Genomic DNA, 56,189 nt, shown 5'->3' with positions numbered 1-56,189 from the left:
GGCCTGCGCGCGGTGTCGGATTTCGAATACGAATTCCAGCTGGCCAACATGAACCGCCAACTGGCACCGGACGTCGAGAGCCTGTTCCTCACGCCTTCGGAGCGTTACTCGTTCATTTCGTCGACGCTGGTGCGGGAAATCGCCGCGCTGGGCGGAGATATCACCAAGTTCGTTCACCCCGCCGTGGCGGATGCGCTGACACTGCGCTTCAAGAAGTAGGGGCTGCCAGGCGTCTCTCGCCTATTGCCGCAGGTCATGTGCGCTCGCACTGCGGGCGCCAATGCGGCACAATTGCGCGCATTAGTCGTTTTCAGTTGCCTTGGCTGACAGCCCTGGCAGGAGTTTCCATGTCCCTGATCATCACCGACGATTGCATCAATTGCGACGTCTGCGAACCCGAGTGCCCGAACGCTGCGATTTCCCAGGGCGAAGAGATCTACGTGATCGACCCCAACCTGTGCACCCAGTGCGTCGGCCACTACGACGAGCCGCAGTGCCAGCAGGTGTGCCCGGTGGATTGCATTCCGCTGGATGAGGCCCACCCTGAAACTGAAGAGCAGTTGATGGAGAAGTACCGGTTGATTACCGGCAAGGCCTGAACAGTTGGGTTGCCCTGCTGGGCCTCATCGGGAGCAAGCCGCCTCCCACACTGGACCGAGTTGAAGGCGACCCAATGTGGGAGGGGGCTTGCTCCCGATGGCAATCTCAGCCATCACCCGGCAATCAGCGCTGACACCTGGGGCAAAACACACTCGCCCGCTGCCCCAGCAGCACATTGCGCAACTCGGTCCCGCACACCTTGCACGCCTCGCCGCCCCGGCCGTAGGCGAACAGCTCCTGCTGGAAATACCCCGGCTGCCCGTCACCGCCAATAAAGTCGCGCAACGTGGTGCCGCCGCGCTCGATGGCAGCCGCCAGCACCCGCTTGATCTCGATCGCCAGCTTCAAATAACGCGCCCGCGAAATACCGCCCACCGCCCGACGCGGCTCGATCCCGGCCGCAAACAGCGCTTCGGTCGCATAGATATTGCCCACGCCCACCACCACCGCGTTGTCCATGATGAACGGTTTGATCGCCATCGACCGCCCACGGGACATCTGGAACAGCCGCTCGCCGTCAAACAGGTCGGTCAACGGCTCCGGCCCCAGGCTCAGCAGCAACGCGTGGTTGTGCGGGTCCTGGCTCCAGAGCATGGCGCCGAAACGGCGCGGGTCGGTGTAGCGCAGCGCCAGGCCCGATTCCAGCTCGATATCCACATGCTCATGCTTGGCCGCCGGCAGCCCGATTTCAACCATGCGCAGGTTGCCCGACATGCCCAGATGGCTGATCAGCGTGCCCACTTCGGCATTGATCAACAGGTACTTGGCCCGCCGCTCCACCCCCACGATGCGCTGCCCGGACAGGCGCACATCCAGGTCCTCCGGGATCGGCCAGCGCAGGCGCCGTTCGCGCACCACCACGCGACTGACGCGCTGGCCTTCCAGGTGCGGCGCAATCCCGCGACGGGTGGTTTCGACTTCGGGTAACTCGGGCATGTGTACCTCTTGGCTGACGGGTCAGTTCGCGCCCAGCTCGCGGATCGACAACTTCATGCTTTCAAAGTCGTAGTCCGACAGGCCGACGTAATCGAGCACCAGGTGACCGATGGCATTCCACTCATGGTCTTCTGCCTGACCGCCCAGCACGCGGTGAGAGGAACAGATGTGCTCGGCCATCTTCAGGATCGCCAGCAGGTTTTTAAGCTGCGGAGTGCGCGACGACTCATCGCTGAAAATCGCCAGGGCGTTATGGTGATTGGCGATAGCGTCGGTCACATGCTCCGGCAAGCGCCAGGACTTGGCGGTGTAGTAGCCGACCACCGCATGGTTGGTGTTGAACGCGTTGTTCTCGGTGTCGACCACCCGACAGTCGGGGCCGGCATTGGCGTAGGCCTGCTCGAGCACCGTCATGTAGTCGGGGAAGCGCTTGAGCATCAGCGGCACGCCGCAATCGTGAAACAAGCCCAGGGCGTAGGCTTCATCGACGGTCTGCGAGCCGGTGCGCTTGGCCAGGGTGAGGCAGGTCATGGCCACGTCCTGGGCGGTGTCCCAGAAGCGATTGAGGGTGACGATGGTGTCATCGCTCATCTCGCCCTTGATCGACTGCGCATTGATCAGGTTGATGATCGAGCGGCTGCCCAGCAGGTTCACCGCGCGCTGGATCGAGGCGATCTTGTTGCTCAGGCCGTAATACGGCGAGTTGACGATTTTCAGCAACGCGCCGGACAGGCCAGGGTCCTGGGCGATCAACCGGGCGATGACGCCCAGGTCCGGATCGGGCATGTACTGCTCCATCTGCAAATCCACCATGATCTGCGGTTGGGGCGGTACGCTGATACCTTGCAGGGCCTGCTGGATCTGCTCGGCGGAAAGCTCTTGGGACATAAGTACATACTCTGGGCTAGGCGGCGATTCTAACCTTTATGAAGACTTCGCCGACACCCAAATACCGAACTGAAACCGCTCCCACATATCCGGCGGCGGGGCGAGTTCCTACACAACACGGTATACTCCCGCTCTTTTTTCCGGAGCGACGTCATGTCCCTGCCAAGCCTGCGTCTCAAAGCCAACGCCGATCGTCGTTTGCGCAACGGCCACCTGTGGGTCTACAGCAACGAAATCGACGTGGCCGCCACCCCACTCAACGGCTTCCAGGCAGGCGACCAGGCCATCCTCGAAGCGGCCGGCGGCAAGACCCTGGGCATCGTGGCCATGAGCCCCAACAACCTGATCTGCGCCCGCCTGCTGTCCCGTGACATCAAGTTGCCTTTGGACAAATCCCTGCTGGTGCACCGCATCAACGTCGCCCTGTCCCTGCGTGATCGCCTGTTCGACAAGCCGTTTTACCGCCTGGTCTACGGCGATTCCGACCTGCTGCCAGGTTTGGTGGTCGACCGTTTCGGCGACATTCTGGTGGTGCAGATCGCGTCAGCGACCATGGAAGCCCACAAAGAAGACGTAATTGCCGCGCTGACCCAAGTGCTCAAGCCCAGCGGCATCCTGTTCAAGAACGACTCCGCCGCGCGCGACGCCGAAGGCCTTAACCGCTACGTCGAAACCGTGTTCGGCCTGGTGCCGGAGTGGGTGGCGCTGGAAGAAAACGGCGTGAAATTCGAAGCCCCGGTAATCCAGGGCCAGAAGACCGGCTGGTTCTACGACCACCGCATGAACCGCGCGCGCCTGGCCCCGTATGCCAAGGGCAAACGCGTGCTCGACCTGTACAGCTACATCGGCGGCTGGGGCGTGCAAGCGGCCGCGTTCGGCGCCAGCGAAGTGTTCTGCGTCGACGCTTCGTCTTTCGCCCTCGACGGCGTGGAGCGCAACGCTGCGCTGAACGGCGTTGCCGAGAAGATGACCTGCATCGAAGGCGACGTCTTTGAGGCGTTGAAAGAACTCAAAGCCAGCGAAGAACGCTTCGACGTAATCGTCGCCGACCCACCGGCCTTCATCAAACGCAAAAAAGACATGAAAAACGGCGAAGGCGCCTACCGCCGCCTGAACGAGCAAGCCATGCGCCTGCTCAGCAAGGACGGCATCCTCGTCAGCGCCTCGTGCTCCATGCACCTGCCGGAAGACGACCTGCAAAACATCCTGCTCACCAGCGCCCGCCACCTGGACCGCAACATCCAGATGCTCGAACGCGGCGGCCAGGGCCCGGACCACCCGGTGCACCCGGCGATTGTCGAGACGCGGTATATCAAGAGCATTACGTGCCGGTTGCTGCCTAACAGCTGATAGAACGCAGATCAAATGTGGGAGCAAACCGCTCCCACATCTGCTTATGTGGCGCCATGAAGATTTTTCTTACGGCTGCGCACTACGCGAATCAGGGAAGCTTCCCACCCGGTTTTGATTGAATTCGATTTTTCGCAGACTACTATCGGTCTCTGGTTTTAAACCGGAAAACCCCCATGTCTGCACTCGCATCAACTACGCAAAAAACATCCTTCGTCACGCTACTGATGACCATGACACTGCTCGCGGTCTTCCCACTCGACGTGGTACTCCCCTCCTTCCCCGCGCTGTCCAGTCAATTTCACACAACACCTTCCGAGGTTGCTCAATCAGTGAGCATTTTCGCCCTGGGCCTGGCCGTTTCGCTGCTGTTGATCGGGCCGTTGTCCGACATGTTCGGTCGCAAAAAACTGTTGTTGATCGGCATCGCTGTGTCAGCAGCCGGCGCAGTGGGTTGCTTGCTGGCCCCGACGTTCGGCTGGTTTGTCGGCTTTCGCGTGCTTCAAGCGGTGGGATGCGGGGCGTTCGCCTTGTCGCAGGCGCTGATCCAGGACGTGTTTGCGGGCCGGGAGCTGGAGCGAATTCGAATATGGATGACCACCGCCGGCGGGATTTTCATCTCCAGCTCGCCGCTGATGGGCACCTGGCTACAACTTTACGGCGGCTGGGAGGCGAGTTTTTATGTCTTCATCATGCTCGCCACTGCGGTATGGCTCTGGTCTGCACGCCTGATGCACGACTCGCGCAGCACTCATCGCCCTTCATTGCGGCAGTTTTTCAGCGGCTATTGGCTGCTGTTTTCCGACTTTCGTTTCGTCGGCTATTGGCTGATTTCCGCCCTGGCTTTTGCCTGCCATTTCTCGTTTATCGTCATGTCACCCGTGATCTTCATGGAGCGCCTGAACCTCTCGGCCTATCAGTTCGCCTGGGCACTACTGCTGTACGGCGCGGCTTACGTATTGGGCGGCGTCATGGCCAGCATCCTGCACCGCAGGATGACCGGCGACAGGCAGATCACCGCAGGCCTGTTGCTGATCGCTTTTTCGGGACTGGTCATGCTCTGGCTGGCCTGGCAATGGGGCCTGTCTGCCGCCGCCGTTTTAATCCCCATGCTGATCTGCACCGCCGGCACTACCATTTGTCGCCCCATCGCCAACTCCAGGGCCATGACGCTCTACCCGCAGCTCGCCGGCACAGCGACCTCCGCCGGCAGCCTGCTGATTTTCATGTGCGGCGGCCTGATCAGCCTGGTGGTCAACCTGGCCAGCGCCAACCTGACCACGGCCCTCGCCCTCTGCTTCTTAATCCTCAGCGCCGTCGGGCTCGGCTTGAACGCGCTGATCCGTGATCGTCCGCACGTCCTGTAGCCGCTATCTTCACATCCGGGCCATTCCCTCAAACCCCCAGCGGTGTAGAATCGGCGCTATTCATCGCCAGTCATCCCCCGGCGGGTTTATGAGCTCAAGGCCCAGCCTGCGGCGATCCCGCAACGCGAGAGGCAACTTTTGCGCACACAGCCATTTTCTGAGTGTGTCAGACGTCCATAGAAGCTCACTCCCCTCAAGAACCTGATTAGCCGCCCGGAGTGCTCCATGCCAGATTACCGCTCGAAAACATCCACCCATGGCCGCAACATGGCCGGCGCGCGCGCACTGTGGCGTGCCACGGGGATGAAGGATGACGACTTCAAGAAGCCGATCATCGCGATTGCCAACTCCTTTACCCAGTTCGTGCCCGGCCACGTGCACCTCAAGGACCTGGGCCAATTGGTCGCCCGCGAAATCGAACGCGCCGGCGGTGTAGCGAAAGAATTCAACACCATCGCCGTGGACGACGGCATCGCCATGGGCCATGACGGCATGCTCTATTCGCTGCCGAGCCGCGAGATCATCGCCGACTCCGTCGAATACATGGTCAACGCCCACTGCGCAGACGCCATCGTGTGCATCTCCAACTGCGACAAGATCACCCCTGGCATGCTGATGGCCGCCCTGCGCCTCAACATTCCGGTGATCTTTGTGTCCGGCGGCCCGATGGAAGCCGGCAAGACCAAACTCGCCTCCCACGGCCTCGACCTGGTGGACGCCATGGTCATCGCCGCCGATTCCAGCGCCTCTGACGAGAAGGTCGCGGAATACGAACGCAGTGCCTGCCCGACTTGCGGTTCGTGCTCTGGCATGTTCACCGCCAACTCGATGAACTGTCTGGTCGAAGCCCTGGGCCTGGCCTTGCCGGGCAACGGTTCGACACTGGCCACCCACAGCGACCGCGAGCAGTTGTTCCTGCAGGCCGGCCGTACCATCGTCGAGCTGTGCAAGCGTTACTACACCGAGAACGATGAGTCGGTATTGCCGCGCAACATCGCCAACTTCAAGGCGTTCGAAAACGCCATGACCCTGGATATCGCCATGGGCGGTTCCACCAACACCATCCTGCACTTGCTGGCCGCCGCTCAAGAGGCCGAGATCGATTTCGACCTGCGCGACATCGACCGTCTGTCCCGCCACGTGCCGCAGTTGTGCAAGGTCGCGCCGAACATCCAGAAGTACCACATGGAAGACGTGCACCGCGCCGGCGGGATCTTTTCGATCCTCGGCTCCCTGGCCCGTGGCGGCCTGCTGCACACCGACCTGCCGACCGTGCACAGCAAATCCCTGGCCGAAGGCATCGCCAAATGGGACATCACCCAGACGGACGACGAAGCGGTGCATCACTTCTTCAAGGCCGGCCCGGCGGGTATCCCCACGCAGACCGCGTTCAGCCAGTCGACCCGTTGGGACACCCTGGACGACGACCGTGAAAACGGCTGCATTCGCAGCGTCGAGCACGCCTATTCCCAGGAAGGCGGCCTGGCCGTGCTGTACGGCAACATCGCCGTCGACGGATGCGTGGTGAAAACCGCCGGCGTGGATGAGTCGATCCATGTGTTCGAAGGTCGCGCCAGGATCTACGAAAGCCAGGACAGCTCGGTACGTGGCATCCTCGCTGACGAAGTGAAGGAAGGCGATATCGTGATCATCCGCTACGAAGGCCCGAAAGGCGGCCCAGGCATGCAGGAGATGCTCTACCCCACGTCCTATCTGAAATCAAAGGGCCTGGGCAAAGCCTGCGCCCTGCTCACCGACGGCCGTTTCTCCGGCGGCACCTCGGGCCTGTCCATCGGCCACGCTTCACCGGAAGCTGCTGCCGGCGGCGCGATTGGCCTGGTGCAGGATGGCGACAAGGTGCTGATCGACATTCCGAACCGCTCGATCAACCTGTTGGTCAGCGATGAAGAACTGGCGGCACGCCGGGTCGAGCAGGACAAGAAGGGTTGGAAGCCGGTGGAGAAGCGTCCGCGCAAAGTCACCACCGCCTTGAAGGCTTACGCGCTGTTGGCCACCAGTGCCGACAAGGGCGCGGTGCGTAACAAGGCGATGCTCGACGGCCTGTAAGCTCGCCCAAAAAAATGCCCCGCCAGCTGCGGGGCATTTTTTTGCCTGGAGAAAGTCCCCGGGCAATGAGGATCAAACATGTGGGAGGGGGCTTGCTCCCTCCCACAGTTGCCTGTGTACACCCGGAGTTACTGAATCTCGTCAGGCTTGACGATCACCCAGTTCTTGTCTGCCGTCACCGGCAACCCTTCCTTGGCCTGCGCCGCTGCGTGCTTGGCCATCATGCCGTTCAGTTGGGTCATGTATTTGTCCTTGCGGTTGATCCACAGGTGGATGCCGCCCTTGGCCACGTCCACGTCGTGAAACAGCATGTAGCCATCGCTGGTCGGTGTGTCGCCGCCGACGATCACCGGTTTTTTCCATTCGTCGATGTAGGTGAGGATCGCCGCGTGCTTGCCGGCCATCCAGGTCGCCGGGGTCCACAGGTAAGGGGTGAGTTGCAGGCCAAGGTTGGCCTTCTCGTCATACTTGCCGGCGGCGATCTGTTTACGTGCGGTGGTCAGCTCGCCGGTCTTGCGGTCCTTGAGCAGGGTGCTCACGCCGATGACGTTTTCGGGTTTGACGTTGTAGCCGTACTTCGGATCGGCCGCGACCATGCGCACCAGCTCCTCGGACGCGGCAGTCATCACGTACACCTCGATGCCGTTTTCCATCAGCTTGTTGTACAGCTCGGCCTGGCCGGTGAAGACCTTCGGCGGCTGCACCTCGGATTTCTTCACCACGTCGCCTTCGAAATAGCTGACCGGCACCGGTTTGCCGGACGCCATCAGCTCATCCACCTGCACCTTCAGCTCCTTGAGGGTGAAGCCGGAGAACACCTGGGCCACCCACGGGTAGCAGACCATGTCGTCCACTTCGCACAGACGATAGTAGTAACTGAACAGGCTTTCCTTGTGCTCGGCGGTGTCTTTGAACGGCATCAGCTTGAGCGAGGGGTCGAGACTGTCACGCGTAATCAGCCCCTTGTTTTCCATGTAGGGCAGCAGGGACTCTTCGAGGTCGTAGCGGTAGCTGGTGTTGTCCATGTCGAAGACCGCGTAGTTACCCTTGTTGGCGTTGGCCGCGATCATTTCATTCAATTGCTTGGCGGCCGGCGCAGGCCAGTGTTTCAACTCGGTGGCGGCGAACGCCTGACTGGCGAGACCGAGGCAAAGTGCGGCGGCAAGAAGTTTCGGCGCGAGCTTCATAGGCGTTGGTTCCCTGAGTGAAAGACACCGACCCTAACAAATCCCTGTGACAGTTCCCATGTCGTGCACGACCGTGCACATCGTGATTGCGGCAGACACATACGCCTGAACGTCACATGCTTATTCCAAAAACGACAGTCACCATTCCATATCGGTATTAAATCAATATATTTCAAGGTGTTAGCCTTCCCGGTTCGCAATCGCAGGCTCTCGCGATTGGCTGCCTTCTCATTGGAGCTTCAATGAATCTGCCCCTGATCCTCAACTTGCTGGTGTTCGTGGCCCTGCTGCTGGGCCTGGCACAAACCCGTCGCACGAACTGGAGCCTGGCGAAAAAGGTGCTGTTTGCCTTGGCGCTCGGCGTTGCGTTCGGTGTGGTATTGCACGCCATCTACGGCGCCGGGCACCCTGTGCTCAAGGCCTCGATCGGCTGGTTCGACCTGGTCGGCAACGGCTACGTGCAACTGCTGCAAATGATCGTGATCCCGCTGGTGTTCGCCTCGATCCTCAGTGCCGTGGCGCGCCTGCATAACGCTTCGTCCCTGGGCAAGATCAGCTTCCTGACCATCGGTACGCTGCTGTTCACCACGGCAATTGCGGCATTGATCGGCATCGGCCTGACCAACCTGTTCGGCCTCACCGCCCAAGGGCTGGTGGCCGGCACCCAGGAAATGGCGCGCCTGCAAGTGATCCAGAGCGATTACGCGGGCAAGGTCGCCGACCTGAATATCCCGCAATTGCTGTTGTCGTTCGTGCCGGCCAACCCGTTCGCCGACCTGGCCCGGGCCAAGCCAACGTCGATCATCAGTGTGGTGATCTTCGCCGCGTTCCTCGGGGTTGCCGCGCTGCAACTGCTCAAGGACGACGTGGAAAAAGGCCGCAAGGTCGTCAACGCCATCGACACCCTGCAAGCCTGGGTGATGCGCCTGGTGCGCCTGGTGATGAAACTGACGCCGTATGGTGTATTGGCGCTGATGACCAAGGTGGTCGCCGGCTCCAACCTGCAGGACATCATCAAGCTCGGCAGCTTCGTCGTGGTGTCGTACCTGGCCCTGGGCCTGATGTTTGTGGTGCACGGCGTGCTGCTGTCGCTGGCCGGGGTCAACCCGCTGCGGTTTTTCCGCAAGGTGTGGCCGGTGCTGACCTTTGCCTTCACCAGCCGCTCCAGCGCGGCGGCGATTCCGCTGAGCATTGAAGCGCAGACCCGTCGCCTGGGCATCCCGCAATCCATCGCCGGCTTCGCCGCCTCGTTCGGCGCGACCATCGGCCAGAACGGCTGCGCCGGTCTCTACCCGGCGATGCTGGCGGTAATGGTTGCGCCAACCGTGGGCATCAACCCGCTGGACCCGCTGTGGATCGCAACCCTGGTGGCGATTGTGACCTTGAGTTCGGCCGGTGTGGCTGGCGTGGGCGGCGGCGCGACCTTTGCCGCGTTGATCGTATTGCCGGCGATGGGCTTGCCGGTGTCACTGGTGGCGCTGCTGATTTCCGTGGAACCGCTGATCGACATGGGCCGCACGGCGCTGAACGTGAACGGCTCAATGACGGCCGGCGCGATTACCAGCCAGATCATGGGGCAGACGGATAAGGCCTTGCTGGAGGCCGATGAGCATGCGGAGTTAGCGCAGGCCTGACGAAATAAGCTGGCAGGGAGTTCACTCCCTGCTAGCTCAAACGATCAGCCGCTTTTCGGTAAACCTCATCACGCTCACGCCTATCTACAGCCACCACGAACACCGTGATCTCCCGATCTATCACTTGATAGACCAATCGATAGCCGCTGCTGCGGAGCTTGATTTTGTAGCAATCGGGCAAACCATGCAGACGGCTGGCCTCAATGCGTGGATTGATCAATATTTCAACCAACTTCTTTTTAAACTGTTGACGAACGGTATCGCCCAGTTTGTGCCACTCCTTCAAAGCGCGTGCATCAAACTCGAGTTCATAGGTCATCCAACGAAACCTTTACTCGCTGCGGTACTGCCAGCCGCTCCCGAACGGTTGCCAATAATGCTTCATCCTCTTCAGTCATAAGGACTGGTTTGAACGGTAATTGGCCTCGCTCTGCTACGTACTGCAAGGCTTGACGGATTAATTCCGATGGGGTGACGCCGAGCTTTTCCAGCTCGTGATAAGCACGCGCCTTCAGTTCGTCATCGATACGTACGTTGATAGAGGCCATCAGGCAGCCCTCACTGTAAAGACATTAGTCATTACGGTGGCGCAAGAAGCCTTTTTTTGCAAGTCAGGCTTATCGCCCCCAGGTCAGGCTTTTTCCCACACTTCGAAGTTGTACGCCGGCTTTTCCCCCTCGGCCGCATTCTCGACAGTCGACACCAGCGTCCACTGGCTGCGATCAAACTCGGGAAACCACGCATCCCCCTCAGGGCTCAGCGCCACTCGCGTCAGATAAAGCCGATCCGCCTGTTCCAGCCCCTGCGCATACAATTGCGCGCCGCCGATCAGCATCAGCTCGTCCACACCTTGCGCCAGCGCCCATTGTTCAGCGCACTGCACCGCCGCTTCCAGCGACGGAAAAACTTGCGCACCTTCGAGCGCCAAGTCGGTCTGACGGCTGACCACCAGGTTCAAGCGCCCCGGCAACGGTCGGCCCAGGGAATCCCAGGTCTTGCGCCCCATGATGATCGGCTTGCCCAGCGTGGTGGCCTTGAAATATTTGAAATCCCCCGGCAAATGCCAGGGCATGCTGTTGTCGACGCCGATCACGCGGTTTTCACCGAGGGCTGCGATCAGGCTTAAAGGGAGAGTTTTTTTCATGGCGACGAGAATACCAGACCCGCCAGACTGCGGTTATGCTCCAGGCTCACTTGTTCAACAGGACCGCGCGTGACAGCACTGCCCCCCCTGCAAAAACTTTGGCTGACGGAAGCCGTGCGCCTGCGCGAAGAACACGCCGGCCCCCTGGAAGACCTCGAAGCCAACCGCCTGGCCCGCGCGGCCGGTGGCGACCTGCCGACACGTATTGTGCACCGCGCCCTGCACCTGGCCGAGCGCGACGGGCTGAGCGCCGCCCTCACCCGCTGGCTGCAAGGCGCGCGTCTGGCGCTGGTGTTGCTGGCCATCGTGGCCGTGATCAGCGGCGCCGGCCTGGGGTTTGCAGCGCTGGGTAACGGCCTTGTACCCGTGAATGTGTTTTGGGCCCTGGGCAGCCTGCTCGGCTTGAACCTGATCCTGTTGATGAGCTGGGCACTGGGCCTTTTGTTTGCCGGCGAACACAGCGCCAGCCTCGGGCGCCTGTGGCTGTGGCTCAGCGAAAAACTTGCACGCGATGCCAGGGCCGCCCAACTGGCGCCCGCCTTGTTGCTGCTGTTGCAACGCCGCAAACTCAATCGCTGGGCAGTCGGCGTGCTGGTCAACAGCCTGTGGCTGCTGGCCCTGCTCAGCGCCCTGGTGATTGTGCTGACACTGCTCGCCACTCGCCGCTACGGCTTCGTGTGGGAAACCACCATCCTCAGTGCCGACAGCTTTGTCGCCGTGACCCAGGCCCTTGGCGCCGCGCCCGCCGCGCTCGGTTTCAACGTACCGAACGTCGAGATGATCCGCGCCAGCGGCGACGCCGCGCTGAATATCGAAAGCGCCCGCCAGGCCTGGGCTGCCTGGCTGGTCGGTGTGTTGCTGGTGTACGGCGTGCTGCCAAGACTGGTCCTCGCTTTGCTGTGCCTGTGGCGCTGGAAACACGGGCGCGCCGCCCTGAGCCTGGACCTCAACCTGCCCGGCTACAGTCAACTGCGCGAGCGGCTGATGCCGAGCAGCGAGCGCCTTGGGGTCAACGATGCCGCGCCGCAACAGCTGCATCACATCACCGGCGGCATCAGCGACCTGGCGAGCGACGGCGCGCTGCTGGTGGCCATCGAACTGGACGATCAGCGCAGCTGGCCGCCGAAACTGCCCGCCAACGTAAAGCACGCTGGCATCCTCGACAGCCGCGAATCGCGCAACACGCTGTTGGAACAACTCACGCGCTTTCCGCCCGCACGCCTGGCCATCGCCTGCGACCCGCGCCGCTCGCCGGATCGCGGTAGCCTGGCGCTGATCGCTGAACTGGCGCGCAGTGCCACCGCCACCCGCGTGTGGCTGCTGCAAGCGCCGCCCGGCCAGGCGTTGGACGCCGAGCGCCTGGGCGATTGGCACAGCGCGCTGCAACAGCTGGAACTGCCCTTCGCCGACAGCGCGCCACTGAACTGGCTGGAGACCGGTCATGACTAAACCGCTGACACTCGCCGTGGTCGGCCACACCAACGTGGGCAAGACCTCGCTGCTGCGCACCCTCACCCGTGACGTGGGGTTCGGCGAGGTCTCCCATCGCCCCAGCACCACGCGGCATGTGGAAGGCGCGCGCCTGTCGGTGGATGGCGAAGCCTTGCTGGAGCTGTACGACACGCCTGGCCTGGAAGATGCCATCGCCCTGCTCGACTATCTGGAACGCCTCGATCGCCCCGGCGAACGCCTCGATGGCCCGGCGCATCTGGCCCGCTTCCTCGACGGCAGCGAAGCGCGCCAGCGTTTCGAACAGGAGGCCAAGGTGCTGCGCCAACTGCTGGCCTCGGACGCTGGCCTGTATGTGATTGACGCCCGCGAGCCGGTGCTGGCCAAGTACCGCGATGAGCTGCAGGTGCTGGCCAGTTGCGGCAAACCGTTGCTGCCGGTGCTCAATTTTGTCAGCAGCAGCGAGCACCGCGAGCCCGACTGGCGCGAAGCCCTGGCGCGCCTCGGCCTGCATGCGCTGGTGCGTTTCGACAGCGTGGCGCCGCCCGAAGACGGTGAACGCCGCCTGTACGAAAGCCTGGCCCTGCTGCTGGAAAACGCTCGACCACAACTGGAACGCTTGATTCTCGACCAGGACGCCCAACGCCAGGCCCGCCAGCAAAGCGCCGCCCGCTTGATCGCCGAGCTGTTGATTGATTGCGCCGCATGCCGACGCAGCGTGGTGACCGAAGATGAGCAGCAAGCCGTCGGCGATCTGCGCAAAGCCGTGCGCCAGCGCGAACAAAAATGCGTGGAGGCGTTGCTCAAGCTGTTCGGCTTCCGCCCCCAGGACGCCGCCGCCAGCGACCTGCCACTGCTGGACGGGCGCTGGGGTGATGACCTGTTCAACCCGCAAACCCTCAAGCAATTGGGCGTGCGCGTCGGCGGCGGGATCGCTGCCGGCGCAGCAGCGGGTGCTGGCGTGGATTTACTGGTCGGTGGCCTGACCCTCGGCGCCGCCGCGCTTGCCGGCGCAATTGCCGGCGGCGCGCTGCAAACCGCACGCAGCTACGGCAGCCGCCTGCTGGGCAAGATCAAGGGCCAGCGCGAACTGACCGTCGACGACAGCGTGCTGCGTCTACTCGCGTTGCGCCAGCGCCAGTTGCTCAAGGCCCTGAACCTGCGCGGCCATGCGGCGATGCACAGCATCAAGGTCGACACGCCCCAGGACAAAACCTGGCGCGAAGGCAAGCTGCCGGACGCACTGCACAAGGCCCGCGCCTACCCGCAATGGTCGTCCCTCAACCCCGGCGCAAGACTGAGCCAGGCCGAACGCCACGAACAGGTCGAAGCCCTGGCAGGGCGACTGGACGAGCCCTAGCCCGCCAACACCTGCCGTGCCTTGACCTTGAGCAGGTCGAGGTCGAGTACCGGCACCTGCACGGCTTTAGCCTGCTCGTCCCAATGACGCAGGCGCAGGCTAACCGCGCAGAGCGGGTCCTGTTCAAAGGCCAGCGCCTCTTCGGCGCTCATCACGCCGCCCTGATAAGCCAGGGTGCGCCGGCTGGCTTCGCTTAGCCGCGCGTAATAACCCGGCTGACTGAAGGTGAGGTAACGCTTGGCCTGCACGTGGTATTCCACCAGCCGGGCCAGGCGTTCGCTGAAACCGGCACGGCGCAGGTAGTCCGCGCCCAGTCGCTCATGGCTGAGCACGCCATAACCGCCCATGTTCTCGCCGCCCTGCCCGCACAAGTGGCCGATATCGTGGAAGAACGCCGCCAGCACCACTTCATCGTCAAAACCCTCGGCCATCGCCAGTTGCGCGGCCTGGGACATGTGCTCGAGCTGCGACACCGGCTCGCCGATGTAATCCGCCGTGCCGTGCTGCTCGTACAGGCCGAATACCTCGGCTATCGCCTGCTCCCGGTCCATCACGCCTCCCCCCACAACGTGGTGATATTGCGCTCGCCAAGCGCCGGGCCCACGCTCATGCCCACGCCGGTGTGCATCAATGCCGCGCTTACGCCCGGTGCCGTGCGCAGGAATGAAAACGGACCCGGCCCCCGCGAGCCATAGACGCCCTGCCAACGTTCGATCACCTGGACCTTGCAGCCCAGGGTCTGCTCGGCCAGCTCGATCAGCCAGTCGTCGACCTGCTCGGCATTGAACGGCGAGGCATCGCTGCCGTAGTCGTGGGAGTCGCCGATGATCAGTTCGCCATGGGGCGTAGGGCTGATCAGCAGGTGAATGCCGTGTTCATGCAGGTGCGGCGCCTCGCGCAGTATCTGCGCCTGCACCGGCGCGGCTTCGGGCAAGTCGGCAAACGCGCCGTAGTGCACACAACTGAGGCCCGTGAGCAAGGCATGTTGCAGGTTCAGATTGCGCGCAGGCCGGGCGCGCAGCATTTGCAGGCGGCAGATATGCGGGTTGAGTTGGGCGATCGGCTCGGCCAACAGGGTCTGGTAGTCGTGGCCGGAGCAGACAATGATCTGCTCACCGCGAAAACTCCCCGCCGTGCTGTGCAACTGGCCGGGTTCGACGTCGCGCACCAGCGTGGAAAAATAAAACTCCACGTTCAGCGCCTGGCGGAGGTAGTGGATCAGCGCCGGGATCGCTTCGCGCGAATATAGCTGCTGATCGTCCTTGCCATGCAGCGCGGCGCGGTGATGGCGGAACTGGCCGTCGTACAGGCCGCGCATCGCAGCGCCCTGCAACAGCTCGACGTTGTAGCCGTATTCACGGGCACGCCCGGCGCAGAAGGCTTCGAGCAGGTGCTCTTCGGCTTCGGTGCGGGCGAACAGGTACGCGCCATTGCGCTTGAGTTGCAGCCCGGCAACCTCGGCCCAGTGGCCCCAGATGGCGCGGCTTTCGCGCGCCAGGTCAAGCATCGTGCCTGGCGGCTGCCCGGTGACCAGGGCCTGGCCGAAGTTGCGCACCGAGGCGCCCAACGGCGTGGCGCTGCGCTCGAACACCTTGACCTTGAGGCCGCGCTTGGCGGCGGCGTAGGCGTGGGACAGGCCGAGGATGCCGGCGCCGACGATTAACAGATCACTGTGTTGTGTCATGGAGTGATGCCCTGAATGTGAGACCGCTATCGGGAGCAAGCCCCCTGCCACAGTTGCTGTGCGAACACATTCAAATGTGGGAGGGGGCTTGCTCCCGATGAGGCCATCAGCCTTAAAGAAAACCTTACTGGCCCGCCACCTTCTCCGACTTGCCGTCATAGCGCTTGCGCCACTCGGTGAGGATGCTGTCGCGGTTCTTCGACGCCCACGCAAAGTCATTCTTGATCAGGCGCTGCTCGTAGTCCGCCGGCAATTCGGTCTGCGGTTTGGCGATGCCCGGTTGGGCGAGCACGGCAAAGTTGTCCTTGTACAGGTCCATCGCCGCCGGGCTGGCGGAGAAGTCGGCGAGCTTTTTGGCCGCGTCGGCGTGGGCGGTGCCCTTCATCACAGCGGTGGCTTCAATGTCCCAGCCCAGGCCTTCCTTGGGCAGGATGATGTCCAGCGGCGCGCCCTGGCGTTTCAACTGCACGGCCGGGTATTCAAACGAGATACCAATCGGGAATTCCCCGGAAGCGGCCAGCTTGCACGGCTTGGAGCCGGAGTGAACGTATTGGCCGATGTTCTGGTGCAGGTCGTCCATGTACTGCCAGCCCTGCTTCTCGCCGAAAGTTTGCAGCCAGGCGCTGACGTCGAGGAAGCCAGTGCCGGACGATGCCGGGTTAGGCATCACGATCTTGCCCCTGTACTCGGGCTTGGTCAGGTCCTGCCAGCTCACCGGTTTGGTCAGGCCCTGTTTCTCGGCTTCAACGGTGTTGAAGCAAATGGTCGCCGCCCACACGTCCATGCCGACCCAGGCCGGTGGGTTGGCGGCGTCGCGGTAGTTTTTGCCGATCTTGTCCAGATCCTTCGGCGCGTAGTTTTCAAGCATGCCCTGCTGATCGAGGATCGCCAGGCTCGATGCCGCCAGTCCCCACACCACGTCAGCCTGCGGGCGGGCTTTTTCGGCCAGCAGCTTGGCGGTGATGATGCCGGTGGAGTCGCGCACCCATTTGATCTCGACGTCAGGGTTGGCTTTTTCGAAGGCTTGTTTGTAGGTCTTCAACTGCTCGGCTTCGAGGGCCGTGTACACGGTCAGTTCGGTCTTGGCGAAGGCATTCAGGCTGAATGCGGTGAGGACGGCAGCGACCAGCGTCAGGGGCTTGAACATGGAACACCTCCTTCAAGGATTATTGGCCGGGCGCGCTTTGGCGCCAGGCTTGGGAGCGGCGCAACGCGCCACGTGAGGCCCACGCCAGCAACAGCGAGACGCTGCCTGAGGTGAACAGAATCAGGGTCGACATCGCCGCCGCGCCGCCCACATTGCCGGCGTCGTCCATGTTCAACACGGCGACGGCGGCGAGGATGGTGTCGGGGCTGTAGAGGAAGATGGCGGCGGACACGGTGGTCATCGCCGACACAAACAGGTAGCGCACGATGTCCAGCAGCGCCGGCAGGCAGATCGGCACGGTTACGCGCAAATAATGGCGGTACAGCGGCGCCTTGAGGGACAGCGCAGCGGCTTCGAACTCGGCGTCCAACTGGCGCAGCGCAGTGGTGGCGGTCATCTGCGCGGTGGTCAGATAATGCGCAATGGTGCACACCACCAGCAGGGTCATGGTCCCGTAGAACACATGCAGCGGGTTGCCGTTGAGATTGAAAAAGAACACGTAGCCCAGGCCCAAAACCAGACCCGGCACCGCCATCGGCACAAAGCTGAGCAGGCGCAGGGCCAGGTTCAGGCCCTTCTGCCCCCTGGTTTTTTCCATCAGGTAAGCGCCGGTGAAGATCAGCACGCTGCCGATCAATGCGCTGCACAGCGCCAGGATCAGGCTGTTGCGATAGGCCAGCCAGCCGCCGCCGGCGGTGTCTTCGAACTGGTAGTGACTGAGCGACAGCGACAGGTTGTACGGCCAGAATTTCACCAGCGAGGAGTACACCGCCATGCCGAAGACCAGCAACAGCACGGCGCAGATCAGCACCACGATGGCCAGGTAGCAGGCGTCCCGTGCCCGCGATGGCGCCGGCCGGAAGACTTGGGCGCGGCCGCTCATGGCGTCGCCATGGCGACGGCGCAACCAGGTATCCACGCCAAAGCTGAACAGCGCCGGCAGCAGCAACACCATGCCGATCAACGCGCCGCGCCCAAACTGTTGCTGGCCGACCACCGCTTTGTAGGCTTCCAGCGCCAGCACCTGATAATCACCGCCCACCACCACCGGCACGCCGAAGTCGGTGATGGTCAGGGTAAACACCAGGCAGAACGCCGCGAACACTGCCTGGCGCGTGGCTGGCCAGGTGATGCTGCGAAACGCCCGGGCGGGGCTGGCGCCCATGCTGGATGCGGCATCGAACAGCCGCGCATCCGCCAGCGAGAGCGCCGAGAGCAGAATCATCAGGGCGTGTGGGAAGGTATAGATCACCTCCCCCAGCACGATCCCCCAGAAGCCGTAGATATTGTCCGCGAGCAAGCCGCGCAGCAGGCCCTGGTTGCCGAACAGGTAGACCAGCGCAATCCCCGGCAGCATCGACGGGGCCATCAGCGGCAGCAACGACAGGCCGCGCCAGATCGGCTTGGCGGGGATCAACGTGCGTTGCAGGGCGTAGGCAAACAGGTAGGCCAGCGGTACGACAATCGCCGCCACGCTGAGGGAGACTTTCAGGCTATTGCCCAGCAACCAGTGGAAGTTGTCGCTGGTGACCAGTTCCCGCGCCGCTACCAGCCCGCCGCCCTGCCCGGCCTCGCTGCTGAAGCCGCGCCAGAAGATCGCCAGCAATGGCAGCAGGACCGCAACGCCCAGCAGCAGCAACCACACCAGCTTGCCGCCGAGCACGAACAGGCGGTCGCCCATTTCAGCGCGGGACACCTGGCGCGGTAACGTCATGACCGCCGCCATCTTAGGCGAACACCTGCAGGCTGCGCGGTGGCAGGGCCACCCAAATGTGCTGGGCGCCCAGGCGCGGCATGGCTTCCGGGGCCAGTTCGGCCAGCAGCGGGTGGCCGGGCAAGTGCTCCAGCTCGAAGCTCATGCGGCAGCGGTTGCCGAGGAACGTGATCTCGCGCACCTTGGCCGGAAACAGGTTTTCTTCATGCACAGGCGGGTTGACGCTGATGGCTTCCGGGCGGCAGAACAGCCGCCCGGAGGTGGCCACGCCCGCGTCGTCGGCCAGGCGCATGTTCAGCCCGCCGACCTGAGCGTGGCTGGCACTGTTGCGGCTGAACGGCAGCCAGTTGCCCTGGCCGACAAACTCGGCCACGAACGGCGTGGCCGGACGGTCGTAGATCGCCTGAGGTGTGGCGTATTGCTCGACCTTGCCGTTGTTCATCACGGCAATACGGTCGGCCATCAACATGGCTTCGTCCTGGTTATGGGTGACCATCAGCGTGGTGACGCCCAGCCGCCGTTGCAGTTGGCGCAGCTCGGTGCACAGGTGCTCGCGCACCCGGGCGTCGAGGGCCGACATGGGTTCGTCCAGCAACAGCAACGACGGCGCCGGGGCCAGGGCGCGGGCCAGGGCCACGCGTTGTTGCTGGCCGCCGGAGAGTTGCCCGGGGTATTTCTTTTCACTGCCGACCAGGTCCACCAGTTCGAGCATCTGGCCGACGCGCTGGCGCACTTCATCGCGGCCGCTGCCGGTGAGGCCGTAGCCGATGTTCGCTTCGACGGTGAGGTTGGGAAACAGCGCGTAGGACTGGAACAGAATGCCGTAGTCCCGTGCCTGGGGCGGCAACAGCGATACGTCGCGCTCGCCCAGGTAAAGCTCACCGCTGTCCTGGCGCTCAAGGCCGGCGATGCAGCGCAGCAAGGTGGTCTTGCCGCAACCGGACGGGCCCAGCAGGCACACCAGCTCGCCGGCGGCGACGTCCAGGGACACGTTGTCCAGCGCGGTGAAGGCACCGAAGCGTTTCTGGATACCGCGCACGCGCATCGGCGCACCGGGGTTGTTCAGGGCTGTGTTCATGGGGGCACCTCATCAAACGGATGAAGGCCATGCTAGGGGGGCAATGCGTCGCGGGTGTGGCAGGAAGGCAAAACCCGGTGATAGTGGTATTGGTGGGTTTGGGTAGGCCTTAAGGAATGAGTTGTCTGGGCCACCACAAAACCTCAGAGCGGCGACATTTCCTGCGCCAACCCCAGAAACGCCGCCGGCAAGCGCGCGCCCTTCCTCTCCTTGAGGCAGTACAGATACTCCGGAATCTGCGGCGCATTCTCGATGGTCAGCACGCGCAATTGCGGGTCATGGGGCACTTCCTGTCGCGCAATGATGCTGATACCGATATTGCGCAGCACCGCCTCGCGGATCGATTCGCGGCTGCCGATTTCCAGCAGCGGGCCGTAACTCACGCCAGCGCCCTGCAACATTTCTTCGGTCAGTCGGCGCGTGGTGGAGCCTGCTTCGCGCATCAACAAGGTGTGCCCGGCCAGCGCCGTCAGCGGCACATGATCGAGCGCAGCCAGCGGATGATTGCGATGCACCGCCAGAACCAGCGGGTCGCTGCCCAATACGCGACGAATCAGCCGTGGGTCTTCCAGCAGCTGCGAAGACGCGGCGACGTCGACGCGGTAGTCATCCAGCGCTTCAAGCACCTGCTGCGAGTTGCCGATTTCCACCGACACGTCCACCAGCGGCAGGCGCTCGCGGAAGGCTTTGACCAGGTCAAGAATGTAGTACGGCGCCGTGGCGGCAATTCTCAGCGCGCCCTGCACCTGGCCGTTGTTGCGCAGGAAAAACTCGATATCCGCTTCCTGCTGCAACAGCGCCTTGACCATCGGCAGCATCCGCGCGCCGTCGTCGCTGACCGTCAGGCGGCGCCCGCCACGGTAGAACAGCTCAATGCCGTACTGGCTTTCCAGATGACGGATCTGGGTGGTGACGGTGGGCTGGCTCAGGCCGAGCTTTTTTGCCGCCTGGGTGATGCTGCCCAGGCGGGCGACCATGAAAAACGCTTTCAGCTCGGCACTCAGCACACCCGCCCCTCATCGTTTATTTGCGCAACAGGCGCAGGCCATTGAACACCACCAGCAGGCTCACGCCCATGTCGGCGAACACCGCCATCCACATGGTGGCCATGCCGAGGAAGGTGACGGCCAGGAAGATCGCCTTGATCACCAGCGCCAGGGCGATGTTCTGCTTGAGGATACGCGAGGTTTGTCGCGACAAACGAATGAATGCCGGGATTTTGCGCAAGTCATCGTCCATCAGCGCGACGTCGGCGGTTTCGATGGCGGTGTCGGTGCCGGCCGCCGCCATGGCAAAGCCGATTTCGGCGCGGGCCAGGGCCGGGGCGTCGTTGATGCCGTCGCCGACCATGCCGACGCGGTGGCCCTGCTGGTAGAGGGTTTCGATGGCTTGCAGCTTGTCGGTGGGCAACAGGTCGCCCTGGGCCTGGTCGATCCCGACCTGGGCGGCAATCGCCTGCGCTGTGTAGGTGTTGTCGCCGGTGAGCATCAGGGTCTTGATGCCCAGCTCGTGCAATTGCCGGATGGCTTCGCGGCTGCTGTCTTTCACCGTATCGGCCACGGCGAACAGCGCAAGCGGGCCGGACGCGTCGAGCAGCAGCACCACGGACTTGCCTTGTTTCTCCAGGGCGAACAGCTTTTCTTCCAGTTCGGGCGAGCACAGGCCCAGGTCTTCCACCAGGCGATGGTTGCCCAGGTGGTAGGTCTGGCCATTGATATCGCCGCGCACCCCGCGACCGGCCAGAGCTTCGAAGTTATCCACAACGTGCACCGGCAGTTTCTTATCCACAGCCGCATTGGCGATTGCCAGCGACACCGGGTGATCGGAACGCCCGGCCAGGCTGGCGGCAAGCGCGGGGGCGCTGTCTTCGACGGTGGGGAACAGCGCCAGGTAATCGGTTTGCACCGGCTTGCCGTGGGTAATGGTGCCGGTCTTGTCCAGGGCCAGGTAGTCGAGTTTGTAACCGCCCTCCAGGTACACGCCGCCCTTGATCAGGATGCCCTTGCGCGCCGCCGCCGCCAGGCCACTGACGATGGTCACCGGGGTGGAAATCACCAGCGCGCAGGGGCAGGCCACCACCAGCAGCACCAGGGCACGGTAGATCCAGTCCACCCAGACGCCGGCCATGAACAACGGCGGGATGATCGCCACGCCCAGGGCAAACAGGAACACCACGGGGGTGTAGATCTTCGAAAAGCTGTCGACAAAGCGTTGGGTCGGCGCGCGGGCGCCCTGGGCCTGTTCCACGGCGTGGATGATCCGCGCCAGCGTGGAGTTGTTGGCCGCGGCCGTCACCTTGTATTCCAGAGAGCCGGCCTGATTGATGGTGCCGGCGAAGACCTTGTCGCCCACGGTCTTTTCAATGGGCAGGCTTTCACCAGTGATCGGTGCCTGGTCGATAGTAGACTGGCCGGCGGTGACTTCACCGTCCAGGCCAATGCGCTCGCCGGGTTTAACCCGCACGATGGCGCCGAGATCGATACCTTTGACTTCCTTTTCGACCCAGCTGCCGTCCGCCTGCTGCACCGTCGCCTGCTCCGGCGTCATCTGCATCAAGCCGCTGATGGCATTGCGCGCACGGTCCAGAGACTTGGCTTCGATCAACTCGGCCACGGTGAACAGGAACATCACCATCGCCGCTTCCGGCCACTGACCGATCAACACGGCGCCGGTCACCGCGATGCTCATCAGCGCGTTGATGTTGAGGTTGAGGTTCTTCAGGGCGATCCAGCCCTTTTTGTAGGTGGTGAGGCCGCCGCTGAGGATCGAAACCAGTGCCACCAGCGCAATCAGCCAGGTCGGCGCCACGCCGGAAAAATGCAGCACCTCGGCGCCCAGCGCACCGACGCCGGACAACGCCAGCGGCCACCAGTGTTTTTTCGCCGGCGGCTCGGCGGCCGGCGTGCCCTCTTCAATCGGATCGGCCTGCATCCCCAGGGACTTGATCGCCTCGACGATCGGCGCGGTGCTCGGCAGGTCATGGGTGACGCCGAGGATACGGTTGATCAGGTTGAATTCCAGCTGCTGCACGCCGGCCAGCTTGCCCAGTTTGTTCTGGATCAGCGTCTGCTCGGTGGGGCAGTCCATCGCTTCGATACGAAAGGTGCTCAGGCGCGAGCCCGCCGTGGGTGCCTCGCTCAGTTGCACCCGCGCCGGCGCCGGCTCACTGGAACAGCAGGCGCCGCCATGGTTGTGCACGGGCGTGAGTTTTTTGGGTGCATGATCGTGGGTGTGCAGAGAATCGCTCATTCTGTCGCGTCCTTATAAGGTGCCTGTTGCCAAGTAAAGACCCTGTAGCCACTATAGGGTCAAGCACCCATTTGGAGATTGCTGCAATGAAGATCGGCGAATTGGCCAAACACACCGACTGCGCGGTGGAAACTATCCGCTACTACGAGAAGGAAGGCCTGCTGCCGCCCCCGGCGCGCACCGATGCCAACTACCGCGTATACACCCAGGCGCACACCGAGCGGCTGATCTTCATCCGCAACTGCCGCAGCCTGGACATGACCCTCGAAGAAATCCGCAGCCTGCTTGGCCTGCGCGACAGCCCCCAGGATCAGTGCGAAAACGTGAATGCGTTGATTGATGAGCACATCCACCATGTGAAAGCACGGATCGACGGGCTGCTGGCGTTGCAGGAACAGCTGCTCGACCTGCGCCAGCGCTGTGGCGGCGGCCCGGAATGCGGGATTTTGCAGCGGCTGGAGGTAAGCGGGAGTGTGCAGGCCAGCGAAGCGGAGCCTTCACACGTGGGCCGCAGCCACGGGCACTGATACCGCCAGGGTTAACACCAGATCCAAATGTGGGAGGGGCTTGCTCCCGATTGCAGAGCGTCAGTCAACAGATGCTTGAATGACACACCGCTATCGGGAGCAAGCCCCCTCCCACACTTGACCGAGAACGACGCTTAGATCGCGACGTCAGCCTTGATGCTCGGATCGGCGTCGTAGCCCACGATCTCGAAATCTTCAAACCTGTAATCGTAGATCGACGCAGGCTTGCGCTTGATCACCAGCTCCGGCAGCTTCTTCGGCGTGCGCGCCAGCTGAGTGCGGATCTGCTCCATGTGGTTGCTGTAGGCATGAGTGTCGCCGGTGGTGACGATGATCTCGTGAGGGATCAGGTCGCACTGCTGGGCCAGCATGTGGGTGAGCAACGCCAGCGCGGCGGTGTTGTACGGCAGGCCGAATGGCTTCATGCGACTCACATAATGCACACTACGATTAAGATCTTTAGCAAAAACCCGAGCATCTTAGAGTGCATGATTATAATTGCACATTACGCCTGTAAAAACAAGAGCTTACCCCCCCACTAATGAATATTTTCTCTAGGCCTTTCCCTATAAGCCTCGGATGAAATGGGCAGCTCCGGCCAACGTTCACTGCTAGCGTGAAGCCCCGCTATTTCCATCATATTGTCCCAAGCGAAAGCAGAGGCCCTCGTGGGCAAGCCGCTCCGGATTCGCCTGGAAACCTATACAATCGGCATAGGCAATCTGCCATTACGACTATCACTTCTCGCAACGGACGCAACATGGATTACAGACGCATCAGAGGCATGGATTCAGGACAGCGCCTCGCCTTTGAAGAACTCGTTTGCCAGCTTGCACGACGAGAGGCACCAGCCGCTGACGCTGAATTTAGGCGAATAGAGGGTGCCGGCGGGGATGGCGGTATCGAAGCTTACTGGTTGCTCAGTGATGGGAGCGAAATCGGTTACCAGGCAAAATACTATCTAAAAGCAGGTGACATTGATTGGGCCAATATTGACGACTCTGTCAAACGCGCCCTGCAGTCACATCCATCGTTAACCAAATATGTTGTTGCGTTAGCGTGCGATCTGACTGATAGGAGCGGCAAACAAGCTAGCGGGAAAAGAGGCTGGGAACATTGGGAGGCTCATAAGGCAACATGGACGTCTTATCTTCCTTTGGGCCATAAAGTCGAATTTATTCCCTGGACAGCTTCAGACCTGACTGCCCGACTGTCGCTCTCAAATGCCGAAGGATTAAAAAGGTATTGGTTCGGGGACATTGAGTTTTCACCGAAATGGCTTTCAGAAAAGGTCGAATGGGCAATTAAATCCCTCGATGAAAGATATCATCCTGAAGATCATGTTGAAGTCGGTATTGAAAAGTTATTTCAGATAATTTTACGAGATCAGAGCATCATTTCGGAACTTCAGGAAAAGATCGACAAACTCTCTGCGCTGGCCAAGATCAATGATGTAGAGAGCCTGCTAGGAAGCGGTAGCACTGCTCTGATAGAACGCGTTACATTCCAGGTGAAAACGCTTGTCGACCTGAGACAGAAGCTCACATCTGATGCTTGGACAACTTGGCCGCTGGCAGAGTGTCTTACGTATATTGAAGAAATCTCGGACGACGTCCATTCCCTTGAAAGCCTTACTTGGAAAGCCAAGGAAGAGAGGCGCAAGGATAGAAACTCAAGCGACCAATCTTTAGAATACTTACAACATCGCTTGAGTGAACTTAGTAACGCATCGTATGCATTCAGATCTTCTCTTCAAGACAGATATTTTTCTGCAGCGTTTAGTCGTAGCTTTTTTCTGTTCGGAAAAGCCGGCACCGGAAAGTCTCACTTACTCGGTAATATTGCTCAGCAAGCCATACTAGACGGCAGGGTCGCCATCCTGATATTGGGCCAACACTTGAACAATGAGAGTGTCTGGAGCCAAGTCACTAACCGGCTAGGCCTTGGCGATATCGATCCTGACGCCTTCCTTCAAGCCTTGAGTGCTGCTGCTGAGGTTACGGGCAAGCGCGGTTTGATTTTGATCGATGCTTTGAATGAGGGGTCAGGTATAACTCTTTGGCGTAAGGAGCTTGCAGAGTTTATCGGAAGAATCGAAAAGCATAAAAACCTGCTCGTCGTGTTCAGTTGCAGAACGGAATATACGCCGTACGTCATACCTGCGACTCTCAAAGAACAAATTCCATCATTTCAGGTTCGCGGATTCGTGACCAATGACGAGCAGACCCGCGCCGCACGCATCTATCTTGGAAAACGAGGGATTTCCCAACCCAACACTCCTTGGTTAGCTGCCGAATTCGTCAATCCGTTATTCCTTCGAAGTGCCTGTACTGCACTCGAGAGAGAGAATCAAAAATGGTTCCCCAGAGGTTTAACAGGTACGAAACAAGTCTTTTCGTTTTATCTTAGAAGTATTGCTCGAAACCTAGGCGCGGGCAGGGATGGCAGTGATGATCTTGTCAAACCTACCAATCAGGCACTGTCTGTAATTGCTACGGATATGGCGTCGAAACAACATGACTATGTTCAGCACTCCGATGCCATACGAATCGTCGCTGAAAAATTTCACGCTTTTCCAGCTCCATCAGGAACAACCTGGTTTGAGGTACTTCAGCGAAATGGCTTGTTTCGGATGGATCCAGACCCGAAGAGTCGGGATGCTGATCCGTTCGATGCACCAGAGGACATTGTTCGCTTCAGCTTCCAAAGGTTACAAGACTACTTGATGGCTTCGGGGCTTTTGGGCGAAGTTGAAGATCCAGCTGAAGCATTGAAAAGCGGTTCACTTCAATTCATTCACAATGGTAAACGGCTTCACGGTAAGTGGGCCGGACTGACGGAAGCACTCTCCGTACAACTACCTGAACGCTTCCAAAAGGAGCTCCTAGACGTCATGCCTGGTGGCGTAGATCGCTGGGCAAACGAGCACTCTGTTCGCAGTGCATTTATCGAGAGTATCCGGTGGCGAGCCAACGAATCCTTCAGCAACCGTACACTTGAGCTCTTCAATTTTTTTCTATCCGAAAGCGAAGAGCATTTCGACATTATTCTCCAGGTGAGTGCAAGCGCTGACCATCCATGGAATGCGAAATCCCTGCACTGCCGGCTAGCTGCTCAGAGCATGGCCAAACGTGATGCTTCATGGACTATTCAGCTTAACAGCCTGCCCATGGACGAGGAAAATACTGCCCAGCGATTGATTGAGTGGAGTGCCTTTGAGCAGAGCGAACAAACAGATCCAGGGATTCAGCATCTCTGCGCTATAACCCTGACTTGGTTTTTCGCTAGCTCCAATCGTGAACTACGAGATAAAGCCACCAAGGCGCTCACGTCGCTCATGATTTGGAACCCCACCTTGTATGGGATGCTGTGCACGGACTTTTCCGGCGTGGACGATCTCTACGTCCTTGAACGCCTGCACACAGCGGCATACGGAGCATGCTGCATCGATCCAGACCAGCATCGACTACACGCCTATTCTGAGATCGCAAATACAGTGGTTTTTGACAGAGAGGATGTTCCGCTTTCGATTATTCTCAGGGACAGCGCATTGGGCATTATTGAGCTCGCGCGGCTAAAAGGTCACCTGCCTGAACAGGTTGATATCATGAAGGCGATGCCTCCTTATCACTCACAAACCGTCAGACTTTCCGTGTCCGAGGACGCCCTCGAAAAGGTTGCAAAGCGGGCTGGAGACTCCCAGATTCTGGATTCTTGCACTGGCTGGGGAGGCGATTTCGCGAGCTATCAAATCCAACCTAGGGTCAGCTCATTTTTGAACGTACCACTGGTTTCGCCTGAGCCACTTAGCGCTACCGAAATGTATGAGAGGTTCGAGGATGAGGTCATTAACCACTGCGAGCTGAGGACTCGCGTCCTAAAATTGATGCATGATTTTAGCCCTAATCCCTTCAGAGACCTCAGGCTCGGTCTTTCTGAACAAGACGTTGAAGAAAGCTCAAAAAACTTCAAGATGGCTGAAAGCCTTCTGCTGGAGTCCTTAAGCTCTGGAGAGCGGATTAGGTATAAAAAAGAATATAAAAAACGCTTCAAGTTGCCTAGAAATGCTCGTGAACAGCTTCCTCACATCGACATAAATTCGGCAAAGCGCTGGGTCGCCAAACGAGCCTATAACTTCGGCTGGACGAAAAAGTTGTTCCCACATGATCGTAGCCTTCGGCATGACTACAGTCGTGATCGGCCATTAGTTGAGCGCATAGGAAAAAAATACCAATGGCTTGCTCTCGATGAGCTTCTCTGCAGCCTAGCCGACAACAGATGGTTATCGGAAAGGACTGAGCAGGGATCGCGTCGGTATGCCTACCCTTTGGACATCGGTACTCATCGAGAAATCGATCCAACCATTTTGCTTGCTGACGAGCGCAGTCGCCCCCAAAGGCAATACCCTTCGGTTGAGAAATTTGAGATATCAATTCGAGAGACTCTCGAAGCGGATGTGGGGAAATGGCCTTTTGAAGAGGAACCTTCAGCCGGCATAACGAACCTAGTTGGCCGTGAAGATTTAACCGGTGGGACGTGGGTAGTCCTGCACGAACATCGCTCAGTAACCGAGCGATACGAAGAGAAGCAAGGTCGGGAGCATGGCTCCAGGCAATCACAGTGGCGCTTCCTGTTACCGGTAGTCGTGAGAAAGGAAGACGAACAGCAACTTCTTGATTACATCCGGATAAAGCAAAAATTGGACGTAGACTCTTGGACTGCCCGTGACTTCACTAACGATGGTTATCTCAGAGAAGCGCCATGGCGCTCGACATGGGAACAAGAGCAGTGGTCAACATACGAATTTTACGAATTGGGTGAGATAGAGGTCGCCTATCCCTGCTTCCGTCACTACTGGGAACCACACCTGGATGTCTCAATGCCCGAAGGTGCTCAAGCTTTGATACCAGCGCCGTGGCTCGCCCAGCGGCTAAACCTAAAGCCCCATCCTGAGGATGCGACTATCTATGTGGATCACATAGGGGAAACGCGCTTCGTTTGCGGAAGAAGCCCAGATGATGGGTCGCACGCGTTCATTGACCAGCAGCTGTTCCAAACATTCCTGAAAGAAGATGGGCTCGCTTGCGTATGGATATTTATCACGGATAGGAGCGCATGGCCGGGCGGTGAAAACGAAAATGCATCCCGACGACGCTCAGAGGGTGTGGTGTGGTACGAGCACGGCAAACCACAGATGACTCATTGGAGCGATGATTGGGCTAGGGGAGATTCAAAGCAGCATGTGCCAGCAAAAGTGTAGTTAACCAGATCACATCGGTAGTTCAGCTAGCCAGCTTGAACATCGTACCTGCTTACCCGGCTCTGCCCCCCAGAGCTGGCTAACCTTCGTCGTGACGTTCTAGCTAATCAGGTCTAGGCGCATCACCTTTCCAGGTGACGAATTACTCGATAAATAGCGAGAACGTAGATCCGGTGAGGAGGCTGTCCAGCGCTTACGCTTTTCGACACGCGACCACCCAGAGCTCCTGACGGCCACATCTTGCAATCATTATGCTCGCTAAATAATCGCAAAAAGCCAGTTAAAGCCTACGCTCAGGAATTCTTCTGTGAAATGAGCGCACCATGACGAAGATTGAGGCAGGGCCAGTTGTAGCTGATGATTTTGAGACGTGGCTGAATGGGCGCCCCAAATGGTTGCAGACTGCAGCTCGAATGCTTATTGACTCGAAGCGGCAGCTGAACCAGGACGAAATCCAAGAGCTGTCCAGGCTTTGCAAGGTCGAAGCCAAGGGTGAGGCTGATAAAGGATTTCTAAGCGTTACGCCCGGCACGTTATCGCAGGTCGCCAATAGACCCATGCTTCGGATTGAAGAGATCCTGGATGTGCATGGGTTGAACGCCATCAAGCCTGGCGCCAACCTCCCCTTCGGCAAGAGTAACCTGTCTGTTATCTACGGACAGAATGGAACCGGCAAAAGCGGGTTTGCAAGGTTGCTCAAGCAGATCTGCGGATCACGTTCCAAAGACGATATTCACGGAAATGTCTTCGATCCAGCACCGACTCCGTGTCGTGCACAGTTCAAGGTGTCAATCGACGGTAAGCCGGTTGATGTTCACTGGGACATTCCCAGTGGGCCTCACAAAGCTCTGCGGCATGCACAGGTGTTCGATACCAAGGCTGCTCAGCAGTACATGACCAGGACTGAGGCTTGCTATGAGCCAAGCCGGATGAAATTTGTGTCCGCGCTGATCGCCACCGCAGATGCCGTTAGCGCGGAGCTTGCAAGAGAAAAGGCGTTGCTCAGCAAAGCACTACCCGCCATGGCTCAGAGCCTGAGTCAAACAGTCGAAGCGAAATGGCTTTCCGCCTTGAAGAGCACGACTGCGCCCGCGAGCATTGATAAGGAATGTCTGTATACCGACCAACTTGATCGGGAGCGTATAGAAAGCGAAGCCTTGCTTGCAGAGAAGGACATCGCCGGTCGTCTTTTGGCTATCAACAATGAAAAAACTGCCCTGAAAAGTATCGAGACAGCGATGTCGACACTTCAGTTGGGCTTGAACGACGCGACGGCGGGTGAACTGGAAAACCTGAAGAATACCGCCGTCAAAACGAGGAGCACCTGCGAAGAGGCAGCGGCAGCTATTTTCGGGAAGGCAGAGCTTGAGGGTGTTGGCTCAGCGACCTGGCAGAAAATGTGGGAGCAAGCACGTGCCTATTCCACCGGCACAGCCTACGTCGATATAGCGTTCCCTAACGTCTCAGCTGACTCACGTTGCGTACTTTGCCACCAAAGCCTCAGCGAGGACGCCAAAGCCCGACTGACAGGGTTTGAGAAGTTCGTGACCGACGGCCTCGAAACAACCGCCAAGACGGCTGAAAATGGATTTGCTGATCGCAAAAAGCGGCTGCCAATTCTTCCCGGACAAGCTGACTGGATTGTCCACATGTCCACTCTAGGTTTTGAAGAGGCCGATGGGGTCAGCTGGCTTGGCTTGTTGAAAGCACGGTTTGATCAAATTGCACTGGGCAGCCCTGTAGGCACCCTGCAACCTTTCGACTGGTCGGGCATAAACGAGGCGGCAAAGACGAAGTCTGCAAAACTCATCGAAGAGGAGCTGAGCCTGTCAGCCTTGTTGAAAGATGAACATCGCCAAGCCGTGCAGAGCCGAGTTCAGCAACTCCAAGCCAAGCAGTGGCTCTCTCAAAACAAAGCGTCAATTGTTGCAGAAAGGGCTAGGTTGATCGCCGTTGCAGCGATTGATAAAGCTTCGCGCTCAGCCGCCACCAATGCCCTGACTACGAAGAAAAACGAGCTGGCGAAGACCGAGCTTGATGCCGGCTATCAATCTCGATTCCTGGATGAGTTGAAGCGCCTCGGCGGCCACCGTCTTCCAATCGCGCCGCAAAGTAAATCCGGGGGCAAAGGCAAGATCACCTTCGGCTTGAACCTGGTGGGTGCAAATGGCACCCATGGCCTGGACTATATCTTGAGCGAAGGAGAGACCAGGATCGCTGCGCTTGCAGCGTTCCTTGCGGACACCACAGGCTCAAACCAACTGGCCCCGTTCATTTTTGATGACCCGATTTCTTCGCTGGATCAGGACTTCGAAGAAAAAGTAGTCGAGCGTCTCGTGGCCCTATCTCAGACGAGGCAGGTCATCATTTTCACTCACCGACTTTCTCTGGTAGCTCAGGTAGAAGCTGTTACCAAGAAGTGGGAGCAGACCCCTGGGATGCCCTCCATCAAGCCAACGCTGACGTCACTTCAACGGTTAGCGAAAACTGCCGGCATTGTCGCGACTGCAAGCGCTCGAGACCTAAAGCCGGAAAGCTCGGTGCGCGGATTGATCGATAACGCTATTACACGCCTAAAGAAGCACCAGGAAAACGCTGAGGTCGAAGCTTACGAGGCGCTTGGCAAGAGCGCGTGCAGTGACTTCAGGATCATCGTTGAAAAGACGATTGAGTTCATCCTGCTGGCAGATGTCGTAGGACGTTTCAGGCGTGCAATCAACACCCAAGGCAAACTGCACAAGGTCGCCAAGGTGAAAAATGAAGACTGCGTATTCATTGATGACCTGATGACACGCTACTCAGTGTTTGAGCATGCCCAGTCGGACGAGTTGCCCAGCAGCGCGCTCGAGCTGGATGTCTTTGAGGCCGACGTCTTGGCTCTGCAAAAGTGGATAGCCGAATTCGGATCGAGATCCAGCTAACCTGAATCATATAGCGAAGGCCAGGATCATAATGAGTCTCCTGATGCTGGGCCGCGCCTAAACTGATATGAACATCTGCGATGATGCACTCACACACCGGACAGAGCCCTCCTACTCTAGCCTCTTAAGATGACCCTGCTAAAGCAGAGTCCGACCGCAGAGGCCAAGGCGCCGGCGAGCTGATCAGCTTAGAAGACCAATAGCTCTTCCGCTCTAGGAGTCAATCGGCCAGTCAATCCAAGTTCCTGTCCATCTATATCAATGACACTGTGGTTCCGCACACCGGAAGCAGGTGACGAGATATCACCTGTAGCTGCGCCATTCTCCATTTTTGATAACACGTAGAAGTCACTATCCTGATAAATATATTGATGAGCCGAAAGCTCTATATTTCTCCCATCTACCTGAAGCAGTACACGAGATGGCTCAGAACTAAAACTCCCTACTAAAACCTCTATGGAAATTTTTTCCCCCAATTTTCTCGAAGTCTGCAGCCCAACATGGAGGCCCTCGATAATTGAAAATACAGTGTTCACCCTACTCGAGCCATTCTCTCGAACGATTGAAGGCTGTGCGATGATAAACCCGTCAAAACCAATATCACCAGACGCTTCTTGTGCGAGCAACTCCTTCACTACCACAGATATCAACCCCACATCCGCGCTGGAGTGAACCCTCATCCAGACGAATCGGCAAGAGTTAGATGACGGAGAAACGTGCTTCTTCAGATTCTCTGCTGCCTTGAGTATTCGAGACTTCTGATTGGCCAACTCATTTCTATGGAACCCACTAATAACCATTAAATCGCTAGAAAAAAAGCTTTCTGCCAATGGCCGTTCTTCTGTTGAATGCAGCTCAGAAAAGAAGACTCTTACAGCTCCCCCTTGGCATTCGTAAGATCCAGGCGCTTCCATTTTCTTGGAAACCCACGCTACCAGTGTATCGAGAGAAGCTGGCTCAATAAATTGTTCCGAAGCAATCCTCAGGGCGCCATGAATTCGCAGTTCATTCATCTTCTTCTGAAAAGCGGCTTTGAGAACAGCACATTTCTCTCTAAACACCCCTTCATGTTCCGATATGTCATGATTTTTTATAGAAATTTGGTACTTGAATTGGGAGGGCATCGTCAACGTTAAATCGAACCCTTTATTCCCCTTTGACGCAGGAAGGACTATGCCGCCAGGAGCTGATAGAGAAGCGCAGACTATTATTTCGGCCAGATATCCATGAGCATTTTTTGGTTGTCTTATGATGTCATTTGCCACCCGCTTCAGCCAGAGCGAGTGATCAGGAGTCAGTATCTCGATTGCACGCCCTAGCGCAAAGAGCTCTGTGCTAGACAACATGTCTTTTCTCGTCCATAGCTTCTGAAGCCGATGGCCGCCGTTCGTGGATAACCACTCCTTACAAAACAGATCTTCCACAAAAGCCAAAGGCTTTTCACTTTTGGCAAAATCCCCTTGATCTAAGTGCCTCATTAATCGGCCAAAGCTATTTGCACCTTTAGCAGCCATTCCCTTGTCTCTCCTACCTGTAATCTATCTTTAAAAAACTGACCAGTGTCGCTCTCAATCTGTAAATGTGTCTTTCAAGGCATGGACACCGCCAAATACCCAGGCATACCTAGACGCGCTGCAGATTCGCATGCTAGCTTCGCCGCATCCCTGATCTCCCTGGATCAAACGGTCGGCTCGTGAAGGCTCTAGTGCCACAGGTTGCAACACCTCTTTATCGCACGCATTTCGACGATAGTCAGCGGGCAGCCGACACCCTGACGCTACCGGAGAATTGCTATGCGCGTCCCAGTCTATCCACAAGACTTGATCCGTAATCGTGGCTTCAAAAGCCTGTCCAAGCAGTTGCAAGAGGAATGGCCTAGCTCAGCCCCAATCTCGCTGGCAGACGCTCAAAAAGCGCTTGCGCAGGGACTGGGATATCAGAGCTTCCATGATCTCAGCGAGACCTCAAAAGTCTGCCCGCCAGATGAGCCTGTGCCGCATGAAGCCGATGTCAGGAAGGCAATTGGTTCAGCCATCAAAGCTACCCTGCAGGCAGAAACATCGCCGCCTGTGGATCGACAGAGGCTGGAACGGCTCGTGAACGATCTCTCCCTGAAAAAACTCGTAGCCTTTAAACGTGTGCAGGTTTCTCCCGCTGCTGGTCATGGCCTACTACCCAAATTGGTTATCCAGACTCAGCAAGGGTTGCTCAAAGAACATGTTCAGACCTTGGAAAAGATCCTTGCCGAATCGGGCGACTTGAGAGATCGGGCGCTGTTTGCATGCATGCTGGGTGGGCTGCGGGCAAACGAGTTCCTATCGGCGAGGATGCAACAGGGTGCTGCGGTGTATAGCGTGAAAAGCCGTGATACCAAGCATGTACTCGATGCGATTCCTGATAGGTACAGGTCGATACTTAAGGAGTACATCAAGGTCTCAAGGCTGTCAGACGGAGATTATCTTTTCCGTGCGGGTAATGCCTCTGGGCGTCCGCTGTCGGTTATAACTCTGAGAAAGATCTGTTTCTCCTGGACTCGCAAAGGGAATATTGATGCGAGCTTGCTGACACCTTATGGCATCCGCAAAACCACGGACAATTACGCCGACTTTTTGCGCGAAATGGGCGTGCGGATGGGCCACAACTCAGTGAATACGTCCTTGGCATATGGAGTCGGATTGCCGAAAACCAGTAGCACTGTTCACTAGGCCTAACCTCGGGAGTGGTTTCGCGACTAATTTGCGAGGCCATTGAGTATTCCTGTTTTGGGCCAGCCCCCTGTTGGGGTACGGTTGTCGTGAACCCAATCTTGGCTTCGCTAAGGTTGGGCCCTGCGGGCGTCCATCCTCAGGCCTTTGGCCCACACTGGGCCGGCGCGCTCCGCTTACGGTCGCGACCGATAACCAAGGTCTGAGCGCTCCACTGCCCGCCAAGCGATGAGTTTTAGCATCGCTCATTCGACGGCAGCAATTTTGAACACAACCTCTTCTCTCGCCGTGCTCGTGGTCTACGCTCAGAAACGGCGCTGTGGATTTTCGAGATGCCTGCGACACAAGAAATGTTCATGGTTGAGCCATCTTTCACCGTGTAGGTAACCAAGGATGACAGCATGACCGATAGACGACCCTTGAATCCAAACGTAACAGTTCCGAAGCCGGGAGGTGGCGTCCAGCCTCGCTCTCGGAATCAAGATGGCCAAGTCCGCGATAAGCGTGATGACGCGGGAAAGCCTAGGAAGAAATAGTCAACCGCGATGAATCGCAGGTTACTCGCGAAAGGGAGTGACCTGTCTCAACGCGCTAGGTGATCGACTCATACCTGAATCCATCGGCAAATGAGGCTTCTCCTGGTTTATCGATTACCTCCTCTGACTTGCGCGCTCCATCCAACTGACTGAGATCATTAGATGGCCTAATGCAGGTGGCAGTCTCAGTTCGTCGCTGTGGTAGTGCCTGGAGCGGGGCCTTCGCTGAACGTGTAGTTGATGACCACATCATTGCGGATCAGGACATCAAGCGTTTTCTGTGTGCCAGTAGTCGTCACCTTCATTGTGACCACGTAGCTTTGGGCATGGGCTGAGCCATTGGTGTAGGTGTATATCCACTTCTCGTCAGTCTCGCTGACAGCACTCTTGGCGTAGGGCTCACCAAACAGAGACTTCAACTCAGTAGTCGTCGTTTTGCCTTTGGTGATGCTCGCTACACTGGCCGACGAAAAGTCTCGTCCTGCGGTGTAGTGGGACGTAGCGCAACCGCCTAGTGCGACACAGATCCCCATTACTGCGATGAGCTTTTTCATATCCTTCCTTGATCGTAGAAAGCTCCAAATCTAGCTGGCATCGAGGCTAAAAGCCATCATCAAGGTGATCAGCTACTTTCGTGCATTCGCAGATAAGGCCTTGCACATGTAGCAAGCCGATCCAGGGCAAAGCCCCCTGAACTGCTCCGTCTGAGAAATCAGAGGCGGCGCAGAGCCTCGTTGATTTACTGCATAGCCCTGCTGCTTAAAAAAGCCTGAAGCAGTTGTTGTCAGCAAATGAAATCGAGCGATTCCCTGCTCGGCAGCTATTGCTTCAATGACTCGAAGCACTTCAGCCCCAACCGCTTTCGATCTGTACGCCGGTTCTACGACCATGGAGCGCAGCAATCCATCTGTCCCATGCGTTTCAAACCCTCCCCATCCAACAGTCTCACCATCCCGTGAGAACTCAAAAAAGGTTCGGCCTGGAAGATCAATATCGTCTGCTGGAAGGTCAGCAGATTTCAGCGCATCGCGAAAGCGCTGCCACTGTCCTCCGGCTATTTCCTTTGCCTGGATCATCATCTTCCCCTCCATCCTCTCATCTCCGTTATGCCGACACGCATGGAACGTTAGGGCACATGCCAAACAGCAGACATCATATTCGCTTTACCGAATATCTGCCAAAGCGTATATTCGATTTTCCATATGCATCGAGTTCAACCATTATCCCTGCTATCAAAGTGCTTTTCGTGTGCGTTGCCAACTCAGCCCGCTCCCAGCTTGCAGAGGCTTTGCTGCGGCACACCGACCTGCGTTTCGAGGCCTTCAGCGGAGGATCCCAACCGTCTGAGGTTGATCCGCGCACGACTCAGGCATTGGAGGCAGTTGGAGTCGATGCAACGGGCCTGCGCAGCAAGTCCCTCAGCGAGTTTCAAGCTGATCGATTCGATTACGTAATCACTCTTTGTGATAAATCCGCAAGCGAGTGCCTACCAATGCCCAGTGCAGGTGAAGTCATTACCTGGGATTTTCCTGACCCAGTAACCAGCGATGATCCTGGCGCATTTCGCCACACGCTCCACGACATCCACGAGCGCATCAAGCTCTTCGTTTTGCTCAAGACCAAACACCTGGAGGATCTGTGACAGAACCCATGAACCCCACCACCTTATTCAAGTGCCTGGCGGATGACACCCGAGCAAAAATTTCGCTGCTTGTCGTGAGTGAAGGTGAGCTGTGTGTTTGCGAGCTAACGGCAGCACTCGACCTGAGTCAGCCAAAGATTTCTCGTCATTTGGCGCTGCTGCGCTCTGCCGGTTTGCTGTTGGATCGTCGCCAAGGCCAATGGGTGTACTACCGGCTGAATCCTGATTTGCCCACGTGGGTGACTGCAGTTTTGAAGGAAGTGGTAGACGCCAATCAGCAATGGCTGGAAACCGAGGCTAAGCGCCTCTGCGGCATGAACGACCGTCCGATCAACCAAGCCGTGTGTAGCTGATTCACGCCCAACCGGATTAATGAAATGCTGATTGCCGTATTGATCTTTATCGCCACCATCGTCCTTGTCATCTGGCAGCCCAAGGGGCTTGGGGTTGGCTGGAGTGCGATGTTCGGTGCCATCGTGGCGTTGCTGGCAGGTGTCGTTACCCTTGCCGACATACCAGAGGTTTGGCGCATTGTCTGGAATGCCACTGGGACTTTCATCGCGGTCATCATCATTAGTCTGCTGCTTGATGAGGCAGGTTTTTTCAAGTGGGCTGCGCTGCATGTGGCCCGATGGGGAGGCGGGAGCACCCGCAAGCTGTTCGCATTTATCGTCCTGCTGGGCGCAGCGGTGTCGGCCCTGTTCGCCAATGACGGTGCAGCATTGATCCTCACACCCATTGTGATCGCGATGTTGTTGGCGTTGCGTTTTTCTCCTGCGGCTACTTTGGCATTCGTCATGGCAGCCGGTTTTATCGCCGATACGGCGAGCTTACCGCTGGTGGTTTCCAACCTGGTCAACATCGTTTCTGCCGACTACTTCGATATCGGCTTCAACGAATATGCATCGATCATGGTGCCGGTAAACATCGTCAGCGTGGCAGCGACGTTAGCCATGCTGCTGTGGTTTTTCCGCAAAGATTTACCAAAGACCTATGACCTCAACCAACTGGACAATCCGGACGAGGCAATCCACGACCGGGCCACTTTTGTAGCCGGTTGGTGGGTGCTGGCACTACTGCTGATCGGCTTCTTTGTCATTGAGCCATTGGGGGTGCCAATCAGCGCCATTGCAGCGGTCTGTGCATTCATTCTTTACGTCATCGCGGCTCGTGGTCACGCCATCAACACAGGCAAGGTGCTCAAAGAGGCGCCATGGCAGGTGGTGATTTTTTCTTTGGGTATGTACCTGGTTGTTTATGGCCTGAAGAACGCCGGCCTGACCGACCACATCGCGCAAATCCTGAACGTGTTCGCCGGTTATGGCGTTTGGGGCGCGTCCCTAGGTACAGGGCTGCTAACAGCCTTGCTGTCATCGATCATGAACAACATGCCCACCGTTCTGGTAGGCGCCTTATCCATTCATGCCGCCGAAGTCGATGGTGTAGTCCAGCAAGCGATGGTTTACGCCAACATCATCGGCTGCGACCTGGGCCCGAAGATCACCCCAATTGGGAGCTTGGCCACTCTGTTGTGGCTGCACGTGCTAGCCCGGAAAAACATAACGATCAGTTGGGGTTACTACTTCAAGACCGGGATCGTGCTGACCGTGCCCATCCTCGTCGCCACATTGTCCGCCCTGGCACTGCGCCTCAGTTTCTGAATCAAGGAATCGTCTGATGAAAGTCTTGTTCATGTGCACCCACAACAGCTGCCGCAGCATTCTGTCCGAGGCGCTTTTCAACCACTTGGCGCCCAAGGGTGTAGAAGCCGTCAGTTCAGGAAGCTTTCCCAGTGGCCGGGTGAATCAACGGGCATTACAAACGCTGGAGGCGGCGGGTATTTCCACGGTGGGCTTGAGCAGCAAGGCTTCGGATGCCTTTGAAGGCTCGCCTCCAGACATCGTGATCACTGTCTGCGACCGCGCAGCGGGTGAAGCATGCCCAATCTTCTTTGGGCCAGCTTTGAAGGCGCATTGGGGGCTGGCCGACCCGTCTGAGGCTAACGGGTCGGAAGCCGAGATCACCGCAGCGTTTGAAGCCACACTGGCCAAAATTCACGAGCGCGTGAGCGCATTTCTTGCGCTGCCACTGAAGACCATCAGCGCTGAACAGTTGAAAGCTGAACTGAACCGCATCGGTTCGCTTTAAAGATCAACCGAGGCGGCACCCAACCAGGCGCCGCCGTAGGAGTTTATATGCAAGACACATTGCCGAACGTACACGCCGACCTGATCGACATTCCGTCGCTGGAGCAACTGTCGCCTCGCACGCCCTCGCTCCATAAACCTCGCATTCTTCTGCTGTATGGATCAACGCGAGAGCGCTCATTCAGCCGGTTAGTCACGCAAGAGGCGGCACGCCTGCTGAATGAGTTTGGCGCTGAAACCAAGATCTTTGACCCATCGGGTCTGCCGCTTCCGGATGACGCTGCCGATACACATCCCAAGGTCGCTGAGCTGCGCGAGCTGATGAAATGGTCTGAGGGGCAGGTGTGGTGCTCCCCTGAGCGTCACGGCTCCATGAGTGCAGTATTCAAAGCCCAAATTGACTGGGTTCCGCTGGCGATAGGTGCTGTACGACCTACGCAAGGAAAGACCCTTGCAGTGATGCAGGTCTGCGGTGGCTCGCAATCTTTCAACGTGGTTAATCAGCTGCGCGTACTGGGCCGATGGATGCGGATGTTCACCATCCCAAACCAATCTTCGGTTGCCAAGGCATTTACCGAGTTCGACGAGGCAGGTCGTATGAAACCGTCCTCGTATTACGACCGACTGGTGGACGTGATGGAGGAGTTGATGAAGTTCACGCTGCTCCTGCGGGATCGCCAGGACTATTTAGTTGATCGGTACTCCGAGCGTAAAGAGTCAGCCGAAGAGCTGTCCAAACGCGTCAACCAGCGCTCCATCTAACGTCAGCACGAGGAAGCGATATGAGCCAGATCACGATCTACCACAACCCCGAATGCGGCACCTCTCGCAACACCTTGGAGTTGATCCGCAACAGCGGAGAAGAGCCGGTTGTTATCGAGTACCTACAGACCCCACCTGACCGCACCACGCTTGTCAGGTTGATCAAGGATATGGGTATCGAGGTGCGGGCCCTGCTTCGTATCAAAGGCACTCCCTACGAGGAGTTGGGACTCGGCGATACGTCACTTACTGATGATAAGCTCATCGATGCCATGATGGCTCATCCCATCCTGATCAATCGCCCCATCGTCGTGACGCCCTTGGGTACACGCTTGTGTCGTCCGTCAGAGGCAGTCCTCGACCTTCTGCCGCACGAGCAGCGCGGCAGCTTCGTCAAAGAAGACGGACAAGTCGTCATTGATGAGCACGGTCGCAGAGTCTGATACGACGACGGTGAGGTGCCGCGATTGAGCCTGGAGGATGCTAGTGGGTCAGAATTCGAAACTTGATGTTGTTGTCATTGGCGGTGGTCAATCCGCGCTGACAGTCGCTTATTTTTTGAAGCGGTCAGGCTTGTCTTACGTGCTGCTCGATGCGGAGTCGGCACCAGGAGGAGCCTGGCGGCATGGCTGGGACTCGCTGCGACTCTTCTCTCCATCGGCATGGAGCTCGATTGCGGGCTGGCCGATGCCTGCCGTATCAGAGGAAACGCCTCACCGTGATGATGTTATCGACTATCTGACTCTGTACGAGCGTCGATATGACTTCCCCATCATCCGATCCACCAGGGTGACTCGTGTCGAAAAAATCGAAGAAGGATTACGGGTTGTCTCCGGGGATAGAAACTGGGATGCCAAAGCGGTTATCAGTGCAACAGGCACCTGGAGCCGCCCATTTACCCCGAGCTATCCCGGACAGGAGTTGTTCGTAGGGCAGCAGCTTCATTCCGCTCATTACGTTGGGCCGAATGAGTTTGAGGGCAAAACCGTCCTTGTCGTGGGTGGTGGCAACTCGGGAGCCCAGATTTACGCCGAGGTATCTAAAGTGGCTCAGGCAACCTGGGTAACTCAAGGGGCACCAAAGTTTCTACCTGATGAGGTTGATGGGCGCGTCCTGTTCGAACGAGCTACTGCTCGATTGAAGGCGCAACAGGTTGGTGTGGAGCCCGAACAACCCGCTGGAGGGCTGGGCGATATCGTAATGGTGCCATCGGTGAAGGACGCTCGTGAACGCGGTGTATTGAGCGCAGTACGGCCATTCACGCACTTCACTTCAACAGGCGTTCTCTGGTCATCAGGAGACGAAACAGCGGTGGATGTCGTGATCTGGTGCACGGGGTTTTCTCCAGCGCTCGACCACCTAAACAGCCTGGGTATCGTTGGCGATGACGGCAAAGTCGCCGTGAATGAAAACCGGAGTGTTGCTTCACCTAGTCTGTGGCTGGTGGGTTACGGCGATTGGACAGGGCTAGCCTCTGCGACATTGATCGGAGTAACCCGCACCGCTCGAGATGTAGTCAAGCAAGTGCAAAGCTATCTCACTGAGTTGGACTGATAACTACCGCCGCCCCGACGATAATGTGCGGAATCCCCCCACTTGACCATCCATTTGCATCGCTGCTGACCACTTGTTTAATTCGTCTTGACCAGTCATTTTCATTCGCGATGTGCGGACTTGCTGGCAGATTAATTCGTCACGGTTTAATTAGTGCTGACAAGCAAGTCTCATGCATGGACGACACCTGGAACAACAAACTGGTCATTGCGTCGAACTCCTATGCTCATGCACTGCCGGGGCTGGCATTTTTCAGTTATGGCGCCAAACCTTCACCGAGGAGATCAGCAAAATGCCGGCCAGCAACGGGAGCAAGTAAGCCGTTGGTATCAGCCCTAGCAACTGCCCGCCAATGAACGTCCCGATAATGGAGCCCACTGCCATGACCAAGATGAAGGGCCGTTGAGCGCGGATTATTGAAAAGCTTTGGTCGCGGCTGTATCGCGTGAAACCCACAATCATTGTGGGTAGGCTTACAGCAAGTGAAAGACTGCCAGCGAGCTTGATGTCAGCACCGAATAGAAGAACAATTGTCGGGATCAGCAGTTCGCCGCCGGCGACCCCCATCAGAGCAGCAACCACTCCGATACCGAAACCGACCACGATCCCGACGATAGCCAGTGTCACGCCATGAAACAGGGCCACGCCGGTAGAAGTTGTTTCATGTCCGAACAGCAAAGCACCAGCAATACCTACGAGCAGCACTGCCAAAATACGGTAAAGAGTTTTACTTTTAAGCTTCGTCGCCCATCCTGCACCGAACCAGGCGCCTGCAAGGCTCCCAGCGAGAAGCGTGACAATAATGTCCCATCGCTCAAAGACTGCCGCGTAGGGAACACTGAACGCACGGAATGGAAGGGCTGTGGCTACCACTACAAGGCTCATGGCCTTATTGAGGATGATTGCCTCCAACGCGCCAAAGCCAAACAAGCCAATGAGCAGCGGCAGCCTGAACTCTGCGCCCCCCAATCCAATCAGCCCACCTAATGCCCCGATGAGAGTACCGCTACCGAATACTGTTGCTTTGTTGTTTTCTCGATGCGAGGTCATAGCTCGACGTTCGTCCCTATTTATCAAAGATGCATCACCTGATTACTTAAAAGAGCAACCAGAAATCTGCGCGAAAACTGCGCTTCTTAGAGACCGGACAATCCCAACCCGACCGAGCCCTTCAGGAAAATCTCAAGTTTACGCATCCTGAGATTGCGGTTTCTTTCTCTCGACCTGAGCCATCAGGTGAATGGTCTCATGTCCATACCGCTGCACGTTCATCAGTAGCTCAGCTCATAGGCAGCACTCCCCGAGTGCTCTACTTTGAGTCCACTGCAAGCTGGGGGAAGAGAATTGGCTCCGACGGAGGAGTTGCTTGGCAGAGCCCGAGCCGCCAGTAGCCGACGTCGTGCCATTTTCCAAGCTTGAATCCTACCTCCGGGTATGTCCCGATATGGGTGAATCCTAGCGCCTCATGCAGGCTCACGCTGCCTTCATTGGGTTGCGCAATTCCAGCGTAAGCGGCGCGAAACCGCTGTTTCTCAAGTATTGGAAGCAGAGTCTCGTAGAGCTTGCGGCCAACACCCTGGCGGCGAGCTGATTCAGCTATGTACACCGTCACGTCAACAGCCCATCGGTAGGCTGCACGTGCACGATGCTGGCTTGCGTATGCATATCCCTTGATCTCACCACCGTCTTCAGCCACAAGGTAGGGATAGGTCTGAAGTGTCGTCGCTATCCGCTGAGCAATCTCCCCAACGCTTGGCGGGGTCTCTTCGAATGAGATCGCCGTGTTCGAAACTATCGGGGCATAAATGCGCTGGATGGCTTCTGCATCTGATGCCACTGCCGTACGAATTTTCAAAGCCATAGGGTCACCCCTGATTCAATTTAGTGTTTCTCTGCGGCGAGAAATTTCAGCCCGACAATCCCGGCCAAAATGAGAAAGAAGCAGAAGATTCGCATTGCACTGCGATCTTCGCCCAGTATGGTAATCCCATAGACTGCTGTACCTAGCGCACCGATCCCAACCCACACCGCGTAGGCCGTACCGACAGGAATAGTGCGCGTGGCCAGTGACAACAGATACATGCTTAGGCAAATGAACACTGCACAAAAGATGCTTGGCCACAATCGAGTAAACGCGTCAGTTCGCGGCATCGCGGCTGCATAGAAAATCTCACAAACACCGGCGAGCAACAAAAAAATCCATCCCACAAAAACCATCCTTACTGAAATTATGTCCTCGTCTGTCTGACGAACCGCAAGCATCCAAAGATGCTCTAAGAAGTGAAGGCCATTTTCGTGCCTATTGGTTCAAAACGTTGAATGCCTGAGAATCTAGTCAGGGTTTCTTGGCAATGACCAGCAGACCTGCCACGATCAGGCCTGCTCCGGCAATCATGCGCAGCGTGATGACCTCCCGAAGCACCAGGCCGGCGAGCAACATAGCAACGACCACGCTACCTTTATCGATCAGTGCCACCGTGGCGACATCCCCTACCTTCAGAGCCTTGTAGTAAAAGATCCACGACAAGGCAGTGGTGACTCCAGACAGACCAAGCCAAGACAGATTCCGGCTCGTGATGTTGGCCACTTCTTGTGTCGGAACGGCCCATGCCGCGAATACGAGTACAAAAGCACACACGAACAAGGTACGGATTGTCAGACCAAGCTCGCCTGAGATACCTGCGAGGCCCATCTTGGCGATCACAGACGTGAACCCGGCAAAAAACATTGAGATGAAGGCATAAGCCATCCATTTTTCCATGTGTGTGTTCCCCAGGACATTTGATGTTCCGAACGACTGAGAGGCCAATCACAAGTCACTTGCCCCTCAGTACCTACTCCCGGCTAACGGATTCAATCTGGCGTAAGACCTATGTGGGGGTATACGCAGCTACTGACTTGCGAATCTCTTCCCGCGCTTCATCTGCACTACCCCAGCGGCCCATCTTCACCCACTTACCCGGTTCCAATGCCTTGTAGTTTTCGAAGAAGTGCTGGATCTGTGCGAGCAGCAATGCAGGGAGGTCAGAGCACTCCTTCACGTTGCTGTACATAGAGCTCAGCTTGTCATGGGGTACTGCGATCACCTTGGCATCGGCACCAGCTTCGTCCGTCATGTACATCACACCGACTGGGCGACTGCGGATGACAACGCCTGGAGATACCGGGTATGGGCAAATGACCAGGACGTCCAAAGGATCGCCGTCATCGCTGAGGGTATTTGGAATGAACCCGTAGTTAGCCGGGTAGAACATCGGCGTGCTGAGGAAGCGGTCGACGAAGATCTGCCCACTTGGCTTGTCCACTTCGTATTTGATCGGAGAGTGGTTTGCAGGAATCTCGATAACGGTGAAAAAGTCATCGGGGATCGCCTCACCAGCATGAATGTCCGCGTAGCTCATGTTCATACCTCCGATGTTGTAGAAGTGGTTGCGTCAGACGGGGCTCTCCCAAGGGTGCCCATCTCGATTGGCGTCTTAGTGAAAAACACCGATATTTCCTCGGAGTCCAGTCGTGTGAACAACCGCTCTGCCTCATCTTCCGTGATTGCCAAGCGAATTTCCGTGGGTTGATCCGCCAACTCAAAAAAGTGCGATGAGTGCAGCTTTCCGGTGTGTCCAAACCCTTCTATTCCAGTGCAAAGCGTGGCGCCGCGTAACCCCATTTCTTTAGCCACGTCGACTATCCATTCGCCCAGCATCTTTCCCTGATAGCGACGGTTTTGTTGAGTAAAGAAAACGACCATAAAGCCTTTCATTTCTAACTCCTCAGCGAGTACCAATCATTTGGTAGGAAAGAAGCCCGGCAGCGGTCATCGCTAACGAACCTAAGACGTGCAACGAAATTGAGCCGAGCGCCCATAGCAGTCTGCCTTCCTGAATCAAGGCGACCGTTTCGGCTGAAAATGTGGAGAAGGTGGTAAGGCCGCCACAGAAACCCGTGATGATCAGGAGACGCCACTCTGGACTAAGGGTAGGAGAAGCGGCCAAGAAGGCGATGGCCAGGCCAATGATGTAACCCCCAACCATGTTCGCGACCACAGTACCTGGAGGAATCGTCGGGAACAGAGCATTCAGCTTCATGCCCAAAATCCAGCGCAACCAGGCTCCCAGTGAGGCACCAATGGCAATGACGATTAATGACTTAAACACAGCAAGCTCTCCTCATCAGACCTGTGTGGTTTGACAGGTAGAGGGATGCATGAAAAGTGGGAGGGAAACAGCGGAGTAAAATCATAGCCTGTCCTAAATTGGAGGACAGGGAGGCACACCTACGCACCCTGTCCAGGGTTCACGTAGGCATCATCAGCACAAGGCGGTTTAAGGAGGAATGCCATCTCCTAACCTGAGCCTACCGCATCTGAGCAATCGGCATCAATATCCTTTTTAGGGTTCGCAGAGCAGCTCTCGCTTGCGGTCAAGCGGCGCGTTAGTTGACGGTGGTTTGAGAACGTCCAATGCCGTTTCTGATGTGACTGCTTGGTTCGATATCGAACGACTGTAACTCCTTGATCACGAGCAGCACCTGGAACGTGTCCCTGCTGCGGGTTCGAACAAGGACTCAACAATAGTGCAATCAGAGGTGCTTGAGCCCAGGCAGGTTGTCTCACAAGCGCCTGCCATGGCAAGCAGCTCAATTCGAATCTGCTGGAGTTTGGCTACTTTCACCTCTACTTCTGCCAAATGCTTCTTGACCACCGACAGCGCGTCAGCACACGGACGATCAGCATCTGCTGCGAGCGCGATGAGTTCTCGTATATCGTCGAGGGGAAATCCTAACTCACGATTCTGACGGATGAACACGAGTCTTGAACGATGCTTCTCTGTGTAGATTCGGTGCCTGCCGGTCGACCGCAGGGCCGGCGGTAAAAGGCCTATTTTCTCGTAGTAGCGAATCGTCTCAATGTGGCAACCCGTTGATTTAGACAACGCCCCAATTCCTGACATGCGAATCCCCAAGCATTTTCTTGAACCTGTAGTGGCTACAGATATTACCCTGCTCAATCGAAAATTGATTTCACGCGTTTAAGGGCATTTCGTGGACAGAGAACAGCTAGAGAAGAACCAGATTCCCGTCTACTTCGTCGCGGTCATTGTCGCTGCTATCGGAGGTCTGCTCGCAACTAATGCTTCTCAAGCGTTAGGTGCGTTGGTGACACCAGCTATCGCTGTGCTGATGTACGCCATGTTTCTACAGATCCCATTCCTGGATCTCCGTGAAGGGCTCGCAAACAAGCGTTTCATGACGGCGCTGCTCACAGCCAACTTCGTCGCCATCCCCCTGTTGGTTTGGGCGTTGACCATGGGCCTAACGGATCACCCCGCGATTCTGGTGGGTGCACTGTTGGTCTTGCTGACGCCTTGTATCGACTATGTGGTGGTGTTTACCCATATCGGTAAGGGCGACTCCAAACTGACTCTGGCGGCAACGCCATTACTACTCTTGCTACAGCTTGTTCTACTGCCCCTGTATCTGGCCTTCATGCTGGGTAATGACTCGGCAGTGGTTATATCTGTCGGCCCATTTGTTGAGGCCTTCGTAGTGCTGATCGCTTTGCCCTTGGTCTTGGCGGTAGCAACAGCTGCCGGTGCAAAAAGGTCACGCGTCGTTGAGGGTTGGAACAATGCTTGGGCTTGGATGCCTGTGCCGGCTATGGCGGCTGTACTGGTCGTAGTGATCGGCTCTCAGATTTCAGCGGTGGTCAGAGACATGGACAAGCTGCTGCCCGTCATTCCTGTCTACATTGGTTTCATGCTCTTGGCACCAGTGGTTGGTGCGCTGGTTGCGCGAGCATTCAAATTGCCGGCCATCACTGCAAGATCAGTAGCGTTCAGTAGCTCGACACGGAACTCGTTGGTGGTTCTGCCCTTGGCACTTGCTCTACCCGAAGAAATCAGAGGGCTAGCTGCGGCAACAGTCATCACCCAAACGCTGATTGAATTGGTCAGCGAGCTAATTTACATCCGGGTAATTCCCGCATTGGTTTGGCGAAAAGCGTAGCGTCAACCACCACTTGGTGGGGGCGAAGTGGGCCGAGATACCGCCGACTAGCGCCCCAAGAAGCCCTCCTGTGCCATTTTTTAGACAGCCACTGATCATTAAAAATCACGGCTGTTCGGGTTTGGTGGTTTTCAAATACCAAAGAACAGTCGCTTCAGAAAGTTTTAACCTTCTACCCCTCGGGTTCTACGGTGACTTGTCGGCGGACGATCTGAAAATACATTGCACTTGTCCGACCTAAACTTGAGGCGTTTGCTACATCGATTTAACGGATTCCACTTCCACGTACTTGTACTTTTTCCTAGCAGCCTTTACAGCCTCCTGCTCAGCGAGCAACGAGCTCAACGTGTCGGCCTCGTGAATCAACTCGACCATTTTTCCTTCAAACTCGTTTCCAACGCGTAACGTGACCCTCAGCCTAGGCGTAAAGGCTTTCGCCGCTTTCTTCTTAACTATTGGAGCCTCTGCTGGCTTTGTTAAAACGATCTCTGGCACAGGCTCCTGCACTAGCGGAGTAGAAACTTGCTCCTCTGGCTGAGGCGTACCAAAAAGGGCACGACGCATTTCTTCTTCAGTTAAATCAGAGTTCATAGAACATCTCACAGGGACGCATTTCGCTGGGCAAGTTTTAATAAGATTGTTGCTGACTGGTGTTCGAGGAGCCTGCGCGGACGTCAAATCCCCAGTTCGATTTCAAGACAAGAGCCTCGTAAGGCTTGCGAAAGCTTCACCTTTGGCAGCAGTGTAATGAGCCCATCAACTAAGTTGCTAGCGTGACGCGCGTACAGCGTGACTGTGCCTGCATCAGGCGTTCGACCTGGCACGATGGCACCTACCCGCTGCTGGGCAATTTTCAGTATGCTCAAGACGTCCTGACTCACCTCATTGGTGGACAGGTGTTCAACCAATGGTCTTGGTGGAGGGGCGGCGCGGCTCCACATTTCTATGACCGCTTGGAGGAGTCCGTCTGAGCCAAGATGCTCGAGGGCCATTTCCCATAGCTGACCTTCCTGCGCCATATCCAGGCGAGCCCTAGTCATTACGGAGTTCTAACAAGTGAGGCTCTTTCTTGATTGCGAGTTTTCCCAGCTCTCGGCGGCTGCGAAGCTGATATCACTCGCATTGGTGGCTGAGGATGGGCGCGAATTCTACGTGGAATTGCTCGATGCTTGGCAAGAAGAAGACTGCAGTGATTTCGTTAAGGAAATCGTGCTTCCGCAGCTGTGGGGTGGGAGCTACGCATTGCCCATTGTTGAAGCCAGGATGTCGCTGCTCAGGTTTCTGACGTCGTTCAAAAAGGAGGTCGAGATCGTCAATGATGCTCCCCAGTACGACTGGGAGCTTTTTTGCGATCTGGTCTATGACGGCGGGCGATGGCCCAGAATCGTTCGTAATTTCCCTACTGACGCAACGACACTTACTCCGACTAGCGAGGGCGAGGAGCTGCCCCATCATGCTTTGCTCGACGCCAGGATTATCGCTGGCATGTTTGCTCAGTGATGCCAGGGTACTGTTGCGGGTCGCTAACCTTTACGACGGTGAAGTGACGTCTAAACCTCTAGTTCAGTGCAGGAATTCGTTGAGGTTACGCTTCATGGGCTGGTCATGGTGGTGAATCAGCGTGGGGGTAGCTCAGTGAAGCGAAGTCTGGGATAGATCCTCTGTTCAACCGCGCACTCGGAAATTTGCCAAAATGCCGAAAGGAGTGCCTGCTCTGAGGGACAGTGCCTCGTCATAACCTCGAACTCGTTGTAATCAAATGCCAACACACGCACACCTACATCGTCCATGAAATCCAAAATCATGGCCCCGTACTCTTCATAGGTGTCGCTAAACAGCTCTTTTACCACCACGACTCCTACAAGGGGACGTGCTGCAAGATCGATTTTGAGGGGAGTACCATCAACAAGCCGCAGCGCGGGATTTCCCTCACGCTCGATAGTTGAAACTGCGCCACGTAGCTGCGATAGGCCTCCTTTCAACTGACTCAGGGCCTTCTTACGCTTTCGTTCAAGCTTTGTCCCCATCATCTCAGCTGTGTTTGGGCTGTCCTTAGCCTGTAGTAAAAGCGTGACCTCCGTCCCCAAAACAACAGCATCGGTCAGCTCTTCCCCATCGGAGACTTTCACTGGCCCATGGATGATTTGCTCCGCCGAGTAAGCACGCTGGAGCAGATAGATGATATCCAGCTCCTGTAGGTGTCCTGGCTCCGGTCGCTCAAGGTGAGTATTTGAGAAACCTCTGGAGCCCTGGAAGCCTTGGCGAGTGAGGTCGGTGATCAGGAAGTCGCTTGGAAATAGATCCTCCAAAAGCGTCAACGTTACTGCTCGGCTGTCGTCTTCCCTAGTCGTAAAGCTGAACCAGTCATCTGCCTGCTCCATCATGAGATGCCAGTGCTCCTTCCCCAAGGGATTGACACCCTTTGCATGCTTTCGGAGCTCTTCAAGGCTAGCGTGCGCTGTACTACTAAGAAGCTCGCGATTGTGCTCATCAAAAAAACAGACGCTAAAATGGTCAGGAAGGCTTTTCAGCCCCTCTGTAAAAGGATCGCTACCCATCAGGGGTGTTTTAATAGTCAGCGGACTAATCGGGTCATCAAAGCAGGCCGTCAACAGCGTCAGGCCTTGCGCCTCATCAGACTCGTATGGCGCAAGATAGAACTTCAGCTCGCGCTTCTCACGTGCGGCGAGGATAAATTCTTTGCCCGCTTTGACCACGAGCACTGGGCCGTCAGGGCCATCTACAATCCAAAGACCACGACCGAGCGATGCAACGTCCTGAAGCACTTCGGGCTTCATGATGGTTAGGTACATTGGAGCCCCTGATGAAATTTCCCTTCGCGTTGCCGCATGGGCTTAGAACAATTTATCCAAAGGTACGAATACTGAACCTGTCTCAGCAGCCGCCCGCACTTTGCGATCTATGACATCCGCGAATGGGATGTGCCTCTCTAAAGCATGGTTGATATCTTTTCCCGAAATGCATATCAGGCTCTTGCCGCGTCCGAATGCCTCCAGCCCAACGTCAGTGAATCCGTAGTAACTGATAAAAACACCTCGTGTCCAAGCTGCCTTTTGGCTGATCTTGCCTTGAAAGATGTGCAGCTCCCCTGCACCAACAGGGTTCACTACCCACTTCGCCTCAACAAGGTAGATGTCCCCTCGGCATTGGAAGCTTCCATCTATCTGCTCCCCCGTATTCCGAAATGGTGCGCGAGGTTGGAGGTTGGATGCCTCAAACAGCTGCTGGAGGAACGTCTCGAATGCGTAGCCACGTGCTTGAGGAGCGAGCTTATGAATGTCCAACAGGGCCCTCTTCAACTGAGCCGCCTGATCAACATTTACCTGACGCACAGCTGCGAACGGATCGCCCTTGATGACGTCGGCAGATGAGCCGGACTCCAAGCCTTGAATCAAAGTCAGGAAGCGCCCCTCGGCGTTAACCACAGGTTCATCTTTGCGTTGGTTGGCCAGCGCAGCCTGACGATATTGCCAGAGTGCTTTGAGCGCTCGCACGCAAGTCGGTGTATCGGCAAGCGTGAGGAAGCTCCGCAGGCGCCTAGCTTTGGATGTGCCATCCGCAGTGAACAGCGGATCATCAATATCGATCTCCAGCTCTCCGAGGAAGAACTGGGACATGGTGCGGTCTGAGAAGTCCAACACGTAACCCCCTTCCATCTCGAAAAGAAGGTCGATTAGCTTCATATCCAGTGGTTTGATCTTCGGCATGCCACACGTCCTTGGCTAAGCATAGGGAACCGAGCATACGATATCGCTGAAAGTGTCCAATAACTATCTGCTCCCGAGGAAGCGTTAAAAACCTCGGAGACCGGATTCAAAGGCCAACAGTTAGGGAATCGAGCAGGCACCATTGTGCTGGCGTCCGAAATGGCAAGCGGAGCGCTTAGGCCCAAGCAGGGCTGGAGACTTGAGGATGGAAGCCCGAAGAGGCCAAGTCCCGCAACAGCGAGATTGGTAAACGACAGCCATCCCCGAGGCGGGGCAGGCCCAAAACAACGACCTCAGTGCTACTGGAGGCGATCAGGCGTTGGCAGATACCTGTCTCCCGCTATGCGCATGAACTCACGCAAGCTACGCCGTCCGACGTCCCGCCTGAACGTCGCAATGACGTACTTCGAGTTGACCGTATTGATCACCCAAAACCTGCCTTCCTTCGTTACGGACTGAATGTCGGATGTCCGAATCAGCCGACCATCTGCAAATCGTTGGTACGGCCCAGGGCAAATGTGACTGAACACCACGCCAACGGCACTGCACGCATGAATGTGGACATTTACTAGGTAGGCCGTCACCAGCCAGTCGTAGTCTTGATTCACTGCTTTGGCGATGCGAAGAAGGTCGAAGTCCGAGTAGCGCTTTTCGTGTAAATCGACTGCGACGGTATTGATGTCGTCCATAGCTACAGAGCCTCCGACGCTGAGGCCACGCCGGCGGTTGGAGCACTGCGCCGATATAGCTCCCTGACCCCAACCAAGGCATCGACATCCAGGTCGCGTTGATGGGTATTGACGTACACATCACCACTCTCGACCTGCAGAACACAGATTGGCACTTCTGCCTGGTTGAACCCCATGGAAAGTGATTTCAGCATTTCCATCTTCCAGCCTGACCCTTTGTTCATCCATGCCGGGGTAACGACCTGGACATCTTGAATGACCATGCTCTCGTCTTGGGAGACCAGCAGCTCTACCAAGCGAGGCTCATCGTTCAGCATCTCTTCATAAGCTACGAATCGCCCCTCATGCCGGCGCTTGAGGCTCACGTGATACCAATGAGTAACCAAGGATCGCGACATGGCGTGGAAGTGAGCGAGACCGTCCCCGAACATACCCACCGGGCCGGCCTGGTCTTGCATGCTAATCCTGAACATCGTGCATCTCGTGTGGAGCAGGCCTGCTTAGCGCCTGCGATTAACATAAGCCGAATATTGTCTTGAGCGATGCGGTCATCTCGCGCCCTTTGCCTATCAAGGCGTACACCGTATTCCGGGTCTCGAACAGGCAAACGCCGTCGAACGACTTACACAGGGTCGAGCGTACCCAGCCCCCTGGAGGGAACCGGCCCTGGCTGTCGTAGGTCACGCAATGGGAATAAAGGAACATTGTCTGCAGGCCTATGGCGCGCACCCTGGCGAGCGATTCAGGAGGCTCGTCCACATGAAAGATCAGCCAATCCTCGACCAAACAGTAGGGTTTCCGACCGAAACGATCCGCCACCAATGCCTCTATTTCGGCTTGAGGCAGCTCTGTTCCAAAGGACGATATCTCTCCCTCGCGGAGCAACTCATGCTCCGAAGAATTACCCATAAATTGATGATCCTCATGGTGCGAACCCAAAAATCAGGCTCTGCGAACACGCAAAATACTGGGCAACAAGCCAGAAATCCCAACGATATGATTATATGCATTTGTGTGGGATCTATCAAACGCGTCATACCGTCTCTTTTTAGGAGAGGTAGGTTGGATGTCCCTGCGGAAGGCTTATGCGGCGACGCTACAGTGGCTGAGGATTCGAAATGGCTTATCGCAAGCAGACCTCCAGCATCAAGCTGACCAGGCTCACATAAGCCGCTTGGAGGCTGCGACGACGACACCGACTATTGATCTGAGTGCGGATCTGGCGCATGCGCTGGGCCTAACGCCTTTGTCGCTGCTCACTCTGGTGGCCGCAGCCGATGAGGGGAAGACAGCACGCTCTGTCTTGAATGAATCGATGATAGAACTCATGCGGTTAGGAGTTCTTGATGAAGCGCTGCCTGCCGAGCCGCAGAAGATCACCACACCACAGAGAATCGCAGCCGCAGAAAGGCTCGAGGCAGTACGCAAACTAAAGGCAGAAGGTCTTTCTCAGGCAGAGGTCTGCCGGCATCTGGAATTACCCAGAAGCACTGTTGGGCGCCTGTGGCACGTTGATGATTAAAAGCCCCCCTTGGCTCAAATGACAGAGGCACGGGTGTCACTGATCAATAAGCCAAACTTCTGGCCATTCTTACGATGCTTTCCTGTATCCATTGCTCCACGATGGGCCGTGTGGCAGGGATGAAAAGTCGTGACTCACTAACGAGCTTTTCACGGCGCATAGGCATCGAATAGCTGCTGGGGGCAGTCGCTGGCGGCTCCTCTATCTTCGCCATGTCTAAATTCTTCAAGGTAATGCGATACCATCCGCTGTTGAACCCGGACACCGCGAAGCAGGACATAATTAGCTTTGATAGGTTGGTCGGAGACACGAAATAGAGACCAGCCGTAAGCCCCTCGACTGGCACACTTGCGTCAGTTTCCAAAAGGACGAGCCCGTCGTCAAAAACGCGCCAAGACGTATCTCCGGACTTCAGTCCTGTGAACAACTTGTCATCCCAGTCTTCGTAACCTTGCTTGAACTTCGCCAAGCCCAGGTTATGGAAGCTATGGAAAATCTCATCACGGCGTTGGGCCGCTCCGTGCACAGCGTGCTGCTCAATGGGTTGTGGCAGAAACGCGAACTCAAGCTGTGGCGCATAGGAGTGACCGCCGTAGGAGCGAGAGCTTGATGCCTCTGTAATGCGCTCGTGAAAGGCGTTCTCAGAAATTGCGCTTTTGGATTTCTCCATTCTACTCAGGCCCTGGACAATAGCTTTCAAGAGCTCTTGGGGGTCTGAGAATGAGGCTCTGAAAAAACCTTGTTTGTAGTCAGACACCTCGTTGACGAACACTGTCTGCTTCGCGTCAAAGTCAGTCTGCTGGATGAAGACCAAAATCGGTTTACGCTTGCTCACTGCCTGGTGGAATTCTTGCTGCGTAACCGAGAGACCTGGCTGAGGTTCATAGCCGTAGTTAGCGCCAAGAATCAGGATATAAACGTCGCACTGGTCGACCTCTGTCAGGCAGGCGTGCTCCGAGGAATAGGTTCGCGCTCCGAAGTGCTCGCTCATGACCGGCTTCATGTCCAGTGTCTCCACCGCGTCTTTGGCGGCGGCTCTGAACTGCTCGAATCCTCTTACTACGGAGCTTATGAACACCTTCATCAGTGCATCCTCTGAACGCTGGCATATGTGTCCGTTTGGACTGTAACTAGGTGTGATCGTTGCAGATTGTCTCAATGGTGAACAGCAGTTCAGACACCGTAACGTTTGTTACCGCCAGAGGTAATGCAATATCGACCACCGCGAGGCCCGATACACACGTTCCCAGAGGAACAGGGGCAGGATGAACCGTAAGCTGGGGTCTGTTGGCGAGCAGGCTGTTTCGGCTGAATCGCTGGCCTTGGCCTTAAGACGACGTAGCAGTCTGAGCCGCTGCACAGGCTTTTGGAAGAAAGCCACTTTGAAGGTTGACCATCAATGCTGATCCGCGCCCAATCCTTTCGGGTCTCAAAAACTTGAACCTTCTCCCCGCGCTTCAATTTTGAGATGACCTTTCCGCCTGGTTGATCCCGGACATTGAGGTTATCAGCGCTCACGAATTGCTCAGTTGCTGAGGTTGGCGTGGGTGGGGGTGGAGACGTCGGCGTGGTTGATACTAGCGTGCTCAGAGTGCTCGGCTCTACCGGGGTTTGAGGCGTGTCTTTTTTCCCCATTGCCCACAGGATGGCAAAAAGAATCAGGAGAGGGATAAACCACGACTGGGACTTTTTGCGCATATCCATTGCTCCCGCTTAAGACGCAATACGCCCGCTGCCATGCAGACCTGTCGTTGGACTACTGCGAGCTTAGCCAAGCTTCCAATTTTTTCAGCCTATCAAAATCTAAAAGTTTGAGCCTTCCCGAATTCAGGATTTCAAAAAGCCGCTGCTTCGTTTCGGAAGAGGGAAACCAATCAGCGACCTCGACGTTGCAGTGCTTAGAATCACTTAGCACCCATTTTATCACCATGTCAGCTGCAGCTCTGTAGTGATCCGCCATGAACAGCCTTTTGCCGTCTTCTGACCAGCCTCGCATCGCAAGCTTGTCGGTTACGTCGATGACTCCAGCGTCTCCAAAGAAATCGGTCGTATCTGGATAATGAATACCTGCCAAGGACACTTTCGCTACGCCCGAATCGCGGTCGAAGTAGGACAGGAAATGCCACCCACCTGTAGTGCTTCCAGCGTGCGGAAAATTGATGGCGGCTTTACCAGTTATGTAGTGCTCGCGTGACACACGTTTGAGATCAAAATCGAAAAGCGGCTGGGTCATGGGAGTTTTTTGAGCCGGGCCAGCCCCTGTTTGATATGACCAGCGTTCTCACCAATTGTGTAAAGCGCACCACGGACGTTGTCCCCGACTTCCGCATGTCCCTTGGCTTCCACCTGGAGGGTCAGCTCCATGAGCGCAGCTTCGAGAGCGAGCTGATTTTGGTAAATCCTTTCCAGCACATCCGACAACGAGTATTCCTTTGGCATTGATGTGGCCTCCTTCAGGGAAACTCAGCATAGCGCAGCACAAGGAATGAATACGTATCTAGACAAGGCGAGCTGTCAGACTACTAGCAGTGGATGGGCAAATGGCCTTAGAAAATATGGGTAGAGCCACGATAGCCTAGAAAGCTATCGCGGTTGTTCTGCGTTTTAGCGGTTAGCGTCGGCCAAGCCAGCCTCGATGAAGCGAACGGAACTCTCCATAGCCTGCCGACCTTCTGGAAGCATGGTGGCGTAGAAGTGCCAGGCGTGGAACATCGCTGGCCATACTTCCAGGTTCACGCGAACGCGGTTATCAGCCAGGTGAGTTGCAAGGCGCATTGCATCACTCAACATCAGCTCGTTCTCGCCGATCTGCACCAGAATTGGCGGAAGCCCGGTGACATCCGCGAACACAGGAGAGGCCAGAGGATGATTGGCCAATGTGTCGCCTAGGAACGCTCTGGCGAGGATGTCCAGCACAGGCTTGGAGTTCAGAGGATCCAGACCTTCACGGTTGCTCATGGAAGCACCGGTGTGTTCAAGGTTCGCCCATGGCGAGATGGAGGAGCCAACAGCAGGCAATGGAAGGCCCTTCGATTTAGCCGCAACCATGACGCTGACAACCATCGCGCCGCCAGCCGACTCGCCAGAGAATGCAATTTTGTTAGCCGGGATTTTCTGCTCAAGCAACCATTCGTAAGCGCGCAATGTGTCGTCAATAGATGCTGGAAACTTGTGCTCCGGAGCGAGGCGGTAGTCCGGCATGTACACACGAGCACCGAGCATTTTCGCGTAGTTGCCGCCGATACCGTGGTAGCCGTCTGGACGTCCTACAATGTACGCGCCGCCGTGGATGTACATCACGACCGCGTCCGTTTTGATCTCGTCCGGAGTAACCAATGTGCC

Annotated in this window: 57 protein-coding genes, 1 pseudogene and 1 riboswitch (2 of these 59 only partly in view); of the genes and pseudogenes, 22 read left to right on the top strand and 36 right to left on the bottom strand. The window is 57.1% G+C overall.

Annotated elements, in window-relative coordinates; genetic code table 11:
* Both coaD and ACXX81_RS24275 read left to right on the top strand, forming a co-directional pair.
* Positions 1-219 carry the end of a pantetheine-phosphate adenylyltransferase gene (coaD, locus tag ACXX81_RS24280; RefSeq protein WP_003234650.1) on the top strand. The gene continues 261 nt to the left of window position 1, outside the view, so 219 of the gene's 480 nt are visible here — the last part of the coding sequence; its start codon lies beyond the left edge, outside the window; it ends in the stop codon at positions 217-219.
* 128 nt (positions 220-347) lie between these two features.
* Positions 348-599: a YfhL family 4Fe-4S dicluster ferredoxin gene (locus tag ACXX81_RS24275; protein ID WP_003213796.1), complete on the top strand. Its 252-nt coding sequence runs from the start codon at positions 348-350 to the stop codon at positions 597-599.
* A 124-nt stretch (positions 600-723) separates the two neighbouring features.
* Here the strand turns inward: ACXX81_RS24275 and mutM are convergent, their stop codons facing one another.
* Entirely contained in the window at positions 724-1,536 is an 813-nt protein-coding gene (gene mutM / locus ACXX81_RS24270) for a bifunctional DNA-formamidopyrimidine glycosylase/DNA-(apurinic or apyrimidinic site) lyase (RefSeq protein WP_458572533.1), read from the bottom strand.
* Positions 1,537-1,557: 21 nt separating this feature from the next.
* A complete protein-coding gene (locus tag ACXX81_RS24265) occupies positions 1,558-2,424 on the bottom strand; it encodes an HDOD domain-containing protein (RefSeq protein ID WP_209985986.1) in 867 nt (288 codons plus the stop codon).
* Positions 2,425-2,577: 153 nt separating this feature from the next.
* On the opposite strand from ACXX81_RS24265, the gene ACXX81_RS24260 reads away from it, so the two are divergent.
* The 3 genes from ACXX81_RS24260 (at position 2,578) to ilvD (ending at position 7,208) form a co-directional block, all read left to right on the top strand.
* Positions 2,578-3,774 (top strand): class I SAM-dependent rRNA methyltransferase, encoded by a 1,197-nt coding sequence (locus ACXX81_RS24260; RefSeq protein WP_209985989.1) that lies wholly within the window; start codon positions 2,578-2,580, stop codon positions 3,772-3,774.
* A 176-nt stretch (positions 3,775-3,950) separates the two neighbouring features.
* Positions 3,951-5,141: an MFS transporter gene (locus ACXX81_RS24255; protein ID WP_458572532.1), complete on the top strand. Its 1,191-nt coding sequence runs from the start codon at positions 3,951-3,953 to the stop codon at positions 5,139-5,141.
* 225 nt (positions 5,142-5,366) lie between these two features.
* Positions 5,367-7,208 carry a dihydroxy-acid dehydratase gene (gene ilvD, locus ACXX81_RS24250; RefSeq protein ID WP_231422743.1) on the top strand — a complete coding sequence of 614 codons (1,842 nt, stop codon included), beginning with the start codon at positions 5,367-5,369 and terminating at the stop codon, positions 7,206-7,208.
* A 128-nt stretch (positions 7,209-7,336) separates the two neighbouring features.
* Here the strand turns inward: ilvD and ACXX81_RS24245 are convergent, their stop codons facing one another.
* Positions 7,337-8,395 (bottom strand): HAD family hydrolase, encoded by a 1,059-nt coding sequence (locus ACXX81_RS24245; RefSeq protein ID WP_458572531.1) that lies wholly within the window; start codon positions 8,393-8,395, stop codon positions 7,337-7,339.
* 242 nt (positions 8,396-8,637) lie between these two features.
* On the opposite strand from ACXX81_RS24245, the gene ACXX81_RS24240 reads away from it, so the two are divergent.
* On the top strand, positions 8,638-10,029 hold the full coding sequence (locus tag ACXX81_RS24240; protein ID WP_458572530.1) for an L-cystine transporter: 1,392 nt from the start codon (positions 8,638-8,640) through the stop codon (positions 10,027-10,029).
* Between the two features lie 31 nt (positions 10,030-10,060).
* Here the strand turns inward: ACXX81_RS24240 and ACXX81_RS24235 are convergent, their stop codons facing one another.
* From ACXX81_RS24235 to ACXX81_RS24225, 3 genes are all read right to left on the bottom strand, one after another.
* Complete coding sequence (locus tag ACXX81_RS24235; RefSeq protein WP_209986002.1) at positions 10,061-10,348, bottom strand: type II toxin-antitoxin system RelE family toxin; 288 nt, start codon at positions 10,346-10,348, stop codon at positions 10,061-10,063.
* The gene (locus ACXX81_RS24230) at positions 10,338-10,577 is read right to left on the bottom strand and encodes a type II toxin-antitoxin system RelB/DinJ family antitoxin (RefSeq protein ID WP_458572529.1); all 240 of its coding nucleotides are present in this window, start codon (positions 10,575-10,577) and stop codon (positions 10,338-10,340) included. The genes ACXX81_RS24235 and ACXX81_RS24230 overlap by 11 nt, the downstream gene beginning before the upstream one ends.
* Positions 10,578-10,660: 83 nt before the next feature.
* Positions 10,661-11,173, bottom strand: coding sequence for a dihydrofolate reductase (locus tag ACXX81_RS24225; protein ID WP_209986006.1), 513 nt, complete (start codon positions 11,171-11,173; stop codon positions 10,661-10,663).
* Between the two features lie 69 nt (positions 11,174-11,242).
* Here ACXX81_RS24225 and ACXX81_RS24220 point away from each other — a divergent pair, with 69 nt between their 5' ends.
* Both ACXX81_RS24220 and ACXX81_RS24215 read left to right on the top strand, forming a co-directional pair.
* Positions 11,243-12,622: a DUF2868 domain-containing protein gene (locus ACXX81_RS24220; protein ID WP_458572528.1), complete on the top strand. Its 1,380-nt coding sequence runs from the start codon at positions 11,243-11,245 to the stop codon at positions 12,620-12,622.
* Positions 12,615-13,982, top strand: coding sequence for a DUF3482 domain-containing protein (locus tag ACXX81_RS24215; RefSeq protein WP_458572527.1), 1,368 nt, complete (start codon positions 12,615-12,617; stop codon positions 13,980-13,982). Before ACXX81_RS24220 ends, ACXX81_RS24215 begins: the two co-directional genes overlap by 8 nt.
* On the opposite strand, the gene ACXX81_RS24210 is transcribed toward ACXX81_RS24215, so the two are convergent.
* From ACXX81_RS24210 to ACXX81_RS24180, 7 genes are all read right to left on the bottom strand, one after another.
* Entirely contained in the window at positions 13,979-14,533 is a 555-nt protein-coding gene (locus ACXX81_RS24210) for a phosphonate degradation HD-domain oxygenase (protein WP_231422747.1), read from the bottom strand. The genes ACXX81_RS24215 and ACXX81_RS24210 overlap by 4 nt on opposite strands.
* The gene (locus tag ACXX81_RS24205) at positions 14,533-15,666 is read right to left on the bottom strand and encodes a TIGR03364 family FAD-dependent oxidoreductase (RefSeq protein WP_209986013.1); all 1,134 of its coding nucleotides are present in this window, start codon (positions 15,664-15,666) and stop codon (positions 14,533-14,535) included. The genes ACXX81_RS24210 and ACXX81_RS24205 overlap by 1 nt, the downstream gene beginning before the upstream one ends.
* Before the next feature lie 124 nt (positions 15,667-15,790).
* Positions 15,791-16,813: a putative 2-aminoethylphosphonate ABC transporter substrate-binding protein gene (locus ACXX81_RS24200; protein ID WP_458572526.1), complete on the bottom strand. Its 1,023-nt coding sequence runs from the start codon at positions 16,811-16,813 to the stop codon at positions 15,791-15,793.
* A gap of 19 nt (positions 16,814-16,832) precedes the next feature.
* Positions 16,833-18,539 (bottom strand): putative 2-aminoethylphosphonate ABC transporter permease subunit, encoded by a 1,707-nt coding sequence (locus ACXX81_RS24195; protein ID WP_458572525.1) that lies wholly within the window; start codon positions 18,537-18,539, stop codon positions 16,833-16,835.
* Position 18,540: 1 nt separating this feature from the next.
* The gene (locus tag ACXX81_RS24190) at positions 18,541-19,605 is read right to left on the bottom strand and encodes a putative 2-aminoethylphosphonate ABC transporter ATP-binding protein (protein WP_231422751.1); all 1,065 of its coding nucleotides are present in this window, start codon (positions 19,603-19,605) and stop codon (positions 18,541-18,543) included.
* A gap of 143 nt (positions 19,606-19,748) precedes the next feature.
* On the bottom strand, positions 19,749-20,612 hold the full coding sequence (locus tag ACXX81_RS24185) for a LysR family transcriptional regulator (RefSeq protein WP_209986024.1): 864 nt from the start codon (positions 20,610-20,612) through the stop codon (positions 19,749-19,751).
* A gap of 16 nt (positions 20,613-20,628) precedes the next feature.
* Positions 20,629-22,854, bottom strand: a complete 2,226-nt coding sequence (locus tag ACXX81_RS24180; RefSeq protein ID WP_458572524.1) for a heavy metal translocating P-type ATPase — start codon at positions 22,852-22,854, stop codon at positions 20,629-20,631.
* Positions 22,855-22,940: 86 nt separating this feature from the next.
* On the opposite strand from ACXX81_RS24180, the gene cadR reads away from it, so the two are divergent.
* Entirely contained in the window at positions 22,941-23,381 is a 441-nt protein-coding gene (gene cadR / locus ACXX81_RS24175) for a Cd(II)/Pb(II)-responsive transcriptional regulator (RefSeq protein WP_209986031.1), read from the top strand.
* A 134-nt stretch (positions 23,382-23,515) separates the two neighbouring features.
* Here cadR and ACXX81_RS24170 read toward each other — a convergent pair.
* Positions 23,516-23,794, bottom strand: a pseudogene (locus tag ACXX81_RS24170) (thymidylate synthase); the annotation flags it as partial.
* Between the two features lie 347 nt (positions 23,795-24,141).
* Here ACXX81_RS24170 and ACXX81_RS24165 point away from each other — a divergent pair.
* Both ACXX81_RS24165 and ACXX81_RS24160 read left to right on the top strand, forming a co-directional pair.
* A complete protein-coding gene (locus tag ACXX81_RS24165; protein WP_458572523.1) occupies positions 24,142-28,641 on the top strand; it encodes an NACHT domain-containing protein in 4,500 nt (1,499 codons plus the stop codon).
* Between the two features lie 323 nt (positions 28,642-28,964).
* On the top strand, positions 28,965-31,562 hold the full coding sequence (locus tag ACXX81_RS24160) for an AAA family ATPase (protein WP_458572522.1): 2,598 nt from the start codon (positions 28,965-28,967) through the stop codon (positions 31,560-31,562).
* 188 nt (positions 31,563-31,750) lie between these two features.
* Here the strand turns inward: ACXX81_RS24160 and ACXX81_RS24155 are convergent, their stop codons facing one another.
* Positions 31,751-33,076: a hypothetical protein gene (locus ACXX81_RS24155; RefSeq protein ID WP_458572521.1), complete on the bottom strand. Its 1,326-nt coding sequence runs from the start codon at positions 33,074-33,076 to the stop codon at positions 31,751-31,753.
* Positions 33,077-33,355: 279 nt separating this feature from the next.
* Between ACXX81_RS24155 and ACXX81_RS24150 the strand changes: the two genes are divergently transcribed.
* Positions 33,356-34,267, top strand: a complete 912-nt coding sequence (locus tag ACXX81_RS24150) for a site-specific integrase (protein ID WP_458572520.1) — start codon at positions 33,356-33,358, stop codon at positions 34,265-34,267.
* A 721-nt stretch (positions 34,268-34,988) separates the two neighbouring features.
* Here ACXX81_RS24150 and ACXX81_RS24145 read toward each other — a convergent pair.
* Together ACXX81_RS24145 and arsN2 are read right to left on the bottom strand one after the other, a co-directional pair.
* A complete protein-coding gene (locus ACXX81_RS24145) occupies positions 34,989-35,357 on the bottom strand; it encodes a hypothetical protein (protein WP_099491040.1) in 369 nt (122 codons plus the stop codon).
* Between the two features lie 72 nt (positions 35,358-35,429).
* A complete protein-coding gene (arsN2, locus tag ACXX81_RS24140) occupies positions 35,430-35,882 on the bottom strand; it encodes an arsenic resistance N-acetyltransferase ArsN2 (RefSeq protein ID WP_458572519.1) in 453 nt (150 codons plus the stop codon).
* Positions 35,883-36,022: 140 nt separating this feature from the next.
* Between arsN2 and ACXX81_RS24135 the strand changes: the two genes are divergently transcribed.
* The 7 genes from ACXX81_RS24135 to ACXX81_RS24105 are packed head-to-tail and all read left to right on the top strand — an operon-like array spanning position 36,023 to position 40,908.
* On the top strand, positions 36,023-36,445 hold the full coding sequence (locus ACXX81_RS24135; RefSeq protein ID WP_458572613.1) for an arsenate reductase ArsC: 423 nt from the start codon (positions 36,023-36,025) through the stop codon (positions 36,443-36,445).
* Between the two features lie 8 nt (positions 36,446-36,453).
* Positions 36,454-36,798: a metalloregulator ArsR/SmtB family transcription factor gene (locus ACXX81_RS24130; RefSeq protein WP_007247283.1), complete on the top strand. Its 345-nt coding sequence runs from the start codon at positions 36,454-36,456 to the stop codon at positions 36,796-36,798.
* A 24-nt stretch (positions 36,799-36,822) separates the two neighbouring features.
* Positions 36,823-38,106 carry an arsenic transporter gene (locus ACXX81_RS24125; RefSeq protein WP_032894883.1) on the top strand — a complete coding sequence of 428 codons (1,284 nt, stop codon included), beginning with the start codon at positions 36,823-36,825 and terminating at the stop codon, positions 38,104-38,106.
* A 16-nt stretch (positions 38,107-38,122) separates the two neighbouring features.
* Positions 38,123-38,593: an arsenate reductase ArsC gene (locus ACXX81_RS24120; RefSeq protein ID WP_122727965.1), complete on the top strand. Its 471-nt coding sequence runs from the start codon at positions 38,123-38,125 to the stop codon at positions 38,591-38,593.
* A gap of 47 nt (positions 38,594-38,640) precedes the next feature.
* Positions 38,641-39,354: an arsenical resistance protein ArsH gene (gene arsH, locus ACXX81_RS24115; protein WP_458572518.1), complete on the top strand. Its 714-nt coding sequence runs from the start codon at positions 38,641-38,643 to the stop codon at positions 39,352-39,354.
* A gap of 20 nt (positions 39,355-39,374) precedes the next feature.
* Positions 39,375-39,797: an arsenate reductase (glutaredoxin) gene (arsC, locus tag ACXX81_RS24110; protein ID WP_458572517.1), complete on the top strand. Its 423-nt coding sequence runs from the start codon at positions 39,375-39,377 to the stop codon at positions 39,795-39,797.
* A 37-nt stretch (positions 39,798-39,834) separates the two neighbouring features.
* Positions 39,835-40,908, top strand: a complete 1,074-nt coding sequence (locus ACXX81_RS24105) for an ArsO family NAD(P)H-dependent flavin-containing monooxygenase (protein WP_458572516.1) — start codon at positions 39,835-39,837, stop codon at positions 40,906-40,908.
* Between the two features lie 252 nt (positions 40,909-41,160).
* Here the strand turns inward: ACXX81_RS24105 and ACXX81_RS24100 are convergent, their stop codons facing one another.
* From ACXX81_RS24100 to ACXX81_RS24065, 8 genes are all read right to left on the bottom strand, one after another.
* Positions 41,161-41,958: a sulfite exporter TauE/SafE family protein gene (locus ACXX81_RS24100; RefSeq protein WP_122727957.1), complete on the bottom strand. Its 798-nt coding sequence runs from the start codon at positions 41,956-41,958 to the stop codon at positions 41,161-41,163.
* 259 nt (positions 41,959-42,217) lie between these two features.
* Positions 42,218-42,769 carry an arsinothricin resistance N-acetyltransferase ArsN1 family B gene (locus tag ACXX81_RS24095; RefSeq protein WP_122727955.1) on the bottom strand — a complete coding sequence of 184 codons (552 nt, stop codon included), beginning with the start codon at positions 42,767-42,769 and terminating at the stop codon, positions 42,218-42,220.
* 20 nt (positions 42,770-42,789) lie between these two features.
* Entirely contained in the window at positions 42,790-43,116 is a 327-nt protein-coding gene (locus ACXX81_RS24090) for a DMT family transporter (protein WP_348775206.1), read from the bottom strand.
* Positions 43,117-43,243: 127 nt separating this feature from the next.
* Positions 43,244-43,669: an EamA family transporter gene (locus ACXX81_RS24085; protein WP_282390770.1), complete on the bottom strand. Its 426-nt coding sequence runs from the start codon at positions 43,667-43,669 to the stop codon at positions 43,244-43,246.
* 109 nt (positions 43,670-43,778) lie between these two features.
* Positions 43,779-44,309, bottom strand: a complete 531-nt coding sequence (ppa, locus tag ACXX81_RS24080) for an inorganic diphosphatase (protein WP_458572515.1) — start codon at positions 44,307-44,309, stop codon at positions 43,779-43,781.
* 2 nt (positions 44,310-44,311) lie between these two features.
* A complete protein-coding gene (locus ACXX81_RS24075) occupies positions 44,312-44,665 on the bottom strand; it encodes a DUF190 domain-containing protein (RefSeq protein ID WP_188251455.1) in 354 nt (117 codons plus the stop codon).
* A gap of 10 nt (positions 44,666-44,675) precedes the next feature.
* A complete protein-coding gene (gene crcB, locus ACXX81_RS24070; RefSeq protein WP_168224321.1) occupies positions 44,676-45,059 on the bottom strand; it encodes a fluoride efflux transporter CrcB in 384 nt (127 codons plus the stop codon).
* A 137-nt stretch (positions 45,060-45,196) separates the two neighbouring features.
* Positions 45,197-45,257: riboswitch (Fluoride riboswitch) on the bottom strand.
* Positions 45,258-45,419: 162 nt separating this feature from the next.
* Positions 45,420-45,854: a MerR family transcriptional regulator gene (locus ACXX81_RS24065; RefSeq protein WP_458572612.1), complete on the bottom strand. Its 435-nt coding sequence runs from the start codon at positions 45,852-45,854 to the stop codon at positions 45,420-45,422.
* 91 nt (positions 45,855-45,945) lie between these two features.
* Between ACXX81_RS24065 and ACXX81_RS24060 the strand changes: the two genes are divergently transcribed.
* Entirely contained in the window at positions 45,946-46,908 is a 963-nt protein-coding gene (locus ACXX81_RS24060; protein ID WP_458572514.1) for an arsenic resistance protein, read from the top strand.
* Between the two features lie 255 nt (positions 46,909-47,163).
* On the opposite strand, the gene ACXX81_RS24055 is transcribed toward ACXX81_RS24060, so the two are convergent.
* Positions 47,164-47,499: a hypothetical protein gene (locus tag ACXX81_RS24055; RefSeq protein ID WP_458572513.1), complete on the bottom strand. Its 336-nt coding sequence runs from the start codon at positions 47,497-47,499 to the stop codon at positions 47,164-47,166.
* Positions 47,500-47,964: 465 nt separating this feature from the next.
* Between ACXX81_RS24055 and ACXX81_RS24050 the strand changes: the two genes are divergently transcribed.
* Positions 47,965-48,408, top strand: coding sequence for a hypothetical protein (locus tag ACXX81_RS24050; RefSeq protein WP_458572512.1), 444 nt, complete (start codon positions 47,965-47,967; stop codon positions 48,406-48,408).
* 116 nt (positions 48,409-48,524) lie between these two features.
* Here the strand turns inward: ACXX81_RS24050 and ACXX81_RS24045 are convergent, their stop codons facing one another.
* The 5 genes from ACXX81_RS24045 to ACXX81_RS24025 all read right to left on the bottom strand — a co-directional run bounded on the left by ACXX81_RS24045 (position 48,525) and on the right by ACXX81_RS24025 (position 52,234).
* Positions 48,525-49,721, bottom strand: a complete 1,197-nt coding sequence (locus ACXX81_RS24045) for a hypothetical protein (protein WP_224797001.1) — start codon at positions 49,719-49,721, stop codon at positions 48,525-48,527.
* A gap of 42 nt (positions 49,722-49,763) precedes the next feature.
* Positions 49,764-50,636 carry a restriction endonuclease gene (locus tag ACXX81_RS24040; protein WP_043303409.1) on the bottom strand — a complete coding sequence of 291 codons (873 nt, stop codon included), beginning with the start codon at positions 50,634-50,636 and terminating at the stop codon, positions 49,764-49,766.
* 299 nt (positions 50,637-50,935) lie between these two features.
* Entirely contained in the window at positions 50,936-51,325 is a 390-nt protein-coding gene (locus ACXX81_RS24035) for a hypothetical protein (RefSeq protein WP_458572511.1), read from the bottom strand.
* A gap of 2 nt (positions 51,326-51,327) precedes the next feature.
* Positions 51,328-51,798, bottom strand: a complete 471-nt coding sequence (locus tag ACXX81_RS24030) for a hypothetical protein (RefSeq protein WP_177045807.1) — start codon at positions 51,796-51,798, stop codon at positions 51,328-51,330.
* Positions 51,799-51,838: 40 nt separating this feature from the next.
* Positions 51,839-52,234 (bottom strand): DUF6957 family protein, encoded by a 396-nt coding sequence (locus tag ACXX81_RS24025; protein ID WP_458572510.1) that lies wholly within the window; start codon positions 52,232-52,234, stop codon positions 51,839-51,841.
* A gap of 157 nt (positions 52,235-52,391) precedes the next feature.
* On the opposite strand from ACXX81_RS24025, the gene ACXX81_RS24020 reads away from it, so the two are divergent.
* The gene (locus ACXX81_RS24020) at positions 52,392-52,847 is read left to right on the top strand and encodes a helix-turn-helix domain-containing protein (protein WP_007246715.1); all 456 of its coding nucleotides are present in this window, start codon (positions 52,392-52,394) and stop codon (positions 52,845-52,847) included.
* A gap of 43 nt (positions 52,848-52,890) precedes the next feature.
* Here ACXX81_RS24020 and ACXX81_RS24015 read toward each other — a convergent pair whose 3' ends face one another.
* The 5 genes from ACXX81_RS24015 to ACXX81_RS23995 form a co-directional block, all read right to left on the bottom strand.
* Positions 52,891-53,931 (bottom strand): DUF4062 domain-containing protein, encoded by a 1,041-nt coding sequence (locus ACXX81_RS24015; RefSeq protein WP_458572509.1) that lies wholly within the window; start codon positions 53,929-53,931, stop codon positions 52,891-52,893.
* A gap of 89 nt (positions 53,932-54,020) precedes the next feature.
* Positions 54,021-54,482 (bottom strand): SH3 domain-containing protein, encoded by a 462-nt coding sequence (locus tag ACXX81_RS24010; RefSeq protein ID WP_458572611.1) that lies wholly within the window; start codon positions 54,480-54,482, stop codon positions 54,021-54,023.
* A gap of 121 nt (positions 54,483-54,603) precedes the next feature.
* On the bottom strand, positions 54,604-55,080 hold the full coding sequence (locus ACXX81_RS24005) for a hypothetical protein (RefSeq protein WP_458572508.1): 477 nt from the start codon (positions 55,078-55,080) through the stop codon (positions 54,604-54,606).
* Positions 55,077-55,286, bottom strand: coding sequence for a hypothetical protein (locus ACXX81_RS24000; RefSeq protein ID WP_458572507.1), 210 nt, complete (start codon positions 55,284-55,286; stop codon positions 55,077-55,079). The genes ACXX81_RS24005 and ACXX81_RS24000 overlap by 4 nt, the downstream gene beginning before the upstream one ends.
* A 165-nt stretch (positions 55,287-55,451) precedes the next feature.
* Positions 55,452-56,189, bottom strand: partial view of an alpha/beta hydrolase gene (locus ACXX81_RS23995; protein WP_458572506.1) — the 3' portion only. 189 nt of this gene lie beyond the right edge of the window; 738 of the gene's 927 nt are visible here — the last part of the coding sequence; its start codon lies beyond the right edge, outside the window — the gene reads right to left on this strand; it ends in the stop codon at positions 55,452-55,454.

The sequence above is a fragment of the Pseudomonas sp. GNP013 genome (assembly GCF_054343995.1).
The sequence above is the reverse complement of the archived record's forward strand: the minus strand, read 5'-3'. Positions and strand labels throughout refer to the sequence as shown.

Coding starts and splice junctions, on each gene's coding strand:
- ACXX81_RS24275 (WP_003213796.1), top strand. CDS start 348: ATGTCCCTGATCATCACCGACGATTGCATCAATTGCGACGTCTGCGAA.
- mutM (WP_458572533.1), bottom strand. CDS start 1,536: ATGCCCGAGTTACCCGAAGTCGAAACCACCCGTCGCGGGATTGCGCCG.
- ACXX81_RS24265 (WP_209985986.1), bottom strand. CDS start 2,424: ATGTCCCAAGAGCTTTCCGCCGAGCAGATCCAGCAGGCCCTGCAAGGT.
- ACXX81_RS24260 (WP_209985989.1), top strand. CDS start 2,578: ATGTCCCTGCCAAGCCTGCGTCTCAAAGCCAACGCCGATCGTCGTTTG.
- ACXX81_RS24255 (WP_458572532.1), top strand. CDS start 3,951: ATGTCTGCACTCGCATCAACTACGCAAAAAACATCCTTCGTCACGCTA.
- ilvD (WP_231422743.1), top strand. CDS start 5,367: ATGCCAGATTACCGCTCGAAAACATCCACCCATGGCCGCAACATGGCC.
- ACXX81_RS24245 (WP_458572531.1), bottom strand. CDS start 8,395: ATGAAGCTCGCGCCGAAACTTCTTGCCGCCGCACTTTGCCTCGGTCTC.
- ACXX81_RS24240 (WP_458572530.1), top strand. CDS start 8,638: ATGAATCTGCCCCTGATCCTCAACTTGCTGGTGTTCGTGGCCCTGCTG.
- ACXX81_RS24235 (WP_209986002.1), bottom strand. CDS start 10,348: ATGACCTATGAACTCGAGTTTGATGCACGCGCTTTGAAGGAGTGGCAC.
- ACXX81_RS24230 (WP_458572529.1), bottom strand. CDS start 10,577: ATGGCCTCTATCAACGTACGTATCGATGACGAACTGAAGGCGCGTGCT.
- ACXX81_RS24225 (WP_209986006.1), bottom strand. CDS start 11,173: ATGAAAAAAACTCTCCCTTTAAGCCTGATCGCAGCCCTCGGTGAAAAC.
- ACXX81_RS24215 (WP_458572527.1), top strand. CDS start 12,615: ATGACTAAACCGCTGACACTCGCCGTGGTCGGCCACACCAACGTGGGC.
- ACXX81_RS24210 (WP_231422747.1), bottom strand. CDS start 14,533: ATGGACCGGGAGCAGGCGATAGCCGAGGTATTCGGCCTGTACGAGCAG.
- ACXX81_RS24205 (WP_209986013.1), bottom strand. CDS start 15,666: ATGACACAACACAGTGATCTGTTAATCGTCGGCGCCGGCATCCTCGGC.
- ACXX81_RS24200 (WP_458572526.1), bottom strand. CDS start 16,813: ATGTTCAAGCCCCTGACGCTGGTCGCTGCCGTCCTCACCGCATTCAGC.
- ACXX81_RS24195 (WP_458572525.1), bottom strand. CDS start 18,539: ATGGCGGCGGTCATGACGTTACCGCGCCAGGTGTCCCGCGCTGAAATG.
- ACXX81_RS24190 (WP_231422751.1), bottom strand. CDS start 19,605: ATGAACACAGCCCTGAACAACCCCGGTGCGCCGATGCGCGTGCGCGGT.
- ACXX81_RS24180 (WP_458572524.1), bottom strand. CDS start 22,854: ATGAGCGATTCTCTGCACACCCACGATCATGCACCCAAAAAACTCACG.
- cadR (WP_209986031.1), top strand. CDS start 22,941: ATGAAGATCGGCGAATTGGCCAAACACACCGACTGCGCGGTGGAAACT.
- ACXX81_RS24165 (WP_458572523.1), top strand. CDS start 24,142: ATGGATTACAGACGCATCAGAGGCATGGATTCAGGACAGCGCCTCGCC.
- ACXX81_RS24160 (WP_458572522.1), top strand. CDS start 28,965: ATGACGAAGATTGAGGCAGGGCCAGTTGTAGCTGATGATTTTGAGACG.
- ACXX81_RS24155 (WP_458572521.1), bottom strand. CDS start 33,076: ATGGCTGCTAAAGGTGCAAATAGCTTTGGCCGATTAATGAGGCACTTA.
- ACXX81_RS24150 (WP_458572520.1), top strand. CDS start 33,356: ATGCGCGTCCCAGTCTATCCACAAGACTTGATCCGTAATCGTGGCTTC.
- ACXX81_RS24145 (WP_099491040.1), bottom strand. CDS start 35,357: ATGAAAAAGCTCATCGCAGTAATGGGGATCTGTGTCGCACTAGGCGGT.
- arsN2 (WP_458572519.1), bottom strand. CDS start 35,882: ATGATGATCCAGGCAAAGGAAATAGCCGGAGGACAGTGGCAGCGCTTT.
- ACXX81_RS24130 (WP_007247283.1), top strand. CDS start 36,454: ATGAACCCCACCACCTTATTCAAGTGCCTGGCGGATGACACCCGAGCA.
- ACXX81_RS24125 (WP_032894883.1), top strand. CDS start 36,823: ATGCTGATTGCCGTATTGATCTTTATCGCCACCATCGTCCTTGTCATC.
- ACXX81_RS24120 (WP_122727965.1), top strand. CDS start 38,123: ATGAAAGTCTTGTTCATGTGCACCCACAACAGCTGCCGCAGCATTCTG.
- arsH (WP_458572518.1), top strand. CDS start 38,641: ATGCAAGACACATTGCCGAACGTACACGCCGACCTGATCGACATTCCG.
- arsC (WP_458572517.1), top strand. CDS start 39,375: ATGAGCCAGATCACGATCTACCACAACCCCGAATGCGGCACCTCTCGC.
- ACXX81_RS24105 (WP_458572516.1), top strand. CDS start 39,835: ATGCTAGTGGGTCAGAATTCGAAACTTGATGTTGTTGTCATTGGCGGT.
- ACXX81_RS24100 (WP_122727957.1), bottom strand. CDS start 41,958: ATGACCTCGCATCGAGAAAACAACAAAGCAACAGTATTCGGTAGCGGT.
- ACXX81_RS24095 (WP_122727955.1), bottom strand. CDS start 42,769: ATGGCTTTGAAAATTCGTACGGCAGTGGCATCAGATGCAGAAGCCATC.
- ACXX81_RS24085 (WP_282390770.1), bottom strand. CDS start 43,669: ATGGAAAAATGGATGGCTTATGCCTTCATCTCAATGTTTTTTGCCGGG.
- ppa (WP_458572515.1), bottom strand. CDS start 44,309: ATGAGCTACGCGGACATTCATGCTGGTGAGGCGATCCCCGATGACTTT.
- ACXX81_RS24075 (WP_188251455.1), bottom strand. CDS start 44,665: ATGAAAGGCTTTATGGTCGTTTTCTTTACTCAACAAAACCGTCGCTAT.
- ACXX81_RS24065 (WP_458572612.1), bottom strand. CDS start 45,854: ATGTCAGGAATTGGGGCGTTGTCTAAATCAACGGGTTGCCACATTGAG.
- ACXX81_RS24055 (WP_458572513.1), bottom strand. CDS start 47,499: ATGAACTCTGATTTAACTGAAGAAGAAATGCGTCGTGCCCTTTTTGGT.
- ACXX81_RS24045 (WP_224797001.1), bottom strand. CDS start 49,721: ATGTACCTAACCATCATGAAGCCCGAAGTGCTTCAGGACGTTGCATCG.
- ACXX81_RS24040 (WP_043303409.1), bottom strand. CDS start 50,636: ATGCCGAAGATCAAACCACTGGATATGAAGCTAATCGACCTTCTTTTC.
- ACXX81_RS24035 (WP_458572511.1), bottom strand. CDS start 51,325: ATGGACGACATCAATACCGTCGCAGTCGATTTACACGAAAAGCGCTAC.
- ACXX81_RS24030 (WP_177045807.1), bottom strand. CDS start 51,798: ATGTTCAGGATTAGCATGCAAGACCAGGCCGGCCCGGTGGGTATGTTC.
- ACXX81_RS24025 (WP_458572510.1), bottom strand. CDS start 52,234: ATGGGTAATTCTTCGGAGCATGAGTTGCTCCGCGAGGGAGAGATATCG.
- ACXX81_RS24020 (WP_007246715.1), top strand. CDS start 52,392: ATGTCCCTGCGGAAGGCTTATGCGGCGACGCTACAGTGGCTGAGGATT.
- ACXX81_RS24015 (WP_458572509.1), bottom strand. CDS start 53,931: ATGAAGGTGTTCATAAGCTCCGTAGTAAGAGGATTCGAGCAGTTCAGA.
- ACXX81_RS24010 (WP_458572611.1), bottom strand. CDS start 54,482: ATGGGGAAAAAAGACACGCCTCAAACCCCGGTAGAGCCGAGCACTCTG.
- ACXX81_RS24005 (WP_458572508.1), bottom strand. CDS start 55,080: ATGACCCAGCCGCTTTTCGATTTTGATCTCAAACGTGTGTCACGCGAG.
- ACXX81_RS24000 (WP_458572507.1), bottom strand. CDS start 55,286: ATGCCAAAGGAATACTCGTTGTCGGATGTGCTGGAAAGGATTTACCAA.